Raw genomic sequence first — 57,671 nt, 5'->3', positions numbered from 1 at the left:
AATCGTGCCCGCGCTGACCGCGCTGCGCGTTGTCCCGCTCTGGTCGCCGCTATCGTTCTGCGGAAGCATCGGCGACACGCCGCCGCCATTGCTGACCGAACCAGGGCCGACTGACTTGCCCGTATTCGCGACGCCCACGCCCGCGCTGATGCCGTTGCTGTTCGCGTCGTAGTGCGACTGGTTCTGGATGTCGCTGTAGGTGAGCGTCCCGGTCGTCAGGCTGTTCTTCGACGCGTCGGCCGTGCTGGAAATCACCGCCCCGGTCAGGCCCGTGTTGCCCTTGACGTTGATGTTGAAGCCACCGTCGCCCGCGTAGATTCCGGCCTGTTCGTTCACGCCCGCATAGTTCGAATCCGCATGGCCGTTCTGCGCGCTGAAGCTCGCGTTGCCGCCGCCCTGGCTGATCGTGAAGCCGCCGCCCGCGCTGCTCTGGTGCGCGGCGCTGTTCGTCACGTCCTGCACGCTCGCGATGTTCAGGTTGCCGCCCACGTCGGCCGCAATCAGCTTGCCGCTGATCTGCGATCCGGTGATGTTCGTATCGCCGCCAGACATGACCGTGACGCTGTTCGCACCCGTGACGTGTGAAGCGTTCTGGATCGACGCGTCGCTGTTCGCGTCGCCGTGTGCATTCGCCATCGCCGCCGAGACGCCAAAGCCGCCGCCAAGCGTGTATTGAACGCCCACGCTCGCGCTGCTGGAACTGTTCGAGCTGCGCGTCGAATCGGTGTCCGTCGTATTGATGACGTTGACCTTGTCCGTGGCGGCAAGCAGGACATCATTTGCGTTCACGTTCGAGCCGGCGATGGTCAGGTCGCCATTCGTTGCGACAAACGCTGCCGTACCGCCTGCCGTAACGCTCGAACCGCGCTGTGTCGCCTGATCCTCCGACGACTGGCTTTCGCTCTTGCTTGAACCAATGCTGACCTTGACGCCGATGTCAGGCTTGCCGCCACCGGCTGCGGTCATCGCGCCACCCGCTGCTGTAAAGGCGTCGCTTGCGGCCGCGATGCCATGTAGCGCGGCCGCGCGGCTGTCGCCGTTGCCCGACGAGTTCTTTGCAGCCTGAGACTCCGAATAAGCGTTGTTGATCGCATCGCCCACCGAGCCCGCCAGACCAATCGCGAGACCGCTGCTGCTGGTCTTTTGCGTCTGCGCCTGGTGCAGGGTGTCGGTCGCGGCGTCGATGATGACGTTCGCTGCCGTGCCCGAGACGTTGCCACCTGCGACGAGGTCGCTGCCGGTAACGTGCAACGTGTTACCCGCCTGGATCGACAGGTCGCCGTTGATCGAGCCGACCGTACTTGCATTGTTCGTGACGCTTGATTCCTGGTCGGTCGTCGCGAGCTTGTTCGTGCCGACTGTGACGGTCAGGCCGCTCGTCCCGAGGCCCGTATTCTTCTCCTGATACGTGCCCGACGATTGCATCGTGTTCTGCGTCGTCGTGATGTTCACGTCATGCGCGGCATTGAGCGCAACGTCGTTCGTGCCGACGATGGTGCTGCCCGCGACGTTGATGTCCTTGCCACTTGCGATCTGTACGGCATCGGCCGAAACCACGCTGCCCTGTGAGAACGTTGCCGTGGTATCGCGCGAACTCTGGACTTCCTTGCCGCTCACCACATTGCTGTGGCTGTGCTGCTCCTGCGAGTTGTCGGCGTGCGTTTCGGTTGCCGCGCCGATGTTCACGTTGCCCGTTGCTGCAAGCGTCGCCGTGCCCTTGTCGAGACTGATCGCGCTGCCGGTAACGTTGATGTTCTTGCCCGATGCAACGGTCAGCGAGTTGCCGGAATTGAGTGTCGTCGCCGTGAGCGAGTCGTCGGATGCGTGCTTCGATTCCGAATAGCTGCCGTGACTGTCGCTGCCCGAACTGTTGCTATCGACGGTCGAAGTGGCTTTCGCGGCCTGAAGCGTCACGTTGCCGTTCGCTGCGACCACGCCGCCACCATCAAGGTTGATGTTGGCGCCCGTCGCCGTCAGGTCGCCGCCCACGCCGATAGCCGACACGCCGCCGACGTTGATCGAACTCCCCGTCGTACTGTTGACGTTCGTATTCGATACGCCGTTCGCGCGCTCGACGACCTTGTGTTCGCCGGTCTGTACCGAGCCGATGTCGTAGTTGCCGCCTACGGCCATGCCGAGGTTGCCGCCCACGTTCAGGTTGCCCGCGTTCTGCTCGAAGTTGCCGCCCGTGACGATGGCCGCATTGCCCGCAACATTCACGCTCGCAACCGGCCCGAGCGTGGTGTTCGTGCGCGTCGCGCCGGTCGAGGTGACCTGGTCGACAGTCTTTGCCGCCGTATTCAGAAGCAGGTCGCCGCCCGCGTTCAGCGCGAGGCTGCCGGCGTTCACCTTTGCCGAGGTCAGGTCGATATTGCCAGTGGTATTCAGCGACATCAGGCCGCCGCTTTGCAGCGCGCCGAAGGCGTTGTTGATCTGCTGCCCCTGGATCGACATCGTATTGCCTGCCTGCACCGTGCCGCTGTTGGTGAAGGTTTGCGCGTTCTGGATGTCGATATCGGTCGCGGCGATCAACGGACCGTTCATGTTCTGCTGGCTTGCCTTCGCGAGATAGACGACCGGCACGAGCACGGACTGACCATTAACCACTTCGGTCTGCATGATGATGACGTTGCTCGTGAGCTGCGCCACCTGTTCAGGCGACAGGCTCATGCCGAGCGGCAAGTTCAGTGACTGCGAGAGCGATGCGCCTGCTGCAAGCAGGGACTCGTACATCGATTGCGTGTCGGTGTACGGACCAAGTACCGCCTTGCCGGTGAGCGACGTAATCTGGTTGCGTACAAGCTGCTGTTCATAGAATCCATCGCCGAGGCGCTTTTCGGTGGTCTGCGGGTTCAGCCCAAGCTGTTGCAGGTAGTAGTCGCTCGAAATAAATGTCTTCTGGTTCGTGAAAGCCGGGTTCGTTTCAATCAGGTACGTTGCGCCTGGTGCGGTCGCCGGACTGAACAGGCCGCCCTGTGGAACCGTCAGGTTTTGCAGCACGGTCTGCGCCGTCGCGGTCGCGATGACCGGATTGACCGTGCTCGCGCCACCACTGACCGAAGTCGCACCGGCCTTTGTGCCGGATGCGTTGCCGCCGATCGACGACGCAGCACCCGCGTTTGCGCCCGCGCTGCCGCTGATCCCGCCGATGGTCACACCGGAGAGCGCCTGACCGGGCGCGAGACCAAGCGACGGAATGCCCGCATTACCCGCCGTGTTGTTAATGCTGATACCCGAGCCGGAGAGCGTGCCGCCCGCGACAAAACTCGATTCGTAGGCCGGCAGTGCGTAGTTCTTGATATCGGCAGGCGCGTTACAGCCGCTCGCGCAGAAGGAGTAGGTCCAGTACTTGCCGTCATAGGTGCGATAGTGGTAAAGCCCCGAGTACGTGATCTGGACGGACGGGGCCGCCTGCCCCTGCCACGAGTTCTGGTCGAGCGAGACAGGCGCGGCGACGTTACCGACCGCCGCGACCGCGCTCCAGTAGTTCTGGAATGTGCCCACGTTCGACGCGTCGAGGTTAGCGCCCGAGATGATCTGCGCCTGCGGACTGATGCCCGCGACCAGGTTCGCCAGCGCCGTACCCGTATAGGTCGTGTACTGGTATGTGCTGTTCATCGAGCCGCCGTGTGGTGGATCGATAAAGACGCCGCCGATCATGTTCGGGTCGCCCGTCACACCGTTGCCCCAGACCACCGGATTACCCGGGCCGCACGCGTCCATGTAGATGGCCGTACACCCCGAGAGACTGAGGCCGAGCTGGTCCAGCAGCGCCTGGGAGACCGGCTGGTTCAGGCCGGTCGTCGTCATCGTCGTGCGGGTATTCGTGACCTGGCTCGCGTGGAGTTCCATGTCTCCCGCCGACTCGATCAGGCCCGACTGGTTGAGGATCAGGTTTGCGTTGGTGTAACTGCCGTCTGCGTTTTTTCCACCCGCCAGCACGACCTTGCCAAGACCGTAGATCGCGGTCGTCGCCTGCGTATCGGTCGCGGTCGTGCTGTCGACGTTGTCGATCTCGGGTGCGAGCAGTTCGAGCGTGCCGTTGCTGTCCGTCGCGCCAATGAGCGCGGTCGGCCCGACATTCGCGATCTTGCTGTTCGCGTTCAGCGATACGCTGCCGCCGACCATCGTCCCGGTATTGACGAGCGTGTCCGAGTGCGTGGTGAGCGTGCCGCCCGCCATCATGACACCTCTGTTCCCGATCGCCCCTGCGTCGATGTCCAGGTTATTCACCGCCTCAACCAGCGCGCTGTTGCTGAACGTGCCGGGCAGCGTAAAGGAAAGGTTGTGACCGGCTGCGAACTGCAAATCCGGCGTCGGTGCGAAATCGCCCTGAACGCTCACCGCGACATCATTCGCCGCGCTGTATGCGCCGCCGCCCGTGAGCGCCGCCGCGTTGACAGACAGGTTATGTGTCGCGCCGATCTGACCGTTCGTGTTCGTGAGCGCACCGGTCGTCGTGATGGCGACATCGCCGTTCGAGCCGGTCAGACTGCCAATCTGGCCGCCGCTGTTGTCGACGCTATCGGCCTGCACCGAGACGTTCGCGCCGCTTATCTGACCACCGCGCTGACCGTTCTGCGTATTGACGAGCGCAGAGGTATCGACGGCGACGTTGCCGTTGCCCGTCATCACGCCGCCGCTATTGGTCGTCTGGCTGCGGCCGTGTACGGTCGTGTCGCCCGCGCCGAGGTTGCCGACGAGACCGTTCGTGTTGTCGATTGCCCCGGCCTGAATGTTGAGCGTGCTCGTGTCGCCCGCGGCCCCGGTGCCGGACTGTATCTGTCCGTTCGTGTTCGTCAGCGTGCCGCCCGTCGTGAGGGATTCTGACGTGAGCGAGCGGATAGCGCCCTGTGTATTGTTGGTATCGCCCGCGACGTTTGCGGTGATATCGCCCTGTGCGGCTAGCACGCCGCTCGCATTGTTCAGGCTCCCGGCCTGTGCGTCGAGCTTGCCCGCCGTAATGACCTGACCGCCCACGTTCGAGATTGCGCCTGCGCCATAGCCCGGTGCAAGGGTCAGCGTGCCTGTCCCGGCGTGGAGAATCTTGCCGCCGTCGTTGTCGAGCGCACCTGGCGCGAGGGTGAAATCGGTGCTATTGGTCTGGAGTGTGCCGCCCCCGGAGTTGTCGAACGTGCCGCTGACGTTGAAGCCCATCGTCGGCGTGCCGTACTGCGTAATCGTGCCGCCGTGGTTCAGCAGGTCGGTCGCCGTCAGGGCAAGCTGGTTCGCCTCAATGTCGCCGCCACTGTTATCGAGCGTGCTACCGGTCGTCACCGAGAGGTTGGGCGCGACAATCGAACCGCCGCTGTTCGTCAGTGACGACGCCTGCACCGTTGCGTTCGATGCCGCGCCGATCTGGCCGCTGTTGTTGTCCAGCGTGCCGCTCGTGATGCCAAGGTCCGTGTTAGAAAGCAGCTTGCCGTTCGTGTTGTTCAGAGCGCCGCCGACCGCTGCCGCGACACCGGTCTGACCGACAACCGAGCCCGCCGTGTTGTTGAACGTTCCGGCCTGGATCGTCGCCTTTCCATTGGTGGCAATCTTGCCGCCGACGTTGGACACGGCACCCGCGCCGTTACCCGCGTTGATCGTGAGCGTACCTTTGCCGGCGTGCGTGATCGTGCCGCCGTCGTTGTCCAGCGCTGCGGGCGCAATCGTCAGGTCCGTGCTGTTGGTTTGCAGCGTGCCGCCCGCAGAATTGTCGAGCGTGCCGGTCACGTCAAGCGTCGTCGCGCCGGTTCCGGTCTGCGTGATGCTGCCTGCGTGGTTGACGAGGCTCGCTGCGTGGAGCGTGAACTGGTTTGCGCTCGCCGTACCGTGGCTGTTGTCGAACGTCGCCGCCGAGAGTGCGAGCGCGCCGGCCGCAGTGACCTGACCCGCGTTCGTGAGCGTCGAACCGGCCGCGAGCGTCATGTTCGCGTTACCTGCGAACGTGCCGCTGTTGAACAGGGTCTGTACCGCTGTCGCGATCAGGCTCTGGACTGCCGTGATGGAACCGGCGTTCGCGATCTGTCCGGCCTGCAATGTGACGCTGCCGTTGCCGCCGATAGTCCCGCCCGCGCCGTTTTCGAGCAGACCGCCCGTCGACAGGGTCACGCCGTCAGCGTTCAGCGATACGACATGGCCGCCCGTATTGTCGAGCGAGCCGGACGTGGCCGACAGCGCGCCGTTCGCCTGCATCGTGCCGTTCTGGTTGTTCGTCGCACCTGTGATGTTTTCGCTCAGTGTGCCGCCCGAGACCATCTGGCCGCCGCGATTCGAGAGTGCGCCCGCCGTGACGGTCTGCGCGCCGCCCGAGGACATCGCTCCGTTGTCGTTCGTGAGCGTGCCACTGGCGCGCGCGTTAAGGGTGCTGCCTGCGGTCGTCGTCGCCCCGGACAGGTTCAGGTCGCCGCCGTTCGCCGCGAGCGTGATAGCGCCGTTTGCTGATGTGGTACTGCCCGCGAGGTTGATCGCTGCGCCGCCGATTGCTGCATTGCCGCCCGCCACATTGCGGCCGGTCGCCGTGACCGCGCCCGAAGCGTTCACGTTCAGGTCCCCGGAATGCGCCAGTGAGCCGTCGCCGTTCACGCCCGACGCGATAGTACCGATCGAATTCACCGCGCCCGCGCTGACGGTTGTGTTCTGCTGCGCGGCAACCATGCCGCTGTTGGACAGCGCGCCAGACGTATTCAGGTTGACGTTCTGCTGTGCGTAGGTCGTGCCGGTGTTGTCGATGCCGTCGCGCGCGCTCGCGCTGATATTGCCGCTCGCGTTCTGCTTGCCTGCAAGCACGAGCTGGCCGTTGGACTGAAGTACGAGGTCGCCGGCATTCGCTGCCACGACGCCCTTGAGGGAAACGCCAATTCCGGCCTCTGTCCCGACAAGTTGGATACGGTTGGCGTACATACCGCCGAGATTGCTCACGTCGATAGAAACGCCAGGCGTGGGGCCATCGCCTGCAATTGGGGTCGCGTTGAGCGTATCGTGGTCGATGCTGTTCGCGCCCGTGATGACGTTCAGGTTCTTCCCGGCGTAGATAGCCGCATTCGCCTGTACTGCGCGGGCAAGCAGATTAACCTGATCGACGTTTGACGCGTTCAGGCCCGCGCCGCTAACCGTGATGTTGCCGCCCGTGACGTTGAAGCCCGAGAGCGAGCCGTCCGCGCCGTAGTTCGGCGTACCGGTCGTGAGGATCGCGCGCGACGTATTGATGAAACCGCCGCCATTCACCGAAATACCCGAGGGGTTTGCGATGATGACTTCCGCGCGTTTGCCCGCTGTTTCGAGATACCCGTTCAACTGCGACGGGTTCGCGCTGTTGACCTGGTTGACGATGATCTTCGCCGACTGGCCTGCCGCGAAGTTCGGGTTGCCGTTAATCATGCCGGCCTGCTGCGTCTGAACCATCGATGGCGAGTTATTCAGGATCGCGCCCTTCGATTGCACGTCGAAGCGGTTGTAGGTGTTGACCGACACGCCCGCACCCGAGGGCCGGTTAATGTTCACCTGGTCGAGTCCGTTGGACGTCTGGATGACGTTCGGTGCGTGCGCGCCGCCGGCAACGATTTGCGCGAACGAAAGCATCGGCACGAGCGCGAGCAGTGCGGCCGGGAGTAGACGGCGCAACGACAGACATACCGAATGGAATGTGCGCGAGGCGGCGCGAGTCTCGCCAGCCTTGCCAGCGGCTGTAGCCGTTTCTTCCACGGCAACGAGCATGTTGCGCGAACGACTATAGACCAGCCGGTAACAACGATTCATCGATCCAACCCCGCAAGAAATAATCTTTCGATTCTTGCGGAGTGTTCGAAATTAATGCGTTAAGCATTGTCAAGATCGCGCAACATTCAGACTAGTCCGAAAACAATTCATTCAGAACGCATAGCATTGTCGTGGCTAGCCAACACGGCGAAAAAAAGCCCGCGTGACGCGGGCTTAAAGTCAAATGGGGTACATGACATCTCCCAAAATAATCTGCGGCGCGGTGCGCGACCATCGAGAAACTCGTCGACAAAAATCGCAAGCCCCGACAAGCTGCGGATGACCGCGCTCCACTGCAAATAGCTTGTCGACGAGTGAAGATAAACAACACCCGTCCGACGCAAAGGGCAAACCCGTTTACGAAGAGAACGCAGTCGCGTCTCTTATTGCCAGATCCAGGCACCGCAACCAAAGTCCAGTAAGTCTTTCCGTGATTTTCGAAGTCCGGGCAATGTCATCCTTTCCCAATTCCGAGCAACAGGTAGCCGCCCTCCCGCAAATCCGGTATAAATGCTCCCTGCCAGTGAACCCGCCTTCGAGTGGGTTTTTTGTTGCTCAGCGAAATCCAATCCAGGCACGTTGAAATTTGGGGGACTGTTCCATGAAGAAACCAGCACTTGCACACTTGGCACTCGCTGCCATTGCAATCGGCGTGACCGGCGCGGCACACGCCGCCGATGTCAACGTAGGCATCAACGTGGCTACCCCTGTCGTGGTCGCCCCGCCGCCTCCCGCTGTCGTCATTACGCCGGGCTGGCATGGCGACCGCTATTGGGACGGCCACCGCTACTGGGAACGCGACGATTGGGAAAAGCACCATCACCATGACAAGGGCTGGCACTGCCCGCCCGGACACGCCAAGAAAGGCGAGTGCTGATCGGGCTACCCGCCTCGAAAGCACAAAGCACTTTCAGCGCACAGATCCGGCCGCCTTTATTTTTGCTTCCCGCCGCGGCCGGTCATTGAGGATCTGGTGACGCATGTGGTCAGTCATCTTCTTCCAGGCCCGGATCTCGTCCCGGGTACGAAAGCAGCCGGTACAAAGCCCGCTTTTGCCGTGGAACGCGCACACGTCGATGCAAGGTGATTTCACAGCCATCGTTCACACCGCCGCGCGCAGCGGATTCACTTCGACCGTGACATGAGACAGGCTCCGGAAGCGGCGAAGCGCGCCATGATAGAAGTCCGGGCCGCGTGAAGCCTGGTCCGTTGCGACCGACACAACGGCACTCAGGTGCCCGGGCCCCACACGCCAGACGTGAAGGTCGAGCACCCGGTCGCCGTTGTCTTCGATCAGGTTGCGCACGCCCTCGGCCGTGCGCTGATCCGAATTCATGTCCAGCAGAATGGCTCCGGTGTCGCGCAGGAGACTCCACGACCAGTTCGCGATCACCACCGCGCCCACAATGCCCGCAAGCGGGTCCATCCATAGCCACCCGAACGCGCGGGCAAGCAGCAGTCCGATAATCGCCAGCACGGAAACCGCTGCATCGGCAATCACGTGGGCATACGCCGCGCGGATGTTGTGGTCGCGTGCCGCCGCAGCGTGTGCGTCGTCATGGTCATGCTCTTCAAACTCGATTGCATGCTCGCCATCGGGAAGCTGAACGATGACCTTGAAGGCATGGGGTTCCGGTATGTCGTCCTTCGATTCCAGATAGCCGTCGCGGGCCACGAACTCGAACGTCTGCCGCTGCCCGTTTTCACGAATTGTCGTCATGCGCACTTCTGCGGGATCGCACGTGAGCGCCTGCGTGTGGAGACGGAATACCGGGGGCACGCCGTCCTCGAAAATCGAAACGCTGAAGCGCCCTGCTGCCGTGACGATCTCGCGCGCTTCTTCATGTTCGTGACCGTCGTGGCCGTGGCCGTGGCCGTGCGCATGGCTATGCCCATGATCGTGGCCGTGACCATGACTGTGCCCGTGATGACCGCCGCTGAGCAGCCAGACACTGGCAAGATTGACGAGCAGGCCAACAACGGCAATGGGTATCGCCTCACCGAAATGGATCGGGACCGGTGCGAACAGGCGGCACACCGCCTCGTAACCAATCAGGAGTGCGATCATTGCAAGCACGATGGCGCTGGTGAAACCGGCGAGGTCGCCCAGCTTGCCGGTCCCGAAAACGAAGCGTGGGTCGCGGGCGTGGCGGCGCGCATAGGTGTAGGCAAGCGCCGCGATCAGCATCGCCCCCGCGTGCGTCGACATATGCAGTCCGTCCGCCACGAGCGCGAGCGAACCGAACAGGCTTCCGCCCACGATCTCGGCGACCATCATGGCGCTACAGAGCGCGATCACCATCCAGGTCCGGCGTTCGTTGTCCTCGTGGGCGTTGCCGAGAAATATATGGTCGTGCCCGGCCCCGAAGGCCGCATCTTCAAACCTGCTCATCACGTCTTTCACTTGAAGTAACTGTGAACCACTTCGATTAACTGTTCCGTGCCGCTGCCGTGCTCGTCGGCCGGTTCGGCGTCCACGAGATGCGTGCGGATATGGTCCTCGAGCACCACCGCAAGCAGTCCGTTCATCGCGCCCCGCGAGCTGGTGATGAGCTGAAGCACATCCATGCAGCCACGCTCCTCTTCCAGGGCCCGCTCAATCGCCTCAATCTGCCCCTTGATCCTGCGAACCCGGTTGAGCAGCTTCTGTTTCTCGCGAATGGTATGACTCAAGGCGGCTCCTTATAGGGTAGGGGGGTATACTAGCACGGCAGTCGCCGCATCGCTGAAGTCCGTGGCGACGGGCGTCCTTGCTTCGTCGCCGGCGCCTCGCATCGAGCGCACCATGCCGCCAATTCGAAACAAGTGTAATCATCTGTTAACGTCAGGCAGGAAGGCCTGTTTTGCGGCCTGAAATGCATCTGCGCTTTGGTACGATCCGGCCTTTCGTCCATTGCGCAGCCACCGTGAATCACCCCTATGTGTCGCTATTTCGTGAACTCTGCGCACGCTGGGTGAACCGTGCCCGCTCGCTAGCCGCCACGGCCGGCGCGAAGGCACGCCGCGTTTTTCGCGCGGCGCTGCACGGTATTTGCCACCCGACACGCCGTGGCATCGTCCTGACGCTCGCTGCATTACCGGTGCTTTCGCTGGCCTACACGGCAGCGCTCATTCCATTCACCCCGCGCCTCGGTGACATCCGCAAGGCCCGCGTCGATCGTCCCGCGCTGATCCTCTCCGCCGACGGCAACGTGCTCGCCGAGTTCAAGCCGGTCAATCGCGAATGGGTCACGCTCAACCAGATTTCGCCGCATGTGGTGGACGCCCTGATCGCGACCGAGGATCACCGCTTTTACGAGCATCACGGCATTGACCTCCAGCGCGTTGCGGGGGCCGCGGTCCATACGTTCACGGGCAGTCGCCAGGGCGGCTCCACCCTCACCCAGCAGCTCGCACGCAACCTGTATCCGGATGAAATCGGCCGCGCGCCAACGTTGACGCGCAAGCTCAAGGAAGCGATCACCGCGTTCAAGATCGAGTCCGTCTACAGCAAAGACCAGATCCTCGAGACGTACCTGAACACGGTGCCCTTTCTGTACAACGCATACGGCGTGGAGATGGCCGCGCGAACGTACTTCGGCAAACCAGCCGCCGATCTCGATGTTCTCGAGAGTGCGACGCTCGTTGGCATGCTCAAGGCGAACAGCGCATACAACCCGGTGCTCAATCCTGATCGCGCGCTGGAGCGCCGCAACACGGTGCTCGCGCAGATGGTGAAGTACGGCAAGCTCGATGCGCACGCGTACGCCTGGCTAAAACACCAGCCGATCAACGTCAATTTCGAGCCTCAGTCCGAACAGGTTGGCGCGGCCCCGCACTTCTCAGCCCAGTTGCGCAAGTGGCTGACTGCCTGGGCGGATAGCAACGGCTACAACATCTATTCCGATGGACTCGTCGTGCGAACGACCATCGATTCCCGGCTTCAGGCGATGGCCACGCAGGCGGTTGCGTGGCAAACCGGCCAGCTGCAGTCGATCGCCAACGGCGCGTGGAACGAGCGGACCGGCTGCTGGCCGGGTAACGCGCTGTTCCAGTCGTTCATGAGGCAGACGCCGGAGTATCGTTCGGCGCGCGACGCAGGCCTGGCGGATGCGGACGCCATCAGGAAACTCGCGACGGACGCGTCGTTTGTCGAAGGCCTCTGCCACAGCAAGACGCAGGTTCAGGCCGGATTCGTCGCGATGGATCCGCGCAACGGCGACATCAAGGCGTGGGTCGGCAGCCGCGATTTTCACGACGAGCCGTTCGACCATGTGCAGCAGGCGCGGCGGCAGCCGGGTTCCACTTTCAAAGCGTTCGTCTATGGCGCCGCCTTTGCGGATGGCGCGCAGCCAGGCGACACGATCGTCGACCGCAACGTCGCGATCCCGCTGAAGGGCACTGCGGTATGGAAGCCGACCGATCCGGAGCCGCCAACCGGCCGGCCGATGTCGCTGCGTGACGCCTTCGCCTTTTCACGTAACCGCGTGACAGCCCAGCTCATGCAGCGCGAAGGCCCTGCGAAAGTCGCTACGCTTGCGCGCGAGATGGGCATACGCGAGAGCGCACTGGACCCCGTGCCGTCGCTTGCGCTGGGCACGAGCCCCGTCACGCTCAAGGAGATGGTTTCGGCGTATTGCACGATCGCCGACCGGGGAGCCTATGTCGAGCCGCGCATGGTCACACGCATCGAGGACCGCAGCGGCAACGTGCTCGCCGACTTCCCTGCCGCACGGCCGCAGCAGGCGCTGCCCGCCCCTGCCGCACTGAAGCTGGTCGATGTGATGCGCGACGTCGTCAACCGCGGCACCGGCAGCGACATCCGGACACGCTTCGGGATTCACGCCGACGTTGGCGGCAAAACGGGCACGACACAGGACAGCACCGATAGCTGGTTCATCCTGATCCACCCCCAGCTGGTCGCCGGCGCCTGGGTCGGATTCGACGACGCGCGCGTGACGTTGCGCAACGACTACTGGGGTGAAGGTGCGCACAGCGCCCTGCCGGTGGTGGGCGCCTTCTACGACATGGCGCTGCGCGCACGGGCTATCGACTCTCACGCGCAGCTTGCGCCAGGAAACAATACGCCGCCGCGCGCAGCCCATGCGCGCAAGCGCCACCATTTCCTTTTCTGGAGCTTCTGAGTCGAGGCGACCGCCCCCGTTAAGGCTGCTTTTCGAGTTTCACGATGGTCAGCGTGCCATTGACGTTTTCGACTCTCACCTTGACCTTGTCGCCTTCGTGAACCTGCTTGACCATGCTTCCATCCTTCGCCTTGAATGCCATGGTCATCGGGGGCATGCCGACGTTCTCCAGGGCGCCGTGCTTCAGGGTGACCATTCCCGTAGCGGCGTCGATCTTCCTGACCTCCGCATCGGTTAGCGCGGAATTCGAAGCGACCTTCGTGACCGCGGGCTTCGCGGCGGACATGTTCATGCCCGCCATATCGTCACCAGCAAATGCAGGGGCCGCGAGAACAGCAGCAACGGCAGCGACAGCAAGAATCATCTTTTTCATTGTGTTTCCCTGGTTTGGGTAGAAGGCACTTTCGTGCCAGAAGGTTCTGCGTGGGTAAATGGAACCTCGTTGCGTTGCCTCATTCGGCGACGCTGCAGGAGGAACCAGGCTGCGGGAATAACGAACATCGAGAGAATGGGCGCGGTGACCATTCCGCCGACCATCGGAGCGGCGATACGCTGCATGACCTCCGAGCCGGCGCCGTGTCCGACCATGATGGGAATGAGCCCTGCAAGGACCACCGCTACCGTCATGGCCTTCGGCCGCACACGCAAGACCGCGCCTTCGCGAATCGCGTCGAGCAATGTGGCCTCGGTCATGGCCTCCCCAAGCTCGAGCCGCCGGGTCAGTGCGCCCTTCAGGTACAGCAGCATGACGACGCCGAACTCGGCCGCAACACCCGCGAGCGCAATGAAACCGACCGATGTGGCGACGGACACCGCGTGGCCCAGTATCCAGATGAGCCAGAAGCCGCCGACGAGCGCGAACGGCACCGTCGACATGAGCAGTAGCGCATTGGCCGCCGAGTTGAAGGTCAGGAAGAGCAGCACGAAGATGACGACAAGCGTCACCGGAATCACCGTGCGCAATGTCGCCGCTGCACGTTCGAGGTACTCGAACTGCCCTGACCATGCGATCGAATATCCGGGCGGAAGCGGCACCTTTTCTGCGACGGCGCGTTGCATCGCCTTGACTGCCGATTCCAGGTCCACGTTCCGGATATCGACGTAGACGTAGCCGGAAAGCCGTGCGTTTTCGCTGCGTATCATGGGCGGTCCGTCGGCGATCCGGATGTCCGCCACGTCGCCAAGCTGGATCTGTGCGCCCCGGTCGGTCAGAACCGGCAACTGCCGCAGCTTTTCCAGCGAATCGCGAACCTCGCGCGGATAGCGGATGTTGATCGGGAAGCGCTCGCGCCCCGCAATGACTTCGCCGACGTTGTCGCCGCCCACCGCCGTGGAAACCACCGACTGGATATCGCCGACGGAAAGGCCATAACGCGCCGCTGCCTGCCGGTTGATGTCGACGTCGATGTATCGGCCGCCGTTCAGTCGTTCCGCAAGCGCTGAAGTCACGCCCGGAACCCCCTTCACCGCCGCCTCGACCTGCCCTGCCACCTTGTCGATTTCATTCAGGTCGGGCCCGGAAATCTTTACGCCGACCGGCGTTTTGATACCGGTGGACAGCATGTCGAGGCGATTGCGGATGGGCGGCACCCAGACGTTCGACAGCCCCGGCACCTTCACGGTCTTGTCGAGTTCATCGACGAGCTTCTCCGGCGTCATACCGGGACGCCACTGACTGCGCGGCTTGAACTGGATGGTGGTTTCGAACATCTCGAGCGGTGCCGGGTCGGTTGCCGTGTCGGCGCGGCCCGACTTGCCGAACACGGTCGCGACTTCCGGTACCGTCTTGATGAGCCGATCGGTCTGCTGCAAAAGCTCGGATGCCTTGTCTGCCGAAATGCCGGGAAGCGCCGTTGGCATGTACAACAGATCGCCCTCGTCGAGCGGCGGCATGAATTCGCCACCGAGTCGCGAGAGCGGAATGGCGCTCAGCAAAAGCGCAACGACCGCAAGCCCAATCGCAATCCACGGGCGGCGCAGCGTGGCTTCGAGCATCGGCCGGTACAGTCGAATGAGCGCGCGATTGATGGGGTTCGCGCTCTCATGCGGAATGCGCCCGCGAATGAGATAGCCCATCAGTACCGGCACCAGCGTGACCGAAAGACCCGCAGCGGCAGCAATGGTGTAAGTCTTCGTGAAGGCGAGCGGAGAAAAGAGCTTGCCTTCCTGCCCCTCCAGCGAAAATACCGGAACGAACGAGAGCGTGATGATAAGCAGTGAGAAGAATAGCGCCGGTCCGACTTCCGCCGCCGACGTAGCGATGAGTTCCCAACGCTGTGCAGCCGTCATGGGCCTGCCGGGATGCGCATGCTCGTACGCCTCGAGATGCTTGTGGGCGTTCTCGATCATCACGATGGCCGCATCGATCATCGCGCCGATGGCGATGGCGATCCCGCCCAACGACATCAGATTCGCATTCACACCTTGATAGCGCATGACGATGAAAGCCGCCAGCACGCCCAGCGGCAGCGACAGAATGGCCACGAACGCGCTGCGCAAATGAAAGAGGAACACGGCGCAGACCAGGCCAACGATGATGAACTCTTCGATGAGCTTGTCTCTCAGGTTGTCCACGGCGCGTTCGATGAGCTGCGAGCGGTCGTATGTCGTCACGACCTCGACACCCGCGGGCAGCGAGCGCTTCAGGTCAGCGAGCTTCGCCTTCACTGCGCCGATGGTCGTCAACGCGTTTTTGCCTGAACGCATGACGATGACCCCGCCTGCGACTTCGCCCTCCCCGTTCAGCTCGGCAATCCCACGGCGCATCTCGGGTCCGATCTGGATGCGGGCGACATCGCCAAGCAGAACCGGTGTGCCCGCGTCATTGGTGCGAAGCACGACATTGCGAAAATCGTCGAGCGAGCGCAGGTAGCCCGACGAGCGGACCATGTACTCCGATTCCGCCAGTTCGACCACTGAGCCGCCGGACGCCTGGTTCGCCTTGCCGAGGGCATCCGCTACCATGGCCTCGGTAATGCCGTAAGCGCGCAGCTTGTCGGGATCGAGCACCACCTGATACTGGCGCACCATCCCGCCAATGCTCGCCACTTCCGACACGTCCGGCACGGACTTCAGCTCGAATTTCAGGAACCAGTCGTTGAGCGCGCGCAGTTCTCCAAGGTCGTGCTGACCCGTGCGGTCGACCAGTGCGTACTCATAGACCCAGCCCACCCCCGTCGCGTCGGGCCCGAGTGAAACCGTCGCGCCTGGTGGAAGGCGGCTCTGAACCTGATTCAGGTATTCGAGCACACGCGAGCGGGCCCAGTATTGATCGGTCTTGTCGTCGAACAGCACGTAGACAAACGCGTCGCCGAATGACGAATACGCGCGGATCGTTTTCGCGCCTGGCACACCGAGCAAAGTCGTCGTGAGCGGGTACGTCACCTGGTCCTCGACGACCTGGGGCGCCTTGCCCGGATACGACGCCTTGATGATGACCTGCGTGTCCGACAGGTCCGGCAACGCGTCGAGTGGTGTCTCCTTGAGCGAGTAGACGCCCCATGCCGTGACGAGCACAGTGGCCAGCAGAACGAGGAACCGGCTGTGAATGGACCAGCGTATGAGACGCGCGATCATTTGGCGTCTCCCACGGGTTCGACCTTCGTGAGCTGGTAGCCGTCGTCCGATTGTCTGAAGACGAAGTGGACTGTCTGGCCGGGTTTGACATCGGGAAATGCGCCGGATGACGGCTTGTTGAACGACATCGTCATCGCGCCCCAGCCCAGCGCCGGCACCGGTTGATGCGAGAACGTGATGTCGGCAGCGCTGACCTTTTCCACCTTGCCGGTGGTTTCGTATGTCTTTACGGCAGCGCTCGGGATGGACGCCGGCATTGCCGCGCTCGCGCCAGCCGCGCCTTCGATTCTCGGCAGGACCGATTTCAGACTGGCTTCCGAGTCGATCAGGAACTGGCCGGAAGCGACGACCGTCTCGCCATCGCTCAAGCCACTCATGACTTCCGTGTCGCTGCCGACGTCGTTGCCAACCGTCACGTCTGCGGGTTGCAGGCGGCCGTCCGCGTTCTTGACGATCACGACCGACCGCTTGCCGGTCGTGATGACAGCTTCAGAAGGCACAAGCAGTCGCGAAACCGTTTTTTGCGCATCGACGCGCACGCGCATCAGCATGCCGGGCGTGAGTCTGAGCGCGGTGTTATCGATTTCGAGCCGCGCCTGAAGCGTGCGGCTCGTGGTGCTGATGCCGGGCAGGATTTCGCGAATCTGCCCTTTGAAGTGCTGTGTCGGGTCGCCACTGAACGTCGCGTCAACGCGCATGCCGGGCTGCACACGCAACGCCAGGTTCTCGGGAATCTCGACGATGAGCCAAAGCTTCGATAGACCCGCGACCTTCGCAAGCGTCTGACCGGGCGCGACCTGCGCACCGTCGCGCACGTTCAATTCACTTAGGACACCTGTCTCTGGCGAAGCGAGGACAATGTGTGTCTGCGCCTTGCCCGTGCGGTCGAGACTCGCCATGACGCCATCCGGAATCGACAGCGCGCGCATACGCGCACGCGACGCTTCCAGCAAACTGTTGTCCATCCCGCCGCGCTTGAGCGCGAGGTATTCCTCCTGCGGCGCGAGCCAGTCGGGCACGAAAACCGAAGCGATGGGGGCGCCCTTCGCAACCCGTTGCATCGGCGCACTGGCGTACAAGCGGTCGATGTAGCCCGTAACGCGCGTCTGCACGACATCGGCCTGCGATTCGTCGAATTGCGTGGTGCCGACGGCGTCGAATCCTTCCGTCGTTTCCTCGCGGCGCACGGTGGCGTAGCGAATACCGAGGTTCTGCTGAAGTCCCGGGTTGATTGCGATACCGGATGAGCCGCCCCCTTCGTCCGCATACACAGGCTCGAGTTGCATGTCCATGAATGGCGACTTGCCGGGCTTGTCGAAGTGCTGGTTCGGCACCATCGGGTCGTGCCAGTAAAGCACTTTCCTGCCGGTTTTCGGGTCAGTCGGGTTGCCGGAAGCCGAAGCGGCGATCGTGTTTTCACCCGAAGCCGACGCGTGTCGTACGCCGACGAAATACCCAGTGCCAAGAAGCGCTGCGGCGGCAAAGAGTGCCAATATCGCGCGTACCAAAGGTTTTTGATTCATTGCTTTCTCCTTCATTCGGCAGTGGCCATCGTCGTTGGCACAACCTGGTATTCAAGCTGGGCCCACGTCTGCGAAACCTCGCGCTTGAGGTCGAGCACCTGAATCTGCGCGTCGAGTTGCGCCCGCCGGGCCGCAAACGTATCGGCGAGCGAACCGGTACCCGCCGTGTAAGCGGCGACTGCGAGTTCGACGCGCTGATCGGCGGCTGGCAACAGGGACTGCGTGAGATTCGCGATGCGTTCGCGGCCGCTGGCGAGGGTTGCCGACTCAGTGCGAATGTCGGCTTGCACCTGCCGGAGCGTGTCTTCGTACATCAAGTGGGCCCTGGTCGCGAGTTCGGCCTTCTCCGATACGTCGCGGTCCTCGCGATCCTTCCGGTTGATGGGCAACGGAATACGCACCCCGACCGACACCATGTTCGAGTACGCGCCACCGCGTTGCTGGTACGCGACTTCCCAGGTCCAGTTAGGGCTGCGCTCGCTGCTGGCGACAGCCGTGCCGGCGTCGGCGACGGCAATGTCATCGGCCGCTGCGACGAGCGCCGGCTGCACGAGCCGGAGTTCGTCCGGTGGCAAGGAGGAGACATACGACTCGGGCGCGGGCGGCTCGCCGGTCACATCGGTCGCGGGTGTCGCCGTCCAGCGCGAGAGAACAATGAGCGCGCTCTGGTAGGTTTGCTGCGCCTTGAGCGCCTGGTCTTGCGTTTGCGCCAGCATGGCCTGGGCTTGGACGACATCGGCGGCCGTCGCCCTCGCTCCCCGGTATGACGCCTTCGTTGCAGCAAGTTCGTGAGTCATATGGCCCAGCAATGCCTGCTGGAGCGCCAGGGCGCGCTTCGCATAGACGGCGCTGAGCCATGCGATGGCGGTCTGCTGGCGAACGTTGGCGAGTTGCGCGAGATAGCCGGCCTGCTCGCGGTTCACCACCTCGCTGGCGAGGTCGGAACGAAGGCGGCGCTTTTCCCGCGAGACCCATTCCTGCTCGATGCCAATGCGCCGCATCGTCATGAAGTCCTGGCCGATGGTGAATCGCTGCGAGCCATTGATCGGCAGGTTGTCGACGCCGGCCGCGAGCACCGGGTCCGGCAACTGCCCTGCCCGGACCGCAGCTTCGGAACTCGCGTGGACCGACGCTTGCGCGGCCTGCATGGCCGCAGAGTGGCCGGTTGCAGCCTGCAATGCCGCTTCAAGCGTGAAAGGGGCTTCCTGGGCGTTCGCAGCGAAGCCAGGCAGCAGCAGCGCGGCGCAAATCGGGAGCGCGCGCAGGGACGCACGCCGGCATCGCGGCGTGCCAATAGTGAAAGGCATGTTCTAACCCCAACGGGGGAGTCCCAATGGAACTCCACGTCCTGGACACAGGACGACCTCGCCGCAAACGCGGCGAACCAGTCAATCGAGGGTTAGATAGCTTGTGGAGGTCGCCAGAGACCGGCCGGCACGTGGGCGGCGAACGACTCGGCGTAATGGAAGACGACTTGCCTTGCGACAGCCATGGGATGGCTAACGCTCGCCTGCGCGGGAGGGTAATAGATGCTCGCGAACTGACACTGGGCCGTGGCCTTGCAGAAGCCGCCCTTGGCCTTGCTCGCCGGCGACGACTTCATCATGTCGCAGCCGGACATCGCGGCAGATGCGGCGCCGTCGTCGTGCATCGGCATCGACTGCTGCATCGGACATTCGCCCGCCATGCCAGTGGCTGCCAGCCCGCTCAGGGGCAGCATCGCGCACAGCAGCAAGACGAGAAGGGTCCGAAGAATTTTCATGGCAGTGAGTATCGCCGGGCGATTCTATCGTGTTTGCGTTCAATTTGTCCGAATGTCCGGTCGCACTGACCTTTCGGCGCCGCGCGCCCTGCCCCGGCCTCCGGCAAACGAAAGCGCGCTTCACATTGTGAAATGTCTCGCAAATTTCTCGGTCGACGCATTTTCGCATTGTGAAAACATGTTCTGCAGCGCAAAAACTGTCGACTATCTTATTGATAAATAAAGAATAAATAAGTCATGTGTCTTATATAAGACCTTGCTGCGACGCATCACGAAGCCCCTACAATTGAGTCATCCAGTTCGCTTCGACAGACGCAGCGGCACGCTGAACCGGTTATTCAAACGCGCTTCACTCTTCAGAAACTCAGGAGATTCTCATGGCCCAATATCAAGACGACATCAAGGCAATTGCTGGCTTGAAAGAGCAACAAGGCAGCGCCTGGAACGCGATCAATCCCGAATCGGCCGCACGCATGCGTGCGCAGAACAAGTTCAAGACGGGTCTGGACATCGCGAAGTACACCGCGAAGATCATGCGCGCCGACATGGCCGCCTACGACGCCGATCCTTCGAAGTACACGCAGTCGCTGGGCTGCTGGCACGGCTTCATCGGCCAGCAGAAGATGATCTCCATCAAGAAGCACTTCAACAGCACCGAGCGCCGTTACCTCTATCTGTCCGGCTGGATGGTGGCCGCGCTGCGCTCCGAGTTCGGCCCGCTGCCGGACCAGTCGATGCACGAGAAGACCTCGGTCAGCGCCCTGATTCGCGAGCTGTACACGTTCCTGCGCCAGGCCGACGCCCGTGAACTCGGCGGCCTGTTCCGCCAGCTCGACGCGGCAGAAGGCGCCGCCAAGGCCGCGATCCAGGAGAAGATCGACAACCACGTCACCCACGTCGTGCCGATCATCGCCGACATCGACGCCGGTTTCGGCAACGCGGAAGCCACCTACCTGCTCGCCAAGCAGTTCATCGAAGCCGGCGCATGCTGCATCCAGATCGAAAACCAGGTGTCCGACGAAAAGCAGTGCGGCCACCAGGACGGCAAGGTCACCGTGCCGCACGAGGACTTCCTCGCCAAAGTCCGCGCGATCCGCTACGCCTTCCTTGAACTGGGCGTGGACGACGGCATCATCGTGTGCCGTACCGACTCGCTCGGCGCGGGCCTGACCAAGCAGATCGCCGTGACCCACACGCCGGGCGACCTGGGCGACCAGTACAACTCGTTCCTCGATTGCGAGGAACTGTCGGCCGACGCACTGGGCAATGGCGACGTCATCATCAAGCGCGACGGCAAGCTGCTGCGTCCGAAGCGCCTGCCGAGCAACCTGTTCCAGTTCCGCGCCGGCACGGGCGAAGCACGCTGCGTGCTGGACTGCGTCACGGCCCTGCAAAACGGCGCCGACCTGCTGTGGATCGAAACGGAAAAGCCGCATATCGCCCAGATCGCGGGCATGGTCAACGAGATTCGCAAGGTCATTCCGAACGCCAAGCTGGTGTACAACAACAGCCCGTCGTTCAACTGGACGCTGAACTTCCGTCAGCAGGCGTATGACGCGATGAAGGCCGCAGGCAAGGACGTGTCGGCATACGACCGCGCCCAGCTGATGAGCGTGGAATATGACCAGAGCGAACTGGCAGCCATCGCCGACGAAAAAATCCGGACCTTCCAGGCCGACGCGGCGCGCGAAGCCGGCATCTTCCACCACCTGATCACGCTGCCGACGTACCACACCGCCGCGCTGTCGACCGACAACCTGGCCAAGGAATACTTCGGCGACCAGGGCATGCTCGGTTATGTGGCTGGCGTGCAGCGCAAGGAAATCCGTCAGGGCATCGCCTGCGTCAAGCACCAGAACATGTCCGGCTCGGACATCGGCGACGACCACAAGGAGTATTTCAGCGGCGAAGCAGCGCTGAAAGCCGCAGGGAAAGACAACACGATGAACCAGTTCTGAAGCCCGCAATCCTTCAGGCAAAACGCCAGCCCATTGAGGCTGGCGTTTTTTATTTGTCCGGCATATCGCTGCAACCGAGCCTGAGCAGGCCCGTCTGCCGTTCAGCCGTCAGTGCATGCCAGTGCGCTTACTCGGCAGCGGTGCGCGCCGGCTTCGCCGAATGCTTCTTGTGGTGATTGTGGTGAGCGCCCTTGTGCTTGGCATTCTTGTGCGGCGCATTCTCACGAACCGCGTGCGCGTCCTGTTCGACGACGGGCTGCTGCGCCTGGGCGTCCCGTGCATGTTGCTCGATCTGCGAAGCGACATTGGCGTCGTGGGTCGTGACGATGCCGTTTTGCGGCGTCTGTGCCGATGCTGCGCCTGCGACGAACAACGAAGCGAGCAGCGCAAAGGAGATTTTCTTCATGGTCGGTTTCTTCACGTTATTGATGATCGCGAGCCGTCCAGCAAATAATGCCGCGGCGCGCGACCGGATTATCCACCGACACGCGAATGAAAAGTGTCAAGGAAATTCAGACGATCGAACTTTGCTCCAAAGCGGCTACCAATCTCATTAATTCCGCACGTGAGGCAAAGTCAAAAAAGGAATTCGGAGTTGCCCTTTTCGTCGTCAGTCGTGTGATCCGTCGGCCCCGGAATACGCGAGCGTCATTTTTCCAAAGCGTTCTATCCGGACCTGCTTCGAATGTGCGTAGGGCAAGCCGAGCGCCTTCGCCGCCGCCCATGACAGATCGATAATCCGCCCTGCGATGAACGGCCCTCGATCGTTGATGCGCACGACGACCGACCTGCCCGTAGCCAGCGACGTGACACGCACCCAGGTGCCAAGCGGCAGCGTGCGATGGGCCGCCGTCAACGCGCCGCCGTTGTAGCGTTCGCCGCTCGCCGTCCGGCGCCCCTGGAACTTCGACGCGTACCACGACGCCTCGCCTGACTGCAGTGCGCTGCCTGTCGCCCGGGAATGGCTTGCCAGTATCGTTGCGTCCGCATCGTCAGCCGTGTCGTTCTCAGCCAATGGTGCGCTGGACGAGGATGCAGGGTCGGCGAGCGTGTTGTTTGTCACCGGATGATCGCGCGGAAGCTGCGCGCACGCGGCAACCAGGCCGCAAATTCCCAGTATTCCCAGATAGCGAAGCGATATCACGATAGAAGTCCGTCAACGAAAGGACGTTCTAACGGTCTCAAAAAAATTTGCGTTGACGATATGCCTCCACTCAATCGGATCTTTAACCATTACTTGCACTTCACATGCGGAAATCGTTTCGAAAGTATTTATTCTTCGACATATATTGACATTTCGAAAGGGGTCCGAATCATTGCCCTGGAAAACCGTTCAGGAGCTAAACTCGACGCCCTGCTGAAAAAATGTCGCGACAAACCGGAGCCACGCGCCGCTCGCGCCATCGTGCACCGGCCAGGCGGCGTGATGCTAGGATTGCCGCTTGCCCATCGACTCATGCCCCGGAGCGAGCCCGTGCACGCCGACTTCCCACGCATCAACCCGCCTCGCCTGCTCGACGATCTCAAGACGTTGCGCAGCTTCGGCGCCACTGGCCCCGGTGTGGTCCGCCTCGCGCTTTCGCCCATCGATCTGGAGGCGCGCCGCTGGCTCGCCGCGCGCATGAGCGACGCAGGGCTCGACGCGACCATCGACGGCGTCGGCACCGTGTTCGGACGTTCGCGCAAGCCGGGCCCCGCGCTCGTGATCGGCTCGCACACCGACACCCAGCCGACCGGCGGCTGGCTCGACGGCGCGCTCGGCGTGATCTATGGCATCGAAATCGCGCGCGCCCTGGGCGAATGCGCTGCAACGCGCGACTTCGCGGTCGACGTCGCATCGTGGATCGACGAAGAAGGGACGTTTTCAGGTTTCCTTGGCAGCCGAAGCTTCGTGGGCGAAGCAATCGACACTTCATTGCACAGCGCGCGCAATCAAGAAGGTCTACTGCTCGGCGACGCACTCGCGCAGGCCGGCCTCGCGAATCTGCCGCGCGTCACGCTCGATCGCACGCGGCAACGCGCGTATCTCGAACCGCATATCGAGCAAGGCGGGCGGCTTGAAGCATCGGCGAAATCGATTGGCATCGTGACGACGATCGTCGGCATTCGCGAGTTTCAGTTGTGCTTCACCGGGCAGCGCAATCACGCAGGCACGACGCCGATGTCGATCCGGCGCGACGCGGGGGCGGCGCTGGTCGCGTTCATCGCGCGTATTGACGACGCGTTTGGCCGGCTGGCGGACGCGGATACGGTGTGGACCGTCGGGCGCATCGATCTCGATCCGGGTTCGTTCAGCGTCGTGCCAGGCAAGGCGCTGATGAACCTGCAGTTCCGCGATGCGAATCCCGAGCGCCTGCATGCAATGGAACGTGCGCTTGTTGAGTTAGTCGATGCCTGGAACACGCAACACGCCGTGCATGCGGAGCTGATCGTGTGCGAGGGTGCCGAGGAACCGGTCACGATGGATCGTGAGTTGCAGCAGCGACTCGAAGAAGCAGCTGAAGCACTCGCGCCCGGACAGTGGACGGATATGCCAAGCGGCGCGTCGCATGACGCACAGGTCATCGCGCCTCACATTCCTGCCTGCATGCTGTTCGTGCCGAGCATCGGCGGCGTCAGTCACGATTTCATCGAGGACACCGAGGAGCAGCATATCGTCCTCGGCTGCGAGGTGGCGGCGCGAGCGGCGGCGGGAATCGTGGCGGCTTTGCGGCGCTGATTCAGGAGTTGTGTACGCGTGCGTCGTTGGCCACCCCGCCCTCCACGCGCGCCATGACGCTCTGGTAGTCGGCGGGCGTATCCATGTCGACGCAAAAGCGATCGTGCGCCGCTTCGTGGAGAAACACCTCGGCGCTGTGCTCGGCGATCAACTTGCGGCAGCCCGGATTCACGCGGCCGCCCACGACTTCGGGGCAATAACTCGACGCGAACACCACAGGATTGCCTCTAGCGCCCTGGTACATCGGCACCAGGATCGATCCGCACGGCATCGACGCATAGGCCTCGATCAGCTCGCGATAGTCGGCCGCCTCGAGCAGCACCTGGTCGGCGAGGCAAATCATCACGGCGTCGCAGGGCGCCTGCAGCGCAGCGACGCCGCTCGCGACCGAAGTCATCTGTCCTTCGCGGTAGCGTGGGTTGCTCTGGAAGCGCACGTCGATGCCCTCGAGCGCTTCGAACACGGCTCGGCCGTTGAATCCGGTCACGACGACAATCTCCTCGGGCTGTGCCGCAACGATTGCGCGCACCACGCGCCGCACGGCTGGCTCGCCGCCCACCGGCAGCAACAGCTTGTGGCGGCCCGCCATGCGCGTGGACAGGCCCGCCGCGAGCACGACAGCCGAAAATGTCGCACGGCTCATCGCGCCTCCTTGTGGAGATCGTCCGGGCAACCGGCAGCGCCTGGTACGGCGCTCAGATAACGCTCGGGTGCGCGCTCGAACTCGGCCTTGCAACAGTCGCAGCAGAAGTACACCTTGTGGCCGCCATATTCGACCACATGTTTCGCGTTCGCCATCTCGACGCTCATCCCGCACACGGGGTTCACGTAGCGCCCCGCCTGTGCCTGCACGGGTGGCGCGCCGAGCGCCTCGCACGGCGGCAAGGGCGGTACGGTTTCGGTGGCGATCGTGGCCGTCGGCGGCTCGGCCTGCGCGCGCGCTGCCGCCTCGGCTATCTCATGCCGCAGCGCGACCAGTCCCGCCACGGCGCCAAGCGCAATCTCCTGCGGCGTATGCGCATGGATCGCCGGCCCAGCGGGTGCATGCAGCGCCGCGAGCCGCCCTTCGTCGATGCCGCGCAGTCGCATTGCGTCGCGCAGCCGTTCAGCCTTTTTGTGGCTCGCGATCAGGAGCACCGCCACGGCGGCGCTGCGCAACGCGGCTTCGAGCGCATCCTCGTCGCGCTCGCCTTGCGTCGCGATCAGCACGAACGACGTGCCGGCGCGGTCCAGCGCCGCGGCGTCGAAGCCCGCTTGCCCGGCGCGCGCAACCTCGGCCGCCAGGCTCGCGCGAAACCCGACGCGCCGTGCGAGCACACAGGCCTCGTGTGCGGCGGGCGTTGCACCGAGCACGGCCACGAGCGGCGCGGGCACGGTGGGCTGGATGAAGAGCTCCAGCGCGCCGTTGCTCGCGCACGGCATGGCATGCGCCTCGACTTCGGCGTCGGCTGGCCCCGGTTCGTTGCTGATCCGCACGCGCCGCGGCTGCCCCGTGCGCATCGACTGGCGCGCGGCCTCGATGACGATCGTCTGCGAGCAGCCCCCGCCGACCCAGCCATGCAGCGCGCCGCTCGCCTCCACGAGCGCCTGGGCGCCGACGCACGTCGAGGTTGGCGGCGCCGCACGGATCACGGTGACGACCGCGAACGGCGCGCCTGCATCGATCAGCCGCTGCTCGAGCTGCAGCAAATCCGCGGCGTCAGGAAGGGTCTCGCTCGATTCGGCATGAACATTCATTGCAGCGCCTCGAGAATTTGAGGAAAGATCCGTTCGAGCCCCGCGAGGTCGCGGGCGCCGGCAAACAGGTCGAGATGCGGCAGCGCGGCCTGCATGCCCGCGCTGACTGGCTGGAATCCGGAACGCTCGGCGAGCGGGTTGAGCCAGACGAGCGAATGGCAGCGCCGCCGGATCGCGGCGAGCGACTCGCCGAGCTGTGTCACGTCGCCGGCGTCGTAGCCGTCGCTGACGATCACGACCGCGGTGCGCGCATGCAGCAGGCGCGGCGCGTAATGCTCGTTAAAACCGGCGAGACTCTCGCCGATGCGCGTCCCGCCCGCCCAGCCCTCGGAGATCTGGTGCAGGCGCTCCTGGGCGCGGCGCGGATCGGGGTCGCGCAGCGCTTCGTCGACGCAGACGAGCCGCGTATGGAAAACGAAGCTGTGCACGTCGGGCAACCGCCCGCTCAGCACGCGCGCGAGCCGCAGGAAAAAGAAGCTGTAGAGGCTCATCGAGCGGCTCACGTCGAGCAGCATGATGATGCGCGGGCGCTGCCTGCGCTTGCGCCGCCAGCCTAGTTCGACCGGCAGCCCGCCGCGCGAAACGCTGCGGCGCAGGGTCCAGCGCAGATCGATCGTGCGCCCGAGGCTCGCGCGCTGCTCGCGGCGCATCTGGATGCCGCGCAGGCGCTGGGCGAAGCGGCGGATGGCGTCGTCGATGGCGAAGAGTTCGCTGCGGTCGTTCAGGTGGCGGAAATCCGCGTGGGTTAGCGACGCTGTGTGCGTCGCGCCTTCGTTCGCGGCTGCGCCCTCTTGCGCCGCGCCACCGCCGCTGCCTGCGAGCGAAATCGGCGTGCCCTCGCTCGCATCGCGCGGCCCACTGGCTGCGTCGTCGCACGCAAGCGGCCCCGCGCCGCCAGCACGGGTTTCGGCGAGCTTGCGCCGGTTCGGCGCAAGGAAATACGCGTCGAACAAATCGTCGAAGCGGCGCCACTCCTGCGCGCGCGAGCACAGCAGCGCACGCAGGCTCCAGCGCAGCACATCGCGCTCGGTCTGTCCCATGCGTTGCACCACTTCGAGCATGGCGGCAACGTCAGCGTTCGTTACGCAGAACGCATTCGTGCGCAGCCAGCCCGCGAAGCCCGCATAGCGCGCAACGAGGTGATCGGCGAGATCGTGCGGCACTTCGCCTGGCCGGGTGCTGTCGATTCCGGTCAGCATGACGCCACCAGTTTTTCAACCACCGGCCGCGTGAGACTGGCCTGATCCTCGCGCGTTTTTACGAGCGCCGCGAGCGAATCCATCACGCGGTCCACCCCGTCTTCGTCGAGCGCACTCACGCCAAGGCGCAGCAGCGCGGCCACCCAGTCGAGCGTTTCCGCGAGGCCCGGTTTGCGGCGCAGGGCCATTTCGCGCACTGCATGCACGAATTCGACGATCTGCGCCGCCAGCGCCTCCGGCACTTCGGGCACCTGGGTCCGCACGATCATGAGTTCGCGCTGGAACGACGGATAGTCGACGTACTGGTAAAGGCAGCGGCGGCGTAGCGCATCGGAGATCTCGCGCGTGCCGTTCGAGGTCAGGATCACATAGGGCCGCTCGCTCGCGCGGATCACGCCAAGCTCGGGAATCGAAAGCTGAAAATCCGAAAGCAGCTCGAGCAGGTAGGCCTCGAACGCCTCGTCGGTGCGGTCGATTTCGTCGATCAGCAGCACGGGCGCGGGCGTAGTCGTAATGGCTTCGAGCAGTGGGCGCTTGAGCAGATAGCGCTCGGAGAAAATGTCCTGTTCCTTGTCGCGCAGCGGCCGCGCGTCCTGCTCGAAGAGCTTGATGGCCAGCAGCTGGTGAACATAGTTCCACTCGTAAAGCGCCGCGTGCGCGTCGAGTCCTTCGTAGCACTGCAGGCGGATCAGCGGGGCGTCGAGCAGGCGCGCCAGTGCCTTCGCGACCTCCGTCTTGCCCACGCCCGCTTCACCCTCCAGCAGCAGCGGGCGGCGCATTTCCATCGTGAGCAGCAGCGCCGCCGCGAAGCTGCGCTCCACGATGAACCGGTGGGCCGCCAGCTGCGCCTGCAGCGCGAGGACGTCCGGCATGCGGTCGATCGACGTCATGGCGTCCCTCAGTGGCCCTCAGCGGCCCTGCGCCTTGCGTGTGAAGTGAGCGCGCAGCCAGTCGCGCACGATGGCCCACATGAACGCGATGCCGTTCAGCTCGGCGGCTTGCGCGGGCGGCGCCGCGGCCGCTCGTGCAACCGGAGCCATTGCCGTCGCCTCGTCGGGCGCAGTGGCCCCGCCAACCGCGTCCGCTTCAGCGCCCGGCGTATCGGGCGCACCCTGCGGCGGCGCCATGGCGCTCAGCCGAGCCGAAAAGTTCGCGACAAACTGCTTGAGCAACTGCTCCGACACCGGCCCCATGAGCCGGCCGCCCAGCGCTGCGGCCTTGCCGCTCATCGTCACCTCGCTCTTGCCGGTCAGCGTGCAGGTCTCGCCCGTGGGTTCCACACTGGCCGTGAGATCCATCGTCGCGGCCGAGCTGCCGGTCGAATCCGTGCCTTTGCCGAGCAGATGCAGGCTGCGCGCCGCGGCGTCGAGCGCGAGCACTTCGATATCGCCCTTGAACGACATCGTCGCCGGCCCGAGCCGCACCGTGATGGTTCCCTTGTAGTGCGTATCGTCCACACGCTCGGTGATCTTCGCGCCCGGCATGCAGCCGGCCACCGCCTCGATATCCTGCATCAGCGCCCAGGCGCGGTCCGCGCTCGCATCGAGCGGAAATGCCTTGTCGAGTACGACTTTCATTCCGGATTCCTCATCATCAATCGCTTCGACTCAGGCGGGCCGCGTCAATCCGAGTTCGCGGCACTGCTGCCACACGCGGTACGCGTTGTGCGGCATGTTCATGTGCGTCACGCCGAGATGCGCGAAGGCATCGACCACCGCTGACGTGAAGCACGGAATCGAGCCCACGTGCGGCGATTCGGCCACGCCCTTTGCGCCGATCGGGTGATGCGGCGAAGGCGTCACCGTGAAGTCCGTTTCCCAATGCGGCGTTTCCACGGCCGTCGGCACGAAGTAGTCAAGCAGCGTCGCGCCGAGCAGATTGCCCGCTTCGTCATACGGCAGTTCCTGGCCCAGCGCCACCGCAAAACCTTCGGTCAGGCCGCCATGAATCTGCCCTTCGATGATCATCGGGTTGATCCGCGTGCCGCAGTCGTCGAGCGCGTAGAAGCGCCGCACGCGGATCTCGCCGGTATAGCGGTTGATGTCGAGCACGCACACGTAGGCGCCGAACGGAAACGTAAAGTTGGGCGGATCGTAATAGTCGACGGCCTCGAGGCCCATCTCCAGCCCTTCGGGAACGTTGTTATACGCCGCCCACGCCACTTCCTTCACGGTCTTGAACTCGTCGGGCGAGCCCTTCAGCACGAAGCGATCCAGATCGAATTCAACATCGTCCGGGCTCGCTTCGAGCAGATGCGCGGCGATACGGCGCGCCTTCTCGCGAATCTTGCGCGAGGCGCGCGCGACCGCGGCGCCCGCAACCGGCGTCGAGCGCGAGCCATAGGTGCCGAGCCCGTACGGCGCCGTGGCGGTATCGCCCTCTTCCACGGTGATTTTCGAGGCCGGAATGCCCGCCTCCGACGCAATGATTTGCGCGTAGGTGGTCTGGTGCCCCTGGCCCTGCGTGATCGTGCCCATGCGCGCGATGGCCGAGCCGTCCGGATGCACGCGGATCTCGCAGGAATCGAACATGCCCACGCCAAGGATGTCGCACATTTTCGACGGCCCCGCCCCGACGATCTCGGTGAAGTTCACGAGGCCGATGCCCATGAGCCACTCCGCATCCGGGTCTGCGCGGCGTTGCGCCTGCTCCGCGCGCAGCGCGTCGTAATCGACAGCGGCCAGCACCTTTTTCAGCGCCGTTTCGTAGTCGCCCGAATCGTATTCGAGGCCAAGCGGCGTCGTGTACGGGAACTGCTCCTTCGCAATGAAATTGCGCAAGCGGATCTCGGCCTTGTCGATGCCGAGCTTTTGCGCCAGCACATCGACCATCCGCTCGATCAGGTAGACGGCCTCGGTCACGCGGAACGAACAGCGGTACGCAACCCCGCCCGGAAACTTGTTCGTGTACACGCCGTCGACGCTGACGAACGCATTCGGGATCGCATACGAGCCCGTGCAGACGTGGAACATGCCTGCGGGCCACTTGGTCGGGTCGGCGCACGCGTCAAACGCGCCGTGGTCGGCCACCACATTCACACGCAGCGCCTTGATGCGGCCGTCCTTGTCGGCGGCCAGTTCGCCGGTCATGTGATAGTCGCGCGCGAATGCGGTGCTCGAGAGATTCTCGTTGCGCGACTCGATCCACTTGACCGGACGCCCGAGCACGATGGACGCGACAATCGACGTCACGTAGCCCGGATACACGCCGACCTTGTTGCCGAAGCCGCCGCCGATATCGGGCGAGATGATGCGGATATTCGACTCCGGAATCGACGAGAGCAGCCCGACCACGGTGCGCACGACATGAGGCGCCTGCGAGGTGATGTAGACCGTGAGATCGCCACGCACCTTGTCGAACGACGCGACGCAGCCGCAGGTTTCGAGCGGGCACGGATGCACGCGCGGATACGCGATATCCTGCTTGACCGTGACCTCCGCGTTCTCGAACATGCGGTCCGTCTTGTCGCGGTCGCCCATCGTCCACGTGAAAATATGATTAGGATGCCTTCGCGCTCCATGTGCGCCGGTATCCTTGTCGCGGATGTCCTCGCGAATCACGGGCGCGTCGGGCTCCAGCGCCTTCATGGGATCGACGAGCGCGGGCAATTCTTCGTACTCGACCTCGACGAGTTCGGCCGCATCGGCCGCAACGTAGCGGTCGTCCGCCACCACGAACGCGACTTCCTGATTCTGGAAGCAGACTTTTTCGTCGGCGAGCACGGCCTGCACGTCGCCTGCGAGCGTCGGCATCCAGTGCAACTTGAGCGGCTTGAGGTCGTCCGCCGTGAGCACGGCGTGCACGCCCGGATGCGCGAGCGCGCGCGACTTGTCGATGCGCTTCACGCGTGCGTGGGCGTAAGGACTGCGCACCATCACGCCGAACAGCATGCCCGGCATCTTGATGTCGTCCACGTAACTGCCCTTGCCCTGAATGAAACGCGGGTCCTCGCGGCGCTTGCGCGAGCAGCCCATGCCTTCGAGCGCGGCGAGACGCTCGAGATTGGCGTCGAGATTGCCCATGACGTGTCTCCCGGCGCTCAGTGCGCGTGTGCCGCGCCCGCTTCGATGAGCGGATGCGAGGTTTCGACCGCTTCGCCGCGCAGCTTGCGCGCCGCGTATTGCACGGCCTTCACGATGTTCTGATAGCCCGTGCAACGGCACAGGTTCCCCGCCATCCAGTAGCGAATTTCGGCTTCGGTCGGATCGGGGTTCTCCTGCAGCAGGCGGTACGCGCGCATCAGCATGCCCGGCGTGCAGAAGCCGCATTGCAGCCCGTGCTCCTGCATGAAGCCCTCCTGCAGCGCATGCAGCGTGCCGCCTTGCGCGAGCCCTTCGACCGTGCGCACTTCCGCGCCCTGAGCCTGCACGGTGAGCAGCGTGCAGGACTTCACGGACATGCCGTTGAAATCGACCGTGCAAGCGCCGCAATGCGACGTCTCGCAACCGATATGCGGCCCGGTGTGCTGGCATTTTTCGCGCAGCGTGTGAATCAGCAGTTCGCGCGGCTCGACGACGACGTCGACCTCGCTGCCGTTGAGGCTGAACGACACCATGGTTTTGCTGGCCATTTCGCGTTCTCCGTGAGTCAGGGGCGTGCCGGGTTCGTGGCCCGTTCGTAAGCGGTAGTGAGCGCCCTGCGGGTCATTTCGCCCGCCATTGCGCGCTTGTAGTCGGCGTCGCCGCGCAGATCCTCCACCGGATCGCAAGCCGCCATGGCGAGCCGCGCGGCTTCGTCGAGCGCGCGTGCGTCGAACGGCTTGCCGATGAGCGCCTGCTCGGCGTCCACCGCGCGGATCACCGTGTCGCCGACATTCGTCAGAGCAATGCGCGCATGCTCGACGTTGCCGCCGGCCAGGCGCAACGTCACAGCCGCCGCTGCGGTTGCGAAGTCGCCGGTCTTGCGCTTGAGCTTCGCATAGCAGTAGCCGGTGCCGGGCGGCGGCACGGGAATGCGGATGCCCGTCATGATCTCGCCCGGCTCGAGCAGCGTCGCATAGGTGCCGACGAAGAAGCCGTCCGCGCTCACCACGCGCTCGCCCGCCGCGCCCTGCAGCACGAACGACGCGTCGAGCGCGATCATCAACGCGGGATGGTCATTGCCAGGATCGCCGTGCGAGAGATCGCCGCCCAGCGTGCCGCGATAGCGCACCTGCGGGTCGGCAATCTGCCGCGCGCCCTCGACAATCAGCGGGCAGCGCGCCTGCAGCACCGCCGACCAGATCAGCTCGTTCTCGGTTGTCATCGCGCCGATCCACAGCGCGCCGTTTTCCTCGCGGATGCCCTTGAGCTCCGCCAGCCGGCCGAGGTCGATCAGATGATCGGGCTGCGCGAAGCGCAGCTTCATCATCGGCAGCAGGCTATGGCCGCCCGCGAGCAGCTTGGCCGTTTCGCCGTGCGTGCCGAGCAGCGCGAACGCCTCGGACAAGGTTTGTGGAGCGTGGTATTCGAATGGGCGGGGAATCACACTAGTCTCCTTGTTGGCATCGTCCTGCAGTTCAGGATTTCACAATGCAACGCAGCAATTCAACGGGATTTCGCGAACGGCGTTCTGGTTGCGCCGGGTGCCGGAAAACTTGCGCGAAAAGGGGAAAGGACATAAAACGGAGGCAGCGTCCCGCCGCCGCAAATGCCGCGCACAACGCCGCGGCCGCATCGGGGAGAACCCTGGATGAAACCGTTCGAGCACGCCATGCCGACCACCGACGCGCGCCGCGCCGAGTCTTTTCAGCACCGCCTGGAGCAGTTCAATCCGGGTGTGGTGTGGCTCGACGCGCAGGGGCGCGTCAGCGCGTTCAACGACGTCGCGCTGCAAATTCTCGGCCCCGCGGGCGAGCAGTCGCTGGGCGTTGCCCAGGACAAGCTGTTCGGCATTGACGTCGTGCAGCTGCACCCGGCAAAAAGCCGCGACAAGCTGCGCTTCCTGCTGCAGTCGCGCGACGCCGGCGGCTGCCCCGTGAAGTCGCCGCCGCCGGTCGCGATGATGATCAACATTCCCGACCGCCTTCTCATGCTCAAGGTCTCGCGCATGTCGGACATGAACGGCACGTGCGGCACCTGCATGATCTTTTACGACCTCACCGACCTGACGACCGAGCCCTCCTCCGAGTCGCATGCCGGCGCGCCCACGCCGCCGCGGCGGCTCTTCAAGATTCCGGTGTACCGCAAGAACCGCGTGATCCTGATCGACCTGAAGGACATCGTGCGTTTTCAGGGCGACGGCCACTACACGACGATCGTCACGAAGGACGATCGCTACCTCTCCAACCTCTCGCTCGCCGACCTCGAGCTGCGGCTCGACAGCAACTCGTTTGTGCGCGTGCATCGCAGCCATATCGTCAACCTGCCGTACGCCGTGGAACTCGTCAAAGCCGATGACAGCGTGAACCTCGTGATGGACGACGGCGAACGCAGCGTCGTGCCGGTGAGCCGGTCTCGCGCCGCACAATTGAAAGAGTGGCTGGGCGTGGTTTGAACGCCAGCGCCGATCGTTTCACGCCAGCCGGCCAGACGCATTCGTCCTAGAATCAATATCAGGGGGGCGAGGCGTGATGAATCGCGAAGTGGTCACTGGGCTACTGTGCGGCGCACTGCTTGCCGGCTGTGTGTCGGCCGGCGTCGAGGTGAGGCCCGAGCAGATGGCGAACTTCCGGCACGGCGTGACAACCTTGCAAGACGTGACAGCCGTGCTCGGCCCGCCGTCGGTCGAGACCGCGCTGGACGACGGCTCGACGCTGCTCGTCTACACCTATGTCACGTCACGTCCGCACCCGGAAAGCTATATCCCGTTCATCGGCTCGCTCGTCGCTGGCGCGGATACACATTCGTCTGCGGCGGTGTTCCTGTTCGATTCGCGGGGGCTGCTCAAAAGCGCCAACACCACGAGTTCGAACGTCGGCACGGGCATGACCGCCGCCCACACCGCGCAGCCCAGAGCGAGCGCGCCAGTCTCCGAGGCGCCCGTTGTGACCAAAAGTGTCGCGCCGCCCGTCGTTCAAACCGTCGAGCCGACGCCGGAAGAAGACCTCGAGCCTGCGTCGCAACTGCCCAGAGAACCTCAACCGGAAAATGGCATTCAGCCGGCGCCCGCCGAATAGCCATCGCCCTTCGCGCACGAATGCGCATCGGATCGCACGCGTACGTGCGCTAGAGCACACTTGGCAAGTCACCGCGAGAATACGCTAGGAGTCCAAAATTAGAATCAGCGAACGCCAAAGCGGCCCCGCAGCGGAGGACGACATGTCGAACTTGCCCTGGCTTTCGCAATATCCCGCTGGCGTTGCAGCAGACATCGCCCTCGATGACTACCCCTCGATGGCGGCCCTGCTGGAGCACGCCGTCGCCCGCTTTGGCGACCGTGTCGCCTTTCATCAGTTCGGTGTGGATCTCACCTATCGTCAGCTGGAAGAGGACTCCGCGCGCCTCGCCGCCTGGTTCCAGAAAGACCTTGGTCTCCAGCCCGGGGATCGCATCGCACTGATGTTGCCGAACTCCCTGCAACACCCCATCGCAATGTTTGCCGCGCTGCGGGCCGGGCTCACCGTGGTCAACGTGAATCCGCTCTACACCGCGCCGGAACTGGCGAATTTGATCGGGGATTCCGGTGCGCGTGCGATCGTGGTCATGGAAGTTTCCGCGGCCACGCTCGAGCAGGCGCTCGTCCACGCCGCCATCGAACACGTGATCGTCGCGCGCGTGGCGGAGATGCAGCGCTTCCCGAGATCCATCCTCGTCGACTATGTCGTGCGAAAAAAGAAAAAGCTCGTTCCGCACTGGACGATTCCCGGTGCGATCGCCTTCAAGACCGCCATGACCGCCCGCCCCGCCACGGACTTCACGAAGCCGGCGCTGAACCGCGAGACAAGGGCGTTCCTGCAATACACCGGCGGCACGACCGGCGAACCCAAAGGGGCCGTGCTCACGCACGGCAACGTGCTCGCCGATGTGCTGATCTTTGCCGCGTGGGTCCAACCGGTGTTTCGCGAGAGCGGCGAAATCACGCTCATCGCCCTGCCCCTGTACCACGTGGCCGCTCTGGTGTGCCAATGCCTCGTTTCGTTGCATCTGGGCACCCGCTGCGTTCTGGTCATGAACCCACGCGATATTCCTTCGCTCGTGAAGGACTTTGTCACGCATCGGCCAACCGTGTTCGGCGGCCTCAACACGCTATTCACGGCGCTGATGAACAACGAGAATTTTCGCGCGCTCGACTTCTCCTCGTTGCGCAGCACCTTCGGGGGAGGCACCGCGACCCAGCCTGCCGTTGCCGAGCGCTGGCAGAAAGTGACGGGCTGCCCGGTGGTGGAAGCCTACGGGCTATCTGAAGCCGCCGGCGCGGTGACGGCCAATCCCGTCACGCAAACGGCCTTCGAAGGCACGATCGGCGTGCCGCTGCCATCCATGCGCATTGAAATCCGCGACGAACGCGGCGCGGCCGTCTGCGCCGGCATGCCGGGCGAAATCTGCGTTGCAGGACCGGTAATCATGCAGGGCTACTTCAACCGGCCGGAGGAAACGGCCCAGGCGATCGGCACCGATGGATTCTTCTCGACCGGCGATATCGGGATCATGGACGAGCGCGGTGTGATCCGGATTGTCGACCGCAAGCGGGACATGATTCTGGTCTCCGGTTTCAACGTCTACCCGAACGAGGTGGAGGGCGTGCTGTTTCGGCATCCCGGCATTCTGGAAGTCGCGGTCGTGGGTGTGGTGGATGAGCAATCTGGTGAGACGCCTGTCGCCTTCGTGGTGAAAAAAGAACCCAGGCTGACCGAGGCGGACGTGATCGAGTTTGCGCGCACCAGTCTCACCGCTTACAAAGTGCCGAAGCACGTGGTCTTCGTGAACGATTTGCCGAAAACGCCGGTTGGGAAAGTGCTGCGGCGGCAGTTGCGAGACCGGCTGGCCGTGTAGCGCGGCGTTGCTATTCAGCGGTGGCATAATCCAGACGAACGGGCAGTCGTGCCCCCGACCACTGCTGCAAGAACTGCGTGCTCCAGTCTCATGGACCAAACCAACGACTTCATCGTGCGCACCATGTCGGCCGACGAGGTGGCCATGTCGGTGGAATGGGCCGCCGCAGAGGGATGGAACCCCGGCTGGCACGACCCGCACTCTTTTCGGGTAGCCGACCCGAATGGTTTCTTCGTCGGCCTTTGGCACGGCGAGCCGGTCGCCTGTATTTCTGCCGTCGCCTATGACGACAGCTTTGGCTTCATCGGCCTTTACATCGTGAAACCCGGTTTTCGCGGCAAAGGCTTCGGCCTGCGGACCTGGCAGCATGGCATGCGTTACCTGGGAGACCGCAACATCGGCCTCGACGGCGTCGTTGCCCAGCAGGCGAACTACCGGAAGTCCGGGTTCCAGCTCGCGTACCGCAACATCCGCTATCAGGGCCTCGTGAGCGGCATCGGTTGCGCGCATGTGGCGGCGGTGGCCGACGTGCCGTTCGCGCAGTTGCTTGCCTACGATCGCTCCTGTTTTCCCGCGCAGCGTGAGCGCTTCCTCTCGGCCTGGATCGCGCAGCCGGATGCCGTTGCGCTCGCAACCATCGACGCGGGCCGGGTCGCCGGATACGGCGTCGTGCGCCGCTGCCAGGCGGGCTGCAAGATCGGCCCGCTCTTCGCCGACGATGCTGACGTCGCCACGGGCCTCTTTCGCGCGCTTGCGGCGCGCATGCCCGGCGAGGTCATCGTGCTCGACGTACCGCAGACGAATCCCGTGGCCGTCGCGCTGGCTGAGCGGCACGGCATGGCGAGCGTCTTCGAAACCGCGCGAATGTACACGAAATGCGCGCCCGCGATCGCGATGGATCGCGTGTTCGGGGTGACGTCGTTCGAACTGGGATGAGGCTGCTAAAGCGCAAGCCGCTGGACATAGCCCGTCAGCTCGAGATAGCCGCGTCCGACCGGTTTTGCAGCCGGTTTTGCCGCGCTTGCGCCCACTTCGAAGGCCGTCACGGCGCCCTCCCAATACACCGCGCCGGTCGTCACGCGGCTGTCGAATTCCTGATCGTCCATGAGCGGCACGAGCGTCAAATGCCGGTCCTGCGCATCGACGCGCATCGCCACCGGATACTCCGCGCCGGTATGCGGCGAACGCCACCGGCGCAGCGGCGTGAAACGAATGCTATCGGGCGATAGCGCATGCGTGCTTCCATCGGCGGCGCGCAGCGTGCCGCCTGCCCAGAACTTGCGGCCTGCCTTGTCGCGAATCTGCAAGGCCATCAGCGCGCCGCCGTCGTCGAAATTGATGCCGATCCAATCCCAGCCAACGGCGTCGTCGGCTAGCGGCGCCGACGACCATTCGTGGTCGAGCCACGCCAGCCCGCGCACGGGCTCCCCTTTGCCGCGCGCATCAACACTGCGTTCGAGCACGCCTTCGACCTGCAGCCACGGCTGGCTGTAGTAGTAGCTGGCCTCCTCCGGCAGCGGGCCTTTGCGGCTATAGCCGCCTGCACCGTTGACGAGCACCGGCTGTGCCGGCGCCAACGTAAAGGCGAAGGCGAAGCCGGGCGTGGCCACGTTCAGGCGGTAGCGGCCGTTAGCATTGCGTTCGAGCGACCAGTCGTCGATGTGAACGGCCGTGTCCGTCTCGCTCGCTTCGGCCAGTCCAAAGCCGCGGCGCGCGACACGCTGGTCGTGCTGCAGGCTGGCCGCGCGCGGATCGCTCAGCGCCACGTTGGCGAACAGCAATTGATCCGGCGCGAAGCGGCTCGGGTTCGCCTCGTCGAGCGCGGGGCGCGACCGGAAGAATGTCGCTTCGAAACCCAGCGATGCACCGGCATGCGTTTGCAGCCAGCCCGTCACGTACCACCATTCGTTGCGAAAGCTCGAATGCGCGCCATAGTCGCGCGGGAACACAAGCGGCTGTCCGCTCGTGACCGCCGGATATTGCGGCAGGCTCGCCCGCGCGGCGTTCTCCGTCAGGGCGGCCAGCGGCCAAAAAAGGAACGTGCGCCGTCTCATCGCGTCACCAGTCGTCGCGTACGGCGCGCACCGCGTCCACCGACATTGCCGCGCGCGAACTCAGGAGCGCCGTGAGCGCGGCGGCGAGGACGACCGCCAACGCCAGCGCGGCGAGCAGCCCCCACGGCATGTGCACGCTCATCGTCCAGTGAAACGACTGCGGGTTGACGACATGCACGAGCACCATCGCGAGACCCAGGCCCAGCGTCAGCCCGGCGAGCACGCCGAGCAGCGCCACGAGCGCACCCTCCATCGCGAGCATGACGGCGATCTGGCGGCGCGTCACGCCGATGTGCCGCAGCATGCCGAACTCGCGCGTGCGCGCAAGCGCCTGCGAGCCGAAGCTCGCGCCAACGCCGAACAGTCCGATGATCACCGCCACCGCCTCCAGCAGATACGTCACGGCGAAGCTGCGATCGAAAATCCGTAGGCTCGCCGCGCGAATCTCGCCGGGCTGCGCGAACTCCAGACGCTGCCCGCCGCGTACGCCCTCGCGCAAGCGCGCGATCGCTTGCGCCGGCGCCACGCCCGGGGCGAGCCATAAGGCGGCGTCGCTCACGCGTGTGTCGCCAGTCAGGCGGCGATAGTCGCTTGCGTCGATCACGATGGCGCCGAACTGGCGTGCGTAATCGCGCCAGATGCCGGCCACCGTGAACGGGAGGCGCCGCCCCGCCAGCGGCAGCGTAATGCGCTGGCCCGGGTGCATCCCATACAGATCGGCGGCCGCCTCGCTGATCCACACGGGCGGCGGGTCGCCGGGCTGCGGCGCGAGCGGCGCGCTCGTCAGCGGCAGACGCGCGGCGGGATTGCGCGCATCGATGGGCCGCGCGAGCAGGCTCACAGGCGGCAGGCGAGCGTCGAGCGAGATTTGCGTCGCGCGAAGAAACTCCGCGCGCGCCACGCCTGGCGTGGCCGCGATGGCCGCCTGATCGCCCGGCGAGAGGAATCCGCTGTCGCCGCCGGGCGCAGCGCGCAGGTAAAGCGGCGCGGGCAGCAGCAACTGCAGCCAGTCGTCGACCGCGACGCGAAAGCTCGACACCATGATCGCCATCGCCGTCATCAGGCTGAAGCTCGTGACGATGCCCGCCAGGCCGATCGTCGCGCGGCCGGGGGCATTGGCGAGCTGCGCGAGCACAAGCTGCGGCACGACATGATTCGAGCGCGGCAGCACGGCGAACACCGCACGCGCGACGGCCGGCATCGCGAGCACGCCGCCCAGCAGCAACAACGCGATGGCGAGATAGCCGAACACCGGCAAGCCGGCCACGGGCGGCAACAGCGCCGCCACGAGCCCGGCGGCGAGCGCGAGCAGCGCCGCCATGACGGTGCGCTTCGTGCGCAAGCGTGCGGCCGGTGCTTCCTCGTCGCCCGCCTTCAGCGCCCGCGCGGGCCGCGCCCTCGCCGCTTCGAGCGCCGGCGCGAGACTGCCGAGCACCGATGCGGCCACACCCAGCGCAAAAAATATCGCGGCGGGCAGCGCATCGAAATACAAGCGCGGCTGCACCCCTTCGAAATAGCCGCCGCCCAGATCGCCGCCCGCATAACGGAGCACGGCGGCCGCGAGCGCGAAGCCGATGGCGAGCCCCGCGGCGGCGCCGAGCACGCCGAGGATCGCGCCCTCCGTGACGACGAGCCATAGCACGCCCCGCCGCGTCACGCCGATCGCACGCAGCAGCGCAAACTGCGCGCGGCGCCGCAGCACGGCGAGCGCCTGCATCGTGAAGACGAGGAATGCGCCCGTGAACAGCGCGACGAGCGCAAGCACGTTGAGATTGGCGCGATAGGCGCGCGAAAGCATCGATGTGCGGTGCGCGTTGTCGCGCGGCGTGACGGCGGAGACACCCGCGGGCAATCGCGGCGCGATCGAACGCGCGAACGCTTCGGCGTCGACGCCCGGCTTGAGCTTGATGTCGATGCGTTCGAGCGTGCCGAGCCGCTGCAAGCGCCATTGCGCGGCGCCGATGTCCATCACGCCGACGCGCACCGCATCGCCCGACGCAGGCAACACGCCCGCAATGCGCAGCGCGACCGAAGCGAGCCCGACTTGCACCGTGAGTGTGTCGCCGGGCTTGAGCGCGAGCCAGGTCAGCGCGGCGGGCGAGAGAAACACCGTGTCGGGGTCGAGCAGATCGAGGGTGCTCGCCTTCGCGCCATTCGCGTGACTGGCGCGATCCGCTCGATCCACGCGCCCGACGAGATTCGGCGTGACGTAGCCTGCGCGAAAGACATCGACGCCCAGCAGCTTCAACGACTCGTCGCGTCCCGCGACGCGCGCGTCGACCTCGACCACGGGGCTGGCCGCCGCGACCTCGGGCAAACGCGCAATACGCGGATATAGCGCCTCATCGAAGCCCGCGCGCGGGCCGCGCAGTTCGAGATCGGCGTTGCCCATCAGCGAGTTGACCGTGGCCGACAACTCGTTGAGCGCCGCGCGATTGATCAACTGCACGGCGTAGCCCATCGCGACGCCCGCGGCGATCGCGAGAATGCCGATCAACGTGCGCAGCGGATGCGCGCGCATTTCCCCGCCGATGAGCGCCGCACCGACTCCGCCAGCGGGCATGCCATGGCCTGGGCAGCGCGATGCACGCGCTGCGTCGGAGTCGCGCGACGCGCGCTCGGCGCCGAGCCAGCGCATCGCCTACGTGCCGCCTGCGCGCGGCGTGTACGGCTCGAGCCCGTCGGGCGTGAGCCGCAGCACGCGGTCGGCGGCAGCCGCCACGGCGGCCGAATGCGTCGCGAGCAGCACGCCTGCGCCGTTCTGTTGCGCCAGATCGCGCAGCAGCGCGAGCACGCGCATCGCCGTGTCGTGATCGAGATTGCCGGTGGGCTCGTCGGCCAGCACGAGCCGCGGCTGATGCACGAGCGCACGTGCGATCGCCACGCGCTGCAATTCGCCGCCCGACAACTCGCGCGGCAACGCATGCTCGCGCCCGCCGAGCCCAACCGCCTGCAGCACGAGTGACACGCGCGCCGGCACGTCTTTCGCGCGCGAGCCGTTCAGCAACAGCGGCAGCGCGATGTTCTGCGCCGCCGAGAGATTCGGCAGCACATGAAACGCCTGGAACACGAAGCCCATTTTCTGGCGGCGCTGCAAGGTGGCAGCGTCGTCGTCGAGCGTGGCGAGGTCGTTGCCGTCGAAGACGATGTGCCCCGCATCCGGCCGGTCGAGTCCGGCCGCGAGATTGAGCAGCGTCGATTTGCCCGCGCCCGATTCGCCCATGATCGCGACGCACTCTCCCGAGCCCAGTTCGAGATTCACGCCGCGCAGCACGTTGCGCGGCGTGGTGCCGTCGTAGTGCTTCGACACATTGGCGAGCGTCAGCATAGCGGCCCGGCTAGCGCGCCTATTCGGCGAGCCCCATGCCGTGCTGCGGCGAGGTCGTGGTCGAGCCGGGACGGCGCAGCATCTTGTCGACCTCGCCCGCGTGCAGCTCCTCGACCTGGATCATCTGGCGCGCGTACTCTTCGAGCGCAACCGAGCGGTCCGCCACGAGCGAGAGCAGCTCGCGGTACAGACCGAGCGCGATCTGTTCGGCTTCGAGCGATTCGCGCAGGATGGAGCCGATATCGAACGTATGGGAATCGAGCAGCGGACCGATTTCGAGCGACGGATACGCGCCGAGCGTCGTGATCCATTCGCCGGCCTGCTGCGCATGCAGGAGCGATTCGTCGGCCTGCTGCCGCAGCCAGGAGACGATCGGAATGCGGCCGAATCCGAACACCAGGAACGAATAGTGCGTGTACCGCACCACGCCCGCCAGCTCGGATTCGAGGATCTTGTTCAGCACGGCGACAACCGGCTCCTTTTCGATCTCAGTCATGTTGCCTCCCATGCAAGGCAAGTAAGCGGTGGGGGTGGCTCATCACGGCTCCTTCTCGCAGAAATCGGGCGGGAAAGCACGTGCAATCGTGTACAAGCGGTGTACAAGCGCGCCAACGGGTTCGATTGTTGCACTTATCGCGGCTTGGTGCTGCGCCTGGTGCCACGCCTGGCGTCACGTTCGGCGCGGCAATCGACAAGCCGCGCCTCGAGCAGGTGCGCCAGTGCGCGCCCTCCTTCGCGCATGATCGAATCGTGATTCCAGCGGAATACCAGCCGCGCGAGCGGCGCGAACGCGACCGCGCTCATCCACGCACTGGCCGTCCTGACCTGCCAGTCGTAGCGCACCATCGTGCGGTTGCCGTCGGCTGCGAAATGCCAGCGCCCCACGCCCTCCAGCGCGCCGCTGGCTTCACCCTCGAGCGCCACGAGCGGCGTGACGCGCGTCACACGCACGTCGATGATCACGCGATAGGGCAACGCGCCCTTCCAGGTGTAGCGATGCACTGCGCCGAGACCGTCTGTCCCGCCCGCCTGCAACTCGCGCACCGCTTCGACACTCTTCCACCACTTCGGCCAGGTCATCGAATCGTGGATCGCGTCCCAAACCGGCTGCAGCGGCGCCTCGATGCACCACAAGGTGGTCAGACGGAATTCCGCCATCGTTCGCTTCCTCCTGGTTTGCAATACGGCCAGGTCTGCATTGCGGGGGGCGAAGCCGTGCTCCAGAATGACGCATCATCCACGTTGGAGTATAGGAGGCGGCGATGGCGCTCCCAGACCGCGATTACGTGGCCGTCGCGCAGGCACGCTTCGATGCGCTCGCAAACTATCAGGTCACGCTGAAATCGACATCGGCGCGGGCGGAAACGGTCGAGGTACTTTATGGTTACCGCAAGCCGGGTTTCGTTCGGATGGACTTCATCCGGCCGCATGCGGGCGCGACACTCACCTTCAGCCCTGAATCGGGCAAGGTCAAGCTCTGGCCGTTCGGCATCGACACGTTTCCGCGGCTCACGCTGAGCCCCGACAATCACATGATCCAGAGCCCGCAGGGGCATCGCGTGGACGAGTCCGATATCGGCGCCCTGCTCGCCAATGTCCGTGCGCTCCAACAGCATGGCGACACACAAAACGTCGGCGCTGAGACGATCGGCGCGCGCGAGGCGGCGCATGTGATCGTGGCGTGCCGGCCAGGATACCGGGCGAGCGGCGTGTTCCGCTATGAATTATGGTTCGATATGAGCCACGGGCTGCCCATCAAGGTCGTGAGCGAGGGGGAGTCGCGCGAACCGATCGAAACGGTGCTGATGGAGAACCTGCGCATCGACGTGCCGGATGCGCAGCTCAGGCCGTTTGCCTAGGCGCGCGAGCGGCGAATGGCATTGGGCAAGCCAGCTGAATCCTCAGCTTAATCCCTGCACAAACACGCCAGCCAGGAATGCCTCAACCTGTTAGGATGCCAAAGAACCGGCGAACCCATGCGGGCACGACAATTAAGCTATCGCCGGAAAACAGACGTCTCATCCCCAATCGTTGCTAACGCAGTTAAAGGCGAATCCATCGACGGAATCGACCGCGGGCGCCCCGCCCGCGTAGTCATCTCCGCTGCCTGGATCGAAGGGACATGGCATGTTCAGAAACCTTGTTGATTTCGCGAGGCAGGTGCGGCGCAGCGAAGACTTTAAAAATGCGCTCAATACGCCAGGCCGCCTTGCCCTCCATGCCAAGCAACGCCTTAATCGCGGCCACTTCGTTATCGAGATCCGGGCGAGTTCGGGCTTCTTTTCCGTCATGCAGATTGTCCTGTGTATCCTCCTGTACTGCGACGAAAAGCGTCTGACGCCCGTCATTTCCGCGCGTGGCGGCAGTTATGGCGACCCGCAAGGCAAAATCGACTGGCTAGCCGAATGCTTTGAAAACCTCGCACTGCCTGCCATGCCGCAAGCGCAGCGCTCTGGTTTGCGAACGTCGGTCGTGCGCGATCTCGGCGATCTGGGTTTTCGCCGTTACGAAGCCGGCCTCGGGCTGCAGCGGGCGAGCACACTATTCCTCTCGAACTACCGGCCAAGCGAGTCGATCCGGGAGGAAGTCGCGCGCATCAGCGAACGGCTCGATATCGGTGCATCGACACTGGGCGTCCACTTTCGCGGCACGGATAAAAAGTTCGAAGCCCATACGATCGAATGGAGTGCGTTTTGCCATAAGGTCGAGAAAACGCTTGCGGAAGATCGCCATCTCACCCGCATCTTCGTCTCCAGCGACGAGCAGGCGTTTCTTGACTTCTTCCTGAAGTGGGGCTTCGCGGTGCCCGTGAACGTCGCGCCTGCCGCGCTGCTCGCGAGCGGTGAAAAACCCGTGCACTTCAGCGGTCATCCCGGACTCGCCATCGCCCGCGAAGCCCTGGTCACGAGCCTGCTTCTGGCCAATTGCGGGCATTTGATCAAGACGCCCTCCTATTTGTCGGCGTGGTCCAAAATCTTCAATCCTGCGCTGCGGGTCAGGCTTGCCGTGGCACCGCGCGAGAACGCATTCTGGTTTCCCGATAGCCAGATCTGGAGCGAGCAGCACGGGCGCGAAAGTGAGAGCGGCCTAGTCAATCCGGAAATCGAAATCGCGCCGTTCGAGTCGCCTTTCACGGGAACAACCGGGACGGCTGCAAACACGGGGACCTTACCCCGACCCTTCGACGCTTGAAGGCACAGTATTTCTCACGCCGCGCTTTTCGCCACTCTCGCCTTCAACGCCTCGATCACCGCCCGCACCTTGCCCGACGGATAGCTCGTCGGCGCAAACACGGCCTGCACGTTTGAAGGCACGCCGGACCATTCGGGCAGCAACCGCACGAGGGTGCCGGACGCCACATCGGCGCGCGTCGAGAAGTCGGTCAGCGCGGCAAAGCCACCGCCCGCGAGCACCGCGGCGCGAGCTGAGGTGGCCGTGTTCACGCTCATGGCGTTCACGCAGCGCACGCGGCGCACGGTCTTGTCGCGGGTGACGCGGCCCGCGGCGAGCCGCCCGGCGTCGCGCGTCAACTCGAGCGTCGACGGATGCCGCAGCACCGTCATCGCGATATGCGGCAAGGACGCCAGCGCCTTCAGCGAACCCGGCATGCCGTGCCGCGCGACGAACGCGGGGCTCGCGACCAGCCAGCGCACGTAGCTGCCGAGTTTCACCGAACGGTAGTTCGAGTCCGGCAAATTGCCCAGCCGCACCGCCAGATCGATGCCCTCGCCGATCAGATCGACATAGTGGTCGGCACAGACCAGTTCGATTTCGAGTTCCGGATACGCGCCGCGTAAATCGACGAGCGCGGGCGCCACGACCTGTGCGCCGTAGTCAACCGGCGCGCTGACCCGCAGCGTGCCACGCGCGGGCGATGCCTCGCCCGACGCCGCCGAAAGGGCCTCTTCCGTCATCTGCAGGATGCGGCAACTGGCGTCGTAAAACGCGCGGCCCGCGTCGGTCACGGAAAGTCGCCGCGTGGTGCGCGCGATCAGGCTCGCACCAATCTCGCGTTCGAGCCGCTGCATATGCGCGCTGACCATCGTCTTGGCAATGCCAAGCCGCTCGGCCGCCGCCGTCAGCGACCCCGCTTCGACCACGGCGACGAACACCGCCAGCCGGTTCAGATTGACGTCGCGCACATCGGTCATCGGCGATTGTCCACTTTCGATAGAAAATGATTACAAGCTTAGCAGTCTTCTCGCGCACGCAGTCATTGCCTAATCTGCAAGCTCCCTGCCGCTTCTTTCCGAAGCGCTTTCGTTATGGAGAATGCCGATGCCTGCTGCCCGTCCCGCCACGCCGATCCGCCTGTACACCACGCTGCTGTCCGGTCACGGGCACCGCGTGCGGCTGTTCCTCTCCCTGCTCGATCTGCCGTTCGAGATCGTGCCGGTGGATCTCGCCGCAGGCGAGCATCGCCAGAGCGCGTATCTGGAGCTCAATCCATTCGGCCAGGTGCCGACCATCGTCGACGGTGACACGGTGCTGTTCGATTCGAACGCGATTCTCGTGTATCTGGCCAAGCGCTATGGCGATCCGTCGTGGCTGCCGGACGACGCACTCGGCGCGGCAAACGTGCAACGCTGGCTGTCGCTTGCCGCCGGCCCGATCGCATACGGCCCGTGCGCCGCGCGTCTCGTCCATGTGTTCAAGCGCGATCTCGATCTGGCGCGCGCACAGGAAACCGCTGCGACGCTGCTCCCGCTGCTCGATGCCGAACTCGCGCACAAGCCATTCGCGGCAGGCAGTCACGTAACGATCGCCGATATCGCCGCGCATACCTACATCGCGCATGCGCCTGAAGGCGGCGTGTCGCTCGAGCCGTATGCGCATCTGCGTGCATGGCTCGAACGCGTCGCCGCGTTGCCGGGCTTCGTGCCAATGCCATCGACGCAAGCAGGCCTGCTAGCGGCCTGAACGGCGCGCGCGCGTCGCCAACCCGAGACCGTCATGAATGCACTGCCTGAACTGAACCCCTATCACGCGATCGGCCCGTTTCACGATGGCGAACGTGAGGCGCAATCGCGGGCGGGCGTCGCTGACATCGCGCTCGCGTACGGCTCGCGCGGTATTCGCGACCAGATGCCGGACCAGCATCGTGCGTTCTTCGCGATGCTGCCGTTCATGGTGTTCGGCGGCGTCGATGCAAACAGTCAGCCCTGGGCGACGATGCGCGCGAACACGGCGGGCTTCGTATCGACGCCGGACAGCCGCACGCTGCGCATCGACGGCGGCGCGTTGCCGGGCGACCCGCTCGCGGGAAGCTGGGTGCCGGGCGCGCGAATCGGCGGGCTCGGCATCCAGCCGCACACACGGCGGCGCAACCGCGTGAATGGCGTGATCGAAGCGGTAGACGGCGACGTGGTCACGCTCGCGGTCAAGCAAAGCTTCGGCAACTGCCCGAAGTACATCAACGGCCGCGAGCCGACGTTCGTCGGCAACGTGCCGCCGAACGCGTCGGTCGAACACGCGGATTCACTCTCGGAAGACGACCGCGCCCTGATTGCCCGCGCCGACGCATTTTTTATCGCGAGCGCCAATCTCGACGATGCAGCCGCAGCCGGGCGCGGCGTGGATGTCTCGCATCGCGGCGGCGCGCCCGGCTTCGTGCGGATCGACGACGCGCGCACGCTGACCGCGCCCGACTTCAGCGGCAACAATTTTTTCAACACGATCGGCAACCTGCTGCGCGAGCCGCGCGCGGGGCTGCTGTTCGTCGACTTCGAGCGCGGCGATCTGCTCTATCTCGCCGTGCGCGCCGAGGTGATCTGGGACGGCCCGGAGGTCGCGCAATTCCCGATGGCGCAGCGGCTGGTTCGCTTTCATCTGCACGAGGTGCGGCGCGTGCGAGGCGCGTTGCCACTGCGCTGGTCGGCGGTCGACTATGCGCCGCAGTTCGAGCAGGTGTTAGCCGCTGCGCCGAAAAAAACCGACGCACCCTCATGGCGCACGCTGCGCGTGGCCGACGTGCACGACGAATCTCCAACGATCCGTTCATTCTCTTTCGAACCGGTGGACAGTCGGCCACTCGCACCATTCGAAGCCGGGCAATACCTTCCGCTGCGCATCGCCGCGCCTGGATCGGACAAGCCGTTCATGCGCACATATACGCTCTCTGCGGCGCACGATGCCGCGCGTCCGGCGCGCTACCGGATCAGCGTGAAGCGCGACGGCGCGGCGTCGCGCTGGCTGCATGAGCACACGCGCATCGGCTCGCTGATCGACTCTCTGGCGCCACGCGGGTCGTTCAAGCTCGATGCAAGCAGCCCGCGCGCGATCGTGCTGGCCGCAGCGGGCATCGGCATCACGCCGATGCTGGCCATGCTCGACGCGGCGCTCGCGCTCGAACCGCAACGCCGTATCCATGTGTTCCACGGTACGCGCGGTGAGCACGAAAGACCGTTCGCCGCGGTACTGCGCGAGATCGAACGTGCGCATCCGAACGTGTCGGTGCATCTGTACGACAGCGCCGCGCAGCACGACGCGCCCGATGGCGAGAGGCTCGCGGGCCGCGTGAACGTGAATGCCTTGCGCCGCTTCCTGCCGTTCGACGACTACGACTTCTATCTGTGCGGCCCCGAAGCATTCATGCGCGACTTGTACGATGGGTTGCGCGCGCTGAATATTGCCGACGAGCGCATCCGGTTCGAGGCGTTCGGTCCGTCGAGCATGAAGCGTACGTCGCCTGAGCAACCTCCCGTTGCGGGAGACGCGACGACAGGCGGTCCGGTGACATTTGCCCGCACAGGGAAAAAGGTGCATTGGGAGCCGCAGCAGGGTTCGCTGCTCGATGCAGCCGAGCGCTGCGGCACGAACGCGGCGTCCAACTGCCGCTCCGGCATGTGCGGAACCTGCGCCGCGCGCGTGCTGGAAGGCGGCGTGGAATACGACGAACCGCCGGAATTCGACGTCGAGCCAGGCTACGCGCTGATCTGCGTCGGGCATCCGGCGGCGGGCGGCGTGACGCTGGATCTCTAACCGCTGTTCGCTACACGCCGTGATTTGCGTCAATGAGACCCGAGGCCTGCAGTTCCTCCAGGTCGGGGAGCGTCGAGGAAAACGCCGTGTATTGCATCGCTTGCTGCGTGAGCGCGGCTAGTTGCGGGAACGATTCGCTGTGGAATAGCCGCGGCAAGACCACCGAGGCACTTTGGAACGCCACGACTGCCATGATGTCGGCCTGCGAGATGCGCGAGCCGAGCAACCATGGGTCCGCATGCGCGGCTTCCAGCACGCGCAAGCCGCTCTGCAGCTGTTCCCGAAAGCCGGCCAGCAGATGCGCCAGCCGGTGAGCCTCGGGACGCAGCATCAGCTCGTCGCAATAGCGGGCCACCTTGTCGTAACAGGCGCAACCGTAGCCGACGAGCTGCATCGCGTGCACGCGCTCCGGGCCGCTCGCCGGCATCAAGCGCTGGTCGGCCGGCACGATGCTGTCCAGATAGTCGACGATCGCGTGGCTGTCGATGAGCACCTGGCCGTCGTCCAGCTGCAGTGCGGGCACGCGCACCATCGGATTGAACACCCTCACGCGTTCCGGTTCCCGATAGGCGTGATAAGCCAGATGTTCGAACGGAATCTGCAGCAGGTTTAGCGTGATCCCCACCCGCCGCGTGTAGCCGGATATCCACGGGCCCACCAGTTTCATCGGCAATCTCCAGCGGTGCGCGTTGGACAGCGCAGAAAGCCGAGTTTAGCGGCTTTGCACGGGAGACGCCGTTGCCGTGGAGGAGCCGCGGCGGGCCCGTGGCACCGTCGGCAGCGGCAGTTTAGACTTCGCGCTGGGCGTGCTGGCCTCGCCCGGATCCGACGAGGTGAGGACATGGATATCGTGGTAGCCATGAAAGTATTCGCGCGAGTGGTGGAGACCAATAGCTTCACGCGCGCGGCGGAGACGCTGGACATGCCCCGCGCGCGCGTGACAGTGATCGTCCAAAGCCTCGAAGCGCACCTCAAAACACGCCTGCTGCAACGCACAACCCGCAGTATCAACCTGACGCCAGACGGTGCGGCCTGCTACGAGCGTTGTGTGCGCGTGCTTGCGGACATCGACGATATCGAAAGCTCCTTCCTCGGCAAGCAGCGTTCCCCGCGCGGCAAGCTGCGTGTGGACATGCCCGGCGCGCTCGGCCGCCTCATCGTCATGCCCGCGCTGGGCGATTTTCACGAGCGGTATCCGGAAATCGACCTGATGCTCGGCTTGGGCGACAAACCGCTCGATCTCGTCCAGGAAGGCATCGATTGCGTGGTGCGCATTGGCACCCTGCAGGATTCGTCGCTCGTCGCGCGACGTGTCGGTGTGTATCAGGCCGTCACGGTTGCCAGCCCGGCGTATCTCGACAAGGCAGGCGCCCCGCAAACCCTGGCCGAGCTGGCCAGTCACCGCGCGGTGAATTACTACTGGCCCCGCACCGGCCGCGTCATGCCTCTCACGTTCGAAGCCGATGGCGGCGAACTGACCGAGGTGAAAATGTCCGGCTCGATCGCCGTGAACGACGCCGAGGCGTATCTGGGCGGCGCGCTAAGCGGGCTCGGGATCGCTCAGGGCGCGCGCTTCATCGCGCTGCCCTACCTCGAATCGGGCGCATTGGTCGAAATCCTTTCGCCATGGAAGCCGCCGACGCTGCCCATTTCCGCTGTTTATCCGCACAGCCGCCATCTCTCCGCCACCGTGCGCGCGTTTATCGACTGGATCGCCGAGCTGTTCCGCACGAACCCGTTGATGTCCAGCACCCCGGAAGCCGAAGCGCGGTGCCGCCCGACGAGCGTCGACGCCCAGGACGCCCGGGATGCCGTTGGCGCCAACCTTACTGGGGACGAAACGCTGCCCCTTGGGTAGCGCGAAAATAATCAGGCGCAACCACTGCGCATTGTTCTCCCTTCCGATAACACTGTTGAACCGAACGCGAGATTTATCGGGCCGGCGTTAGCCACCACAATCGGATCATGGTTCGTTTGGCGAGTGACCTCCGCACCGGTCTGCTGACGCAAGGCCGGCGCAGCGCCAATACGGCGCGCACAGGTGTCGCGGCATTTTTTTGCGTGGGGCTCGGTTAAATTTAATTCGCCATCCTAACGTTTAACTCGTTGCAATCAGGAGCACAATCATGAAACTCAGCGGCAATACCGTATTCATCACGGGCGGCACCTCGGGCATCGGGCGCGCACTGGCAGAAGCCCTCCATCGCCGTGGCAACAAGGTCATCGTCGCGGGGCGGCGCAAGTCTCTGCTCGACGAGATCGCGAGGCTCAATCCCGGCATCGATACCGTCGAACTCGATATCGGCAACGCCACGCAGATTCGCGAAGTCGCCGCGCAATTGATCACGCGTTTTCCGTCGCTGAATGTCGTGATCAACAACGCCGGCATCATGCCATTCGACGACGCCGGCGGCGCACTCGACGACGCACAGGCCGTGCGGCTCGTGAACACCAACCTGCTCGGGCCCGTACGCGTCAGCGCCGCGTTCGTCGAGCATCTGAAGCGACAGTCCGGGTCGTACATCATCAACAACAGTTCCGTGCTCGCGTATGTGCCGCTCGCGGCCACAGCGCTGTACTCCGCGACCAAGGCAGCGATTCACTCGTACACGCTTTCTCAGCGCTTCGCCCTGCGCGATACGAGCGTGAAGGTGCTCGAGATCGCGCCGCCCTGGGTCGATACGGACCTCGTTCACAAGAGCGGCGACCCGCGCGCCATGCCGCTCGACGCCTTCATCGCCGAAACGCTGAAGCTGCTGGAAACCGCGACGACGGAGGTCGTGGTCGATGCGGCGAAGCCGATGCGCGACAACGCCGGACCCAACGAACACGCTTTCGTCGAACAGTTCAACCAGTTCGTCGTCGATAACCCGATTCCCGTTGAATGAGAGGCGCCTGACCATGACCACCGCAACTGAAGCGAAAAACACGGCGTTCGTGCTCGAAGCGCTCGAAACGCTGTTCAACAAGAAGGACTACGAGAAGGCCGCGCAGTTCTGGTCCGATGCCTACGTGCAGCACAGCCGGCACGTTCCCGCCGGACGCGACGGGCTCTTCGGCCTCGTAAGTTCGATGGGCGATATTCGATTCGAGTACGACATGGTGATCGCCAAAGACGACTTCGTCTGGGTGCACAGCCGCTACACCAGTTCTGCCACGCCTGCCGCGCTGATCGCCGTGGATATCCTGCGCATCGAAGACGGCAAGCTCGTCGAGCATTGGGACGTGCTGCAGGACGAACCGAAGCGCAGCGAGTCCGCCGGCGGCTACCCGATGTTCGGCAACGCATTCCCGGGCGAGCAATAACGCTCACGGCAACCGCTGCCGCCAAGGAATAGACAATGAGTACTTTGCTCGAACGCGCCGTAGAGGCACACGGAGGAATCGAAAAGTGGAAGACGCTGCGCACCGCTTCGGCCACCCTCGATATTGGCGGCGCCGTATGGCAACTCAAAGGCCAGCCGGACATGTTCCGCAATATCGCACTGGTGGCGAGCCTTGCACGGCAGCACGTCTCGATCATGTCGCCGCAATCCGGCTGGCAAGGCACATTCACGCCGGATGCCGTGCGCGTCGAGTCGCTCGAGGGTCACGCCGCCGAAGAGCGGCGCGCACCGCGAGATTGTTATCGCGGCCATGTTCAGGAGACCTCATGGGATCGTTTGCACGCGCTTTACTTTACCGGCTACGCGCTCTGGACTTATCTGACGATCCCGTTTCTCTACACATACCCCGGTTTCCATACGGAAGAGCTGCCTGAATGGGAAGAAAACGGCGAAGTCTGGCGACGGTTGAAGGCCACGTTTCCAGACTCGATTGCCAGTCACACGCGCGAGCAGATTTCGTACTTCGGCGCGGACGGTCTGCTGCGCCGCCACGACTATACCGTCGACGTGATGGGCGGCGCACCTGGCGCCAACTATGCGTCGGACTATCGCGAGGTGAACGGTGTGATGGTGCCAATGTCGCGGCGCGTGTTTGCCTACGACAAGGCGAGGCGCAAGGTTGGCGAGCCGTTGCTCGTGTCGATCGACTTTCGCACGATCGAGTTCGGCTCCGGCTAAACGAGCGCGGCGAACCGCTTCGGGATTACCATTGCACCGTGCATACCGGCATAGCGCGTCAACCGTAAGCTAACCGAAACATCGCTGCAGGAGGTCACCCCCATGTCCAGCCCATCGCCTGCCCGTATCGCCATTCTCGACGACTATCAGAACGTCGCGCTCGACATGGCGGACTGGTCGCCGTTGAAAGGCCGCGCAGAGATCACCGTTTTCAACGACCATGTCGCGCAAACCGGGCAGGTCATCGAGCGCTTTACACCGTTCGACGTGCTATGCGTGATGCGCGAGCGCACGCCGCTCACGCGCGAGATTATCGAGCGCCTGCCCAATCTCAAGCTGATTGCCTCGACGGGCCCGGCCAACGCCTCGATCGACATGGACGCGGCGGCGGATCACGGCATCCAGGTTGCCGGCACCGGATATTGGTCCACCCACACGATCGAATTCACGTGGGCCTTGATTCTGGCCATGGCCCGCAATCTGACCGTCGAGAACCGGTCCGTGCGCGAGGGCGGCTGGCAGACCATGCTCGGCACGGAACTATCGGGCAAGACCCTTGGCCTGCTCGGGCTGGGCCGCGTAGGTTCAGCGGTCGGGGTGATCGGCCAGGCGTTCAGGATGAACGTGATTGCCTGGAGCCAGAACCTGACGGCCGAGCGTGCGGAGTCCAAAGGCGTCCAGTTGGTCGACAAGGAGACGCTGTTCTCGACCTCCGACTTTCTCTCGATCCACGTTCGCCTGAGCGAGCGCACGCGGGGCCTGGTCGGCGCGGCGGAACTCGCGAAAATGAAGCCCACGAGCCGCATCGTCAATACGTCGCGCGGCCCGATCGTCGATATCGCAGCGCTGCTCGCGGCGGTGAAAAGCGCAAAGATCGCGGGCGCGGCCCTCGATGTGTACGACACCGAACCGCTGGCCCCAGACGACCCGTTGCGCAGAACGGAGAATGTGCTCGTCACGCCGCATATCGGCTACGTGACGCGCGAGATGTACCAGACCTTCTACGGCGATACCGTACGCAACATCGTCGCGTGGCTCGACCAGGCCTGACAGCCCGCCAGGCGGCATTCGCGCCGATTATTGACCGGATTGGAATGCCGCTTTCAGCGCACCCCTCTTTCTGCCTCCCCGGACGTTGCCTACAGTAGCTTCAGGTTCCGCGGGCAAGCAAGCCGGCACGACCGGCCAGCTTGCCGCCCGCTCCCTGAAAAGGACACGTTCATGAATCAGGAAACGCTCTACTTCGACGACCTCAAGGTCGGCGACACCTTCACCACGGGCACGCATGAAGTCGGTTCAGCCGACATCAAACGCTTCGCCGCGGAGTTCGATCCGCAGCCGTTCCATCTCGACGATGAAGCGGCCCGCAACACGATGTTCGGCTCACTCGCCGCGAGCGGCTGGCATACGGCGGCGATGACGATGCGTCTGCTCGTCGACGACGGTCCGAAGCTGGCCAACGGTGTGCTCGGCGCCGGCTGCGAGATCGAGTGGAAGCTGCCGACGCGCGCGGGCGACGTGCTGCATGTCGAAAGCGAAGTGATGGAGCTGATTCCTTCGCGCTCGCGCAGCGAAATCGGCACCCTCGTGCTGCGCTCCAGAACACTCAATCAGCAAGACCAGGTCGTGCAGAACATGACGGCCAAACTGATCGTCGCACGCCGCCCCGCATAACGCTGCGCACCTGACACCGTTTCAAGGACACTCTTCATGATCATCGACCCCACCACTCAGGACGCCGCTGCGAACTACAAGCTGCTGATCGGCTCGATCCTGCCGCGCGCCATCGCCTGGGTCAGCACACTCTCCACGGACGGCGTCGCCAACCTCGCGCCCATTTCGTTCTTCACCGCCGTGGGCCGCAAGCCGCCGATGATTTCCATTTCGATGCAGCCCCGCTCCGACGGCGTGACGTTGAAGGACACCTTCGTCAATATCCGCGACACCGGCGAGTTCGTCGTCAATATCGCCAATCTCGAGCTTGCGGATGCAATGCATCGTAGTGCATACGAATTTCCTTCCGATATCGATGAATTCGACGCACTCGGACTCGAGAAGGCCGATTCGCTGACGGTACGCCCGCCCCGCGTGAAGGCCGCGCCGATCGCGCTCGAATGCAAGCTCGACCGGATCATCCCGATCAGCGATTACGACCACGTGATATTCGGTGAAGTGCTCCGCTTCCAGATCCGCGATGACCTTTACCTCGAACGTGGCCGGATCGACACCGGCGCCCTGCAGGCCGTTGGCCGCCTGGCGGCCGAATATACGGTGGTACAGAGCGCGTTCACGACGCCGCTCGCCCCGGAGGTGCTCGCGCGCCTGCAGAACAAGCGCATTGGCCGGCTCGACGACTTTGACGACAACTACTCGCCTGTCGATGCCGCGAACTGGTCCGCATCCGGCGCGACACGCTGATCTTCGAACCGCCAGCGAGAGAAACGAACATGCATCCGACTCATTCGACCCAGCCCGCGCTCGTATTCATCCACGGGTTCCTCGACGGCGCCCAGATCTGGGAAGACGTCACGCGGCACCTCGGCCAGCGCGCGGCCGGCGCGCTGTGCATCGATCTGCCCGGCATGGGCGCGCGCGCCGACGACCCCGGCCCGTTCAGCCTCGACCGCTTCGCAGCAGACATCACAACGCAGGTTCGCACGCTGTCGCGACCGGTCGTGCTCGTCGGCCATAGCATGGGAGCGCAGATTGCCGAACTCGTCGCACAACGGCTGGATCACCAGGTCCACGGCCTCGTGCTGTTGACGCCGGTGCCGCTGGGCGGCGCGAGACTGCCCAAGGAAGCCATCAGTGCGTTCCATGCAATCGGCGGCAATCCGGCGGCGCAACGCGAGCTACGCCGCAATGTCTCGGTAAGCCTCGATGACGCGCGGCTCGAACGCCTCGGCCAGCTCGGCGACCGCGTGGCCGCCCGGGCGGTCGGCGTCTTTGCCGACCTCTGGAACGCGGGGCATGCATCCGGCGCAGAACCCTCCCGGTATCGCGGCCCGGTCCTCATTATCCGCGGCGACGGCGACAGCTTCGTCGACTTCGCCATGCTTTCCTCGGGCGTGATGCCGCGCTTCAAGGCGCCTTCCATCGCGTCTATCGAGCACGCTGGCCACTGGCCGCACGTCGAGCAACCGGCTGCCGTTGCACATGTCGTCGAGTCGTTTCTCGCCGATATCGAACACGCGCCCAATGCCGCGCACTCGCAGGACACCCCTGTCGCCCCACAAGGATGGACCCGCGCCTTCGAGCAAAAGTCCGCGGATGCCTTTGCGGACGCATTCGCATCGAACGTCGTGCTCGAAGCGAGCGTGCTCGCGAAGCCGGCTGTCGGCATCGAACAGGTCAAGACCGTGATGACCACCGCGAGCAAGATCTACGAGGCGCTCTCGTTCACGCATGAGGCACACAGCGGGCTGCGCGAATACCTCGAGTGGGAGGTCCAGGCGTTCGGCGGCGAGCGCATGCGCAGCGTCACGGTGCTCACGAAGAACGCGGCGGGCAAGATCGTCCACGTGGCGATCCATCATCGGCCGCTCGGCGGCGCGCTGAAATTCTCCGCCGAACTCGGCCGCCGCCTGCAAGGCAAGGTGGACGCGAGCCTCTTTTATCCCGGCGCGTGAGTGGTATCCACGCGCAATCATCCCGATTCCAGGAGTGTGAAATGGTGCAACGTAGCGATGTTGAATTCGAAGTGGACGGCGGCGTCAAGCTGCGCGGCTGGCTCTTCACGCCACCCGGCGAAGGAAGGCGCCCCGCCATCACGATGGCGCACGGCTACGCCGGCGTGAAGCAGCACGGTCTCGAGCCGTTCGCGCGCGCCTTCGCCGAAGCGGGCTTCGTCGTGCTGCTGCACGACCACCGCGGCTTCGGCGCAAGCGAGGGTACGCCGCGCCACGACATCGACCCGTGGCGTCAGATCGCGGACTGGCGGCGCGCAATCAGCTACCTCGAAAGCCTCGACATCGTCGATCCGGCGCGCATCGGCCTCTGGGGGACGAGCTATGCGGGCGGCCACGCCATCGTGCTGGGCGCAACCGAGCGGCGCCTGCGCTGCGTCGTCGCCCAGGTGCCGACGATCAGCGGCTACGAACAGGGGCTGCGCCGCATTGCGCCGGAGAACGTCGCGGCCATCGAAGAAGCCTTCGCCGACGACGACCGCGCGCAACTGCGCGGCGAGGCGCCGCGTCGCCAGGCAATCGTCAGTGCCGATCCCGCGGTCGCCGCGTCGTATCGTGCAAAAGACGCGATCGACTTCTATCTGCAGTCGCTGCCGGAAGGCGTCTGGGAAAACAACGTGACGGTGCGCTCGACGCGCGCGGCGCGCATGTATGAGCCGGGCCAGTGGATTGCGCGTGTATCGCCGACTCCGTTGCTGATGGTGGTCGCCACGCGCGACGCGATCACGTTGACGGACCTCGAATTGACTGCCTACGAACGCGCGCTTCAGCCCAAGCGGCTCGTGACGATCGAAGGCGGGCACTTCGATCCGTATCTGTCGCAGTTTCAGATTTCCAGCAGCGCCGCGCTCGAGTGGTTCAAGCAGCACCTCGGCTAATTTCCGCACTCACGTTTCAAGGATCACCTCATGGCTCACCTGACTGTCAGCTTCGACGGCGCGCTCGCGACGATCGTCATCGACCGCCCTCCGCAAAATCGCATCGACGACCCGATGATCGACGAACTCGATGCGGCCGTCACCGCAATCGAGCGCAGCGAAGCTCGCGCCGTGCTCGTGCGCAGCGTTGGCGAAAACTTCTCGTTCGGCGGCGACATCATGACCTGGCCCGATGCGAGTGTGCGCGAACTGCGCGCGCGTTTCGGGCGTTACCTGTCCGTGTTCAATCGCTTCGAGCACCTGCCGCTGCCGGTGGTCGCCGCGGTGCAGGGTCTGTGCTTCGGCGGCGGCTTCGAACTCGCGCTGCGGGCAGACGTGATCTTCGCCGCCGAATCGGCGACCTTTGGCCATCCCGAGCAAACACTGGG

Annotated in this window: 48 protein-coding genes (2 of these 48 cut by a window edge); 22 read left to right on the top strand and 26 right to left on the bottom strand. The window is 64.5% G+C overall.

Annotated features, from left to right (window positions below; translation table 11 throughout):
- Window positions 1-7,743: the 5' portion of a hemagglutinin repeat-containing protein gene (locus tag U5A65_RS06220; protein ID WP_321945779.1), read on the bottom strand. 1,434 nt of this gene lie to the left of the window's left edge; 7,743 of the gene's 9,177 nt are visible here — the first part of the coding sequence; its start codon is at window positions 7,741-7,743; its stop codon lies off the left edge, out of view.
- Between the two features lie 601 nt (window positions 7,744-8,344).
- Between U5A65_RS06220 and U5A65_RS06215 the strand changes: the two genes are divergently transcribed.
- The gene (locus U5A65_RS06215; RefSeq protein WP_321945778.1) at window positions 8,345-8,620 is read left to right on the top strand and encodes a hypothetical protein; all 276 of its coding nucleotides are present in this window, start codon (window positions 8,345-8,347) and stop codon (window positions 8,618-8,620) included.
- Window positions 8,621-8,653: 33 nt separating this feature from the next.
- On the opposite strand, the gene U5A65_RS06210 is transcribed toward U5A65_RS06215, so the two are convergent.
- From U5A65_RS06210 to U5A65_RS06200, 3 genes are read right to left on the bottom strand one after another with little or no spacing between them, the layout of a single operon-like run.
- Window positions 8,654-8,842, bottom strand: a complete 189-nt coding sequence (locus U5A65_RS06210) for a DUF1289 domain-containing protein (protein WP_321910981.1) — start codon at window positions 8,840-8,842, stop codon at window positions 8,654-8,656.
- Window positions 8,843-8,845: 3 nt separating this feature from the next.
- The gene (dmeF, locus tag U5A65_RS06205) at window positions 8,846-10,135 is read right to left on the bottom strand and encodes a CDF family Co(II)/Ni(II) efflux transporter DmeF (protein ID WP_321945777.1); all 1,290 of its coding nucleotides are present in this window, start codon (window positions 10,133-10,135) and stop codon (window positions 8,846-8,848) included.
- Window positions 10,136-10,143: 8 nt separating this feature from the next.
- Window positions 10,144-10,416, bottom strand: a complete 273-nt coding sequence (locus tag U5A65_RS06200) for a metal/formaldehyde-sensitive transcriptional repressor (RefSeq protein ID WP_233886791.1) — start codon at window positions 10,414-10,416, stop codon at window positions 10,144-10,146.
- 182 nt (window positions 10,417-10,598) lie between these two features.
- Here U5A65_RS06200 and U5A65_RS06195 point away from each other — a divergent pair, with 182 nt between their 5' ends.
- A complete protein-coding gene (locus tag U5A65_RS06195) occupies window positions 10,599-12,866 on the top strand; it encodes a penicillin-binding protein 1A (protein WP_415764318.1) in 2,268 nt (755 codons plus the stop codon).
- Window positions 12,867-12,885: 19 nt separating this feature from the next.
- Here U5A65_RS06195 and U5A65_RS06190 read toward each other — a convergent pair whose 3' ends face one another.
- From U5A65_RS06190 to U5A65_RS06170, 5 genes are all read right to left on the bottom strand, one after another.
- Window positions 12,886-13,239, bottom strand: coding sequence for a copper-binding protein (locus tag U5A65_RS06190; protein WP_321945776.1), 354 nt, complete (start codon window positions 13,237-13,239; stop codon window positions 12,886-12,888).
- Window positions 13,236-16,442, bottom strand: a complete 3,207-nt coding sequence (locus U5A65_RS06185) for an efflux RND transporter permease subunit (protein WP_321945775.1) — start codon at window positions 16,440-16,442, stop codon at window positions 13,236-13,238. Before U5A65_RS06185 ends, U5A65_RS06190 begins: the two co-directional genes overlap by 4 nt.
- Window positions 16,439-17,965: an efflux RND transporter periplasmic adaptor subunit gene (locus tag U5A65_RS06180; RefSeq protein ID WP_321945774.1), complete on the bottom strand. Its 1,527-nt coding sequence runs from the start codon at window positions 17,963-17,965 to the stop codon at window positions 16,439-16,441. Before U5A65_RS06180 ends, U5A65_RS06185 begins: the two co-directional genes overlap by 4 nt.
- 11 nt (window positions 17,966-17,976) lie before the next feature.
- Window positions 17,977-19,272 (bottom strand): TolC family protein, encoded by a 1,296-nt coding sequence (locus tag U5A65_RS06175; RefSeq protein WP_321910991.1) that lies wholly within the window; start codon window positions 19,270-19,272, stop codon window positions 17,977-17,979.
- A gap of 92 nt (window positions 19,273-19,364) precedes the next feature.
- On the bottom strand, window positions 19,365-19,727 hold the full coding sequence (locus tag U5A65_RS06170) for a hypothetical protein (RefSeq protein ID WP_321945773.1): 363 nt from the start codon (window positions 19,725-19,727) through the stop codon (window positions 19,365-19,367).
- Window positions 19,728-20,104: 377 nt separating this feature from the next.
- On the opposite strand from U5A65_RS06170, the gene U5A65_RS06165 reads away from it, so the two are divergent.
- The gene (locus U5A65_RS06165; protein WP_321910994.1) at window positions 20,105-21,685 is read left to right on the top strand and encodes an isocitrate lyase; all 1,581 of its coding nucleotides are present in this window, start codon (window positions 20,105-20,107) and stop codon (window positions 21,683-21,685) included.
- Window positions 21,686-21,812: 127 nt separating this feature from the next.
- Here U5A65_RS06165 and U5A65_RS06160 read toward each other — a convergent pair whose 3' ends face one another.
- Together U5A65_RS06160 and U5A65_RS06155 are read right to left on the bottom strand one after the other, a co-directional pair.
- Window positions 21,813-22,091: a hypothetical protein gene (locus tag U5A65_RS06160; RefSeq protein ID WP_321945772.1), complete on the bottom strand. Its 279-nt coding sequence runs from the start codon at window positions 22,089-22,091 to the stop codon at window positions 21,813-21,815.
- Between the two features lie 204 nt (window positions 22,092-22,295).
- Entirely contained in the window at window positions 22,296-22,748 is a 453-nt protein-coding gene (locus tag U5A65_RS06155; protein WP_415764232.1) for a septal ring lytic transglycosylase RlpA family protein, read from the bottom strand.
- A 411-nt stretch (window positions 22,749-23,159) separates the two neighbouring features.
- Here U5A65_RS06155 and U5A65_RS06150 point away from each other — a divergent pair, with 411 nt between their 5' ends.
- On the top strand, window positions 23,160-24,404 hold the full coding sequence (locus tag U5A65_RS06150; RefSeq protein WP_321945771.1) for a Zn-dependent hydrolase: 1,245 nt from the start codon (window positions 23,160-23,162) through the stop codon (window positions 24,402-24,404).
- A gap of 1 nt (window position 24,405) precedes the next feature.
- On the opposite strand, the gene U5A65_RS06145 is transcribed toward U5A65_RS06150, so the two are convergent.
- Genes U5A65_RS06145 through U5A65_RS06110 form a run of 8 tightly spaced genes read right to left on the bottom strand, consistent with a single transcriptional unit; the run spans window position 24,406 to window position 32,806 of the window.
- Window positions 24,406-25,047: a nucleotidyltransferase family protein gene (locus U5A65_RS06145; protein WP_321945770.1), complete on the bottom strand. Its 642-nt coding sequence runs from the start codon at window positions 25,045-25,047 to the stop codon at window positions 24,406-24,408.
- A complete protein-coding gene (locus tag U5A65_RS06140) occupies window positions 25,044-26,141 on the bottom strand; it encodes an XdhC family protein (RefSeq protein WP_321935880.1) in 1,098 nt (365 codons plus the stop codon). Before U5A65_RS06140 ends, U5A65_RS06145 begins: the two co-directional genes overlap by 4 nt.
- Complete coding sequence (locus U5A65_RS06135; protein ID WP_321945769.1) at window positions 26,138-27,340, bottom strand: vWA domain-containing protein; 1,203 nt, start codon at window positions 27,338-27,340, stop codon at window positions 26,138-26,140. The genes U5A65_RS06140 and U5A65_RS06135 overlap by 4 nt, the downstream gene beginning before the upstream one ends.
- Window positions 27,334-28,230, bottom strand: a complete 897-nt coding sequence (locus U5A65_RS06130; protein WP_321911006.1) for a MoxR family ATPase — start codon at window positions 28,228-28,230, stop codon at window positions 27,334-27,336. The genes U5A65_RS06135 and U5A65_RS06130 overlap by 7 nt, the downstream gene beginning before the upstream one ends.
- An 18-nt stretch (window positions 28,231-28,248) precedes the next feature.
- A complete protein-coding gene (locus U5A65_RS06125) occupies window positions 28,249-28,917 on the bottom strand; it encodes an SRPBCC family protein (RefSeq protein ID WP_321945768.1) in 669 nt (222 codons plus the stop codon).
- A 30-nt stretch (window positions 28,918-28,947) separates the two neighbouring features.
- Window positions 28,948-31,362: an aerobic carbon-monoxide dehydrogenase large subunit gene (locus tag U5A65_RS06120; RefSeq protein ID WP_321945767.1), complete on the bottom strand. Its 2,415-nt coding sequence runs from the start codon at window positions 31,360-31,362 to the stop codon at window positions 28,948-28,950.
- 17 nt (window positions 31,363-31,379) lie between these two features.
- On the bottom strand, window positions 31,380-31,910 hold the full coding sequence (locus U5A65_RS06115) for a (2Fe-2S)-binding protein (protein ID WP_321945766.1): 531 nt from the start codon (window positions 31,908-31,910) through the stop codon (window positions 31,380-31,382).
- Window positions 31,911-31,927: 17 nt separating this feature from the next.
- Window positions 31,928-32,806: a xanthine dehydrogenase family protein subunit M gene (locus tag U5A65_RS06110; RefSeq protein ID WP_321911012.1), complete on the bottom strand. Its 879-nt coding sequence runs from the start codon at window positions 32,804-32,806 to the stop codon at window positions 31,928-31,930.
- Window positions 32,807-33,010: 204 nt separating this feature from the next.
- Between U5A65_RS06110 and U5A65_RS06105 the strand changes: the two genes are divergently transcribed.
- The 4 genes from U5A65_RS06105 (at window position 33,011) to U5A65_RS06090 (ending at window position 37,188) form a co-directional block, all read left to right on the top strand.
- Window positions 33,011-33,814 (top strand): LytTR family DNA-binding domain-containing protein, encoded by an 804-nt coding sequence (locus U5A65_RS06105; RefSeq protein WP_321935882.1) that lies wholly within the window; start codon window positions 33,011-33,013, stop codon window positions 33,812-33,814.
- Between the two features lie 76 nt (window positions 33,815-33,890).
- Window positions 33,891-34,436: a hypothetical protein gene (locus tag U5A65_RS06100; RefSeq protein ID WP_321911016.1), complete on the top strand. Its 546-nt coding sequence runs from the start codon at window positions 33,891-33,893 to the stop codon at window positions 34,434-34,436.
- 142 nt (window positions 34,437-34,578) lie between these two features.
- Complete coding sequence (locus tag U5A65_RS06095; RefSeq protein ID WP_321945765.1) at window positions 34,579-36,252, top strand: AMP-binding protein; 1,674 nt, start codon at window positions 34,579-34,581, stop codon at window positions 36,250-36,252.
- Between the two features lie 90 nt (window positions 36,253-36,342).
- Window positions 36,343-37,188: a GNAT family N-acetyltransferase gene (locus U5A65_RS06090; RefSeq protein ID WP_321935884.1), complete on the top strand. Its 846-nt coding sequence runs from the start codon at window positions 36,343-36,345 to the stop codon at window positions 37,186-37,188.
- Window positions 37,189-37,193: 5 nt separating this feature from the next.
- Here the strand turns inward: U5A65_RS06090 and U5A65_RS06085 are convergent, their stop codons facing one another.
- The 5 genes from U5A65_RS06085 to U5A65_RS06065 all read right to left on the bottom strand — a co-directional run bounded on the left by U5A65_RS06085 (window position 37,194) and on the right by U5A65_RS06065 (window position 42,792).
- Window positions 37,194-38,306: a lipocalin-like domain-containing protein gene (locus U5A65_RS06085; RefSeq protein WP_321935886.1), complete on the bottom strand. Its 1,113-nt coding sequence runs from the start codon at window positions 38,304-38,306 to the stop codon at window positions 37,194-37,196.
- A gap of 4 nt (window positions 38,307-38,310) precedes the next feature.
- Window positions 38,311-40,869, bottom strand: coding sequence for an FtsX-like permease family protein (locus tag U5A65_RS06080; RefSeq protein WP_321945764.1), 2,559 nt, complete (start codon window positions 40,867-40,869; stop codon window positions 38,311-38,313).
- 78 nt (window positions 40,870-40,947) lie between these two features.
- Window positions 40,948-41,634: an ABC transporter ATP-binding protein gene (locus U5A65_RS06075; protein ID WP_321911021.1), complete on the bottom strand. Its 687-nt coding sequence runs from the start codon at window positions 41,632-41,634 to the stop codon at window positions 40,948-40,950.
- Between the two features lie 19 nt (window positions 41,635-41,653).
- A complete protein-coding gene (locus U5A65_RS06070) occupies window positions 41,654-42,130 on the bottom strand; it encodes a ferritin-like domain-containing protein (RefSeq protein WP_321911023.1) in 477 nt (158 codons plus the stop codon).
- Between the two features lie 134 nt (window positions 42,131-42,264).
- Window positions 42,265-42,792 carry an SRPBCC family protein gene (locus U5A65_RS06065; protein ID WP_321935888.1) on the bottom strand — a complete coding sequence of 176 codons (528 nt, stop codon included), beginning with the start codon at window positions 42,790-42,792 and terminating at the stop codon, window positions 42,265-42,267.
- Between the two features lie 104 nt (window positions 42,793-42,896).
- Here U5A65_RS06065 and U5A65_RS06060 point away from each other — a divergent pair, with 104 nt between their 5' ends.
- Complete coding sequence (locus U5A65_RS06060) at window positions 42,897-43,493, top strand: sigma-E factor regulatory protein RseB domain-containing protein (protein ID WP_321945763.1); 597 nt, start codon at window positions 42,897-42,899, stop codon at window positions 43,491-43,493.
- Window positions 43,494-43,761: 268 nt separating this feature from the next.
- Window positions 43,762-44,826, top strand: coding sequence for a hypothetical protein (locus U5A65_RS06055; protein ID WP_321935890.1), 1,065 nt, complete (start codon window positions 43,762-43,764; stop codon window positions 44,824-44,826).
- Window positions 44,827-44,840: 14 nt separating this feature from the next.
- On the opposite strand, the gene U5A65_RS06050 is transcribed toward U5A65_RS06055, so the two are convergent.
- Window positions 44,841-45,785 (bottom strand): LysR family transcriptional regulator, encoded by a 945-nt coding sequence (locus tag U5A65_RS06050; protein ID WP_321945762.1) that lies wholly within the window; start codon window positions 45,783-45,785, stop codon window positions 44,841-44,843.
- A gap of 127 nt (window positions 45,786-45,912) precedes the next feature.
- On the opposite strand from U5A65_RS06050, the gene U5A65_RS06045 reads away from it, so the two are divergent.
- Both U5A65_RS06045 and U5A65_RS06040 read left to right on the top strand, forming a co-directional pair.
- Window positions 45,913-46,554, top strand: a complete 642-nt coding sequence (locus tag U5A65_RS06045; RefSeq protein ID WP_321935891.1) for a glutathione S-transferase — start codon at window positions 45,913-45,915, stop codon at window positions 46,552-46,554.
- Between the two features lie 33 nt (window positions 46,555-46,587).
- Window positions 46,588-48,615, top strand: a complete 2,028-nt coding sequence (locus U5A65_RS06040) for a pyridoxamine 5'-phosphate oxidase family protein (RefSeq protein WP_321945761.1) — start codon at window positions 46,588-46,590, stop codon at window positions 48,613-48,615.
- Window positions 48,616-48,625: 10 nt separating this feature from the next.
- Here U5A65_RS06040 and U5A65_RS06035 read toward each other — a convergent pair whose 3' ends face one another.
- The gene (locus U5A65_RS06035; RefSeq protein ID WP_321945760.1) at window positions 48,626-49,282 is read right to left on the bottom strand and encodes a glutathione S-transferase family protein; all 657 of its coding nucleotides are present in this window, start codon (window positions 49,280-49,282) and stop codon (window positions 48,626-48,628) included.
- Between the two features lie 174 nt (window positions 49,283-49,456).
- Here U5A65_RS06035 and U5A65_RS06030 point away from each other — a divergent pair, with 174 nt between their 5' ends.
- The 10 genes from U5A65_RS06030 to U5A65_RS05985 all read left to right on the top strand — a co-directional run.
- Complete coding sequence (locus U5A65_RS06030; protein ID WP_321945759.1) at window positions 49,457-50,473, top strand: LysR family transcriptional regulator; 1,017 nt, start codon at window positions 49,457-49,459, stop codon at window positions 50,471-50,473.
- Between the two features lie 268 nt (window positions 50,474-50,741).
- On the top strand, window positions 50,742-51,503 hold the full coding sequence (locus U5A65_RS06025; RefSeq protein WP_321945758.1) for an SDR family oxidoreductase: 762 nt from the start codon (window positions 50,742-50,744) through the stop codon (window positions 51,501-51,503).
- Window positions 51,504-51,516: 13 nt separating this feature from the next.
- Window positions 51,517-51,921 carry a nuclear transport factor 2 family protein gene (locus U5A65_RS06020; RefSeq protein ID WP_321911042.1) on the top strand — a complete coding sequence of 135 codons (405 nt, stop codon included), beginning with the start codon at window positions 51,517-51,519 and terminating at the stop codon, window positions 51,919-51,921.
- Window positions 51,922-51,956: 35 nt separating this feature from the next.
- Window positions 51,957-52,679 carry a hypothetical protein gene (locus U5A65_RS06015; protein WP_321945757.1) on the top strand — a complete coding sequence of 241 codons (723 nt, stop codon included), beginning with the start codon at window positions 51,957-51,959 and terminating at the stop codon, window positions 52,677-52,679.
- A gap of 102 nt (window positions 52,680-52,781) precedes the next feature.
- Window positions 52,782-53,729, top strand: coding sequence for a D-2-hydroxyacid dehydrogenase family protein (locus tag U5A65_RS06010; RefSeq protein ID WP_321945756.1), 948 nt, complete (start codon window positions 52,782-52,784; stop codon window positions 53,727-53,729).
- A 171-nt stretch (window positions 53,730-53,900) separates the two neighbouring features.
- Window positions 53,901-54,353 (top strand): MaoC family dehydratase, encoded by a 453-nt coding sequence (locus tag U5A65_RS06005; RefSeq protein ID WP_321945755.1) that lies wholly within the window; start codon window positions 53,901-53,903, stop codon window positions 54,351-54,353.
- A 36-nt stretch (window positions 54,354-54,389) separates the two neighbouring features.
- Window positions 54,390-55,097, top strand: coding sequence for a flavin reductase family protein (locus U5A65_RS06000; RefSeq protein WP_321935898.1), 708 nt, complete (start codon window positions 54,390-54,392; stop codon window positions 55,095-55,097).
- Between the two features lie 29 nt (window positions 55,098-55,126).
- Window positions 55,127-56,308: an alpha/beta fold hydrolase gene (locus U5A65_RS05995; RefSeq protein WP_321945754.1), complete on the top strand. Its 1,182-nt coding sequence runs from the start codon at window positions 55,127-55,129 to the stop codon at window positions 56,306-56,308.
- 41 nt (window positions 56,309-56,349) lie between these two features.
- Entirely contained in the window at window positions 56,350-57,243 is an 894-nt protein-coding gene (locus tag U5A65_RS05990) for an alpha/beta hydrolase (RefSeq protein ID WP_321945753.1), read from the top strand.
- A gap of 30 nt (window positions 57,244-57,273) precedes the next feature.
- Window positions 57,274-57,671, top strand: partial view of an enoyl-CoA hydratase/isomerase family protein gene (locus tag U5A65_RS05985; RefSeq protein ID WP_321945752.1) — the 5' portion only. Its footprint extends 391 nt past the window's final position; the window shows 398 of its 789 coding nt (coding positions 1-398); the start codon lies at window positions 57,274-57,276; its stop codon lies beyond the right edge, outside the window.

This window comes from Paraburkholderia sp. J10-1 (assembly GCF_905220165.1).
GTDB lineage: Bacteria > Pseudomonadota > Gammaproteobacteria > Burkholderiales > Burkholderiaceae > Paraburkholderia.
This window is presented reverse-complemented; position numbering and strand designations above follow the sequence as displayed.

Excerpts from the sequence above, each read along its gene's own strand:
- U5A65_RS06215 (WP_321945778.1), top strand. The coding sequence starts at position 8,345 with ATGAAGAAACCAGCACTTGCACACTTGGCACTCGCTGCCATTGCAATC.
- U5A65_RS06210 (WP_321910981.1), bottom strand. The coding sequence starts at position 8,842 with ATGGCTGTGAAATCACCTTGCATCGACGTGTGCGCGTTCCACGGCAAA.
- dmeF (WP_321945777.1), bottom strand. The coding sequence starts at position 10,135 with ATGAGCAGGTTTGAAGATGCGGCCTTCGGGGCCGGGCACGACCATATA.
- U5A65_RS06195 (WP_415764318.1), top strand. The coding sequence starts at position 10,599 with ATGCATCTGCGCTTTGGTACGATCCGGCCTTTCGTCCATTGCGCAGCC.
- U5A65_RS06190 (WP_321945776.1), bottom strand. The coding sequence starts at position 13,239 with ATGAAAAAGATGATTCTTGCTGTCGCTGCCGTTGCTGCTGTTCTCGCG.
- U5A65_RS06185 (WP_321945775.1), bottom strand. The coding sequence starts at position 16,442 with ATGATCGCGCGTCTCATACGCTGGTCCATTCACAGCCGGTTCCTCGTT.
- U5A65_RS06180 (WP_321945774.1), bottom strand. The coding sequence starts at position 17,965 with ATGAATCAAAAACCTTTGGTACGCGCGATATTGGCACTCTTTGCCGCC.
- U5A65_RS06175 (WP_321910991.1), bottom strand. The coding sequence starts at position 19,272 with ATGCCTTTCACTATTGGCACGCCGCGATGCCGGCGTGCGTCCCTGCGC.
- U5A65_RS06170 (WP_321945773.1), bottom strand. The coding sequence starts at position 19,727 with ATGAAAATTCTTCGGACCCTTCTCGTCTTGCTGCTGTGCGCGATGCTG.
- U5A65_RS06165 (WP_321910994.1), top strand. The coding sequence starts at position 20,105 with ATGGCCCAATATCAAGACGACATCAAGGCAATTGCTGGCTTGAAAGAG.
- U5A65_RS06160 (WP_321945772.1), bottom strand. The coding sequence starts at position 22,091 with ATGAAGAAAATCTCCTTTGCGCTGCTCGCTTCGTTGTTCGTCGCAGGC.
- U5A65_RS06145 (WP_321945770.1), bottom strand. The coding sequence starts at position 25,047 with ATGAGCCGTGCGACATTTTCGGCTGTCGTGCTCGCGGCGGGCCTGTCC.
- U5A65_RS06140 (WP_321935880.1), bottom strand. The coding sequence starts at position 26,141 with ATGAATGTTCATGCCGAATCGAGCGAGACCCTTCCTGACGCCGCGGAT.
- U5A65_RS06135 (WP_321945769.1), bottom strand. The coding sequence starts at position 27,340 with ATGCTGACCGGAATCGACAGCACCCGGCCAGGCGAAGTGCCGCACGAT.
- U5A65_RS06130 (WP_321911006.1), bottom strand. The coding sequence starts at position 28,230 with ATGACGTCGATCGACCGCATGCCGGACGTCCTCGCGCTGCAGGCGCAG.
- U5A65_RS06125 (WP_321945768.1), bottom strand. The coding sequence starts at position 28,917 with ATGAAAGTCGTACTCGACAAGGCATTTCCGCTCGATGCGAGCGCGGAC.
- U5A65_RS06120 (WP_321945767.1), bottom strand. The coding sequence starts at position 31,362 with ATGGGCAATCTCGACGCCAATCTCGAGCGTCTCGCCGCGCTCGAAGGC.
- U5A65_RS06115 (WP_321945766.1), bottom strand. The coding sequence starts at position 31,910 with ATGGCCAGCAAAACCATGGTGTCGTTCAGCCTCAACGGCAGCGAGGTC.
- U5A65_RS06105 (WP_321935882.1), top strand. The coding sequence starts at position 33,011 with ATGAAACCGTTCGAGCACGCCATGCCGACCACCGACGCGCGCCGCGCC.
- U5A65_RS06100 (WP_321911016.1), top strand. The coding sequence starts at position 33,891 with ATGAATCGCGAAGTGGTCACTGGGCTACTGTGCGGCGCACTGCTTGCC.
- U5A65_RS06095 (WP_321945765.1), top strand. The coding sequence starts at position 34,579 with ATGTCGAACTTGCCCTGGCTTTCGCAATATCCCGCTGGCGTTGCAGCA.
- U5A65_RS06090 (WP_321935884.1), top strand. The coding sequence starts at position 36,343 with ATGGACCAAACCAACGACTTCATCGTGCGCACCATGTCGGCCGACGAG.
- U5A65_RS06085 (WP_321935886.1), bottom strand. The coding sequence starts at position 38,306 with ATGAGACGGCGCACGTTCCTTTTTTGGCCGCTGGCCGCCCTGACGGAG.
- U5A65_RS06080 (WP_321945764.1), bottom strand. The coding sequence starts at position 40,869 with ATGCCCGCTGGCGGAGTCGGTGCGGCGCTCATCGGCGGGGAAATGCGC.
- U5A65_RS06075 (WP_321911021.1), bottom strand. The coding sequence starts at position 41,634 with ATGCTGACGCTCGCCAATGTGTCGAAGCACTACGACGGCACCACGCCG.
- U5A65_RS06070 (WP_321911023.1), bottom strand. The coding sequence starts at position 42,130 with ATGACTGAGATCGAAAAGGAGCCGGTTGTCGCCGTGCTGAACAAGATC.
- U5A65_RS06065 (WP_321935888.1), bottom strand. The coding sequence starts at position 42,792 with ATGGCGGAATTCCGTCTGACCACCTTGTGGTGCATCGAGGCGCCGCTG.
- U5A65_RS06060 (WP_321945763.1), top strand. The coding sequence starts at position 42,897 with ATGGCGCTCCCAGACCGCGATTACGTGGCCGTCGCGCAGGCACGCTTC.
- U5A65_RS06055 (WP_321935890.1), top strand. The coding sequence starts at position 43,762 with ATGTTCAGAAACCTTGTTGATTTCGCGAGGCAGGTGCGGCGCAGCGAA.
- U5A65_RS06050 (WP_321945762.1), bottom strand. The coding sequence starts at position 45,785 with ATGACCGATGTGCGCGACGTCAATCTGAACCGGCTGGCGGTGTTCGTC.
- U5A65_RS06045 (WP_321935891.1), top strand. The coding sequence starts at position 45,913 with ATGCCTGCTGCCCGTCCCGCCACGCCGATCCGCCTGTACACCACGCTG.
- U5A65_RS06040 (WP_321945761.1), top strand. The coding sequence starts at position 46,588 with ATGAATGCACTGCCTGAACTGAACCCCTATCACGCGATCGGCCCGTTT.
- U5A65_RS06035 (WP_321945760.1), bottom strand. The coding sequence starts at position 49,282 with ATGAAACTGGTGGGCCCGTGGATATCCGGCTACACGCGGCGGGTGGGG.
- U5A65_RS06030 (WP_321945759.1), top strand. The coding sequence starts at position 49,457 with ATGGATATCGTGGTAGCCATGAAAGTATTCGCGCGAGTGGTGGAGACC.
- U5A65_RS06025 (WP_321945758.1), top strand. The coding sequence starts at position 50,742 with ATGAAACTCAGCGGCAATACCGTATTCATCACGGGCGGCACCTCGGGC.
- U5A65_RS06020 (WP_321911042.1), top strand. The coding sequence starts at position 51,517 with ATGACCACCGCAACTGAAGCGAAAAACACGGCGTTCGTGCTCGAAGCG.
- U5A65_RS06015 (WP_321945757.1), top strand. The coding sequence starts at position 51,957 with ATGAGTACTTTGCTCGAACGCGCCGTAGAGGCACACGGAGGAATCGAA.
- U5A65_RS06010 (WP_321945756.1), top strand. The coding sequence starts at position 52,782 with ATGTCCAGCCCATCGCCTGCCCGTATCGCCATTCTCGACGACTATCAG.
- U5A65_RS06005 (WP_321945755.1), top strand. The coding sequence starts at position 53,901 with ATGAATCAGGAAACGCTCTACTTCGACGACCTCAAGGTCGGCGACACC.
- U5A65_RS06000 (WP_321935898.1), top strand. The coding sequence starts at position 54,390 with ATGATCATCGACCCCACCACTCAGGACGCCGCTGCGAACTACAAGCTG.
- U5A65_RS05995 (WP_321945754.1), top strand. The coding sequence starts at position 55,127 with ATGCATCCGACTCATTCGACCCAGCCCGCGCTCGTATTCATCCACGGG.
- U5A65_RS05990 (WP_321945753.1), top strand. The coding sequence starts at position 56,350 with ATGGTGCAACGTAGCGATGTTGAATTCGAAGTGGACGGCGGCGTCAAG.